We start from the raw sequence: 55715 nt of genomic DNA, 5'->3' as shown, positions 1-55715 counted from the left end.
ATTTTTGGCAACGGATGACAAAGAGACCGCTATTCTACACAACTTCTGCGATCCTGTCATCTTCACCGTTTCCGTCTCCGAAATAACCGGGTTTCGCGCGAAATTTCCGAACCCAGCTTCGTTGCATTCATGCGATCGATCGATGCCTCTCCGTTCCATCAGCGGAACAATCTGTTGCCTGTCGGCCCTCTACCGCTTTCTGGCCAAACCCTTACATTGAGGGGGTAGACACGACGGCCGGAAGCCAGGGTTTCCAGGCCGTCCCAACCGGAGATTTCACATGACCACCCGTATCGCCACCGTTCCGGCCACCGCCACGGAAACCGTGCAGCGTTCGCGCGCCGTGGATCGCGTGGTTCGCGGCATCGCCACGTCCGACGGCGCCGGCGTGAAGCTGACCCGCGTGCTGACGCAGAACCTGCAACGCCGGCTCGACCCGTTCCTGATGCTCGACGCCTTTGGCACCGACAACAAGGACGACTACATCGGCGGCTTCCCCGATCACCCGCACCGCGGCTTCGAGACCATCACCTATATGCTGGCCGGCCGCATGCGCCATCGCGACAGCGCCGGCCACGAAGGCCTGCTGGAAAACGGCGGCGCGCAGTGGATGGTGGCCGGCTCCGGCGTCGTGCACTCGGAATTGCCGGAGCAGGAAGACGGCCGGATGGAAGGCTTCCAGCTGTGGCTGAACCTGCCGGCGGCGGACAAGATGACCACGCCCTGGTATCGCGACATGCCGGCGGCGGCAATTCCAACCGTGGCACTGCCGTCGGGCGGCACGGTGCGCGTGCTGGCCGGTGCCTCGCATGGCGTGGCCGGTGCCGTGACGCGTCCGGTCACCGAACCGCTGTACCTGGACGTGCATCTGCCGGCTGGCCAGTCGTTCACGCAGGCCCTGCCGGCCGGGCATAACGCGTTTGTCTACGTCTATCGCGGCGCCGTGACGATCGGCGACGCGGTGGTGGAAGCGCAGCGCATGGGCGTGCTGGACAACGCGGGCGGGTCCGACGGCGTGGTGGTCACCGCGAACGAGGACACCCGCTTCCTGCTGATCGCGGGCCAGCCGCTGAACGAGCCCATCGCGCAGTACGGCCCGTTCGTGATGAACACGCAGGACCAGATCTACCAGACCCTGGCCGATTTCCGAGACGGCCGGTTTGCGACGATCCCCGCCAGCGCCGCCTGACACGCGCAACTGATCCGGGTCAACCCTGACCGCCGCCCTCCCTAGCCGGCAGCGCGGCGGTTTTTCTTTGCGGCTGTGGCCGGCACGCGACTTGCAACCTCCCGGTACCCGTTGTGGGGCATGGCTGGAGGGCCAAAGTGGTCCGCCCAGCCCCCACGCACTTATATAATCCACCCCAAATTCCGGGCATCACGCAATCATGATGATGACGACCTGCCTCGCGGCGATGCTGCGCCACGCACAGCCGTCGTCACGTGCTTAAAAACAGAACGTTGCTGCCACAACAATTCGAGCCGCCTCAGTGACATCACAATCCCCCCCCAGGCTGGCGCTTGCGCATATCACCAAGCGTTATCCCGGCGTGACCGCCAACGACGACGTCAGCCTGACGGTCGCGCCCGGCGAGATCCACGCCGTCCTTGGCGAAAACGGCGCCGGCAAGTCCACCTTGATGAAGATCATTTTTGGCGCGGTACGTCCCGACGCCGGCGAGATGCACTTCAATGGGGCGCCGGTTTCCATCGCCAGCCCCCACGACGCCCGCAACCTGGGCATCGCCATGGTGTTCCAGCATTTTTCGCTGTTCGACACGCTGACCGTGGCCGAGAACATCGCACTGGGCCTGTCGCCCGCCGATGCCGGCAATATGAAGCAGCTATCGGAACGCATCCGCGCCACGGCCGAGCGGTATGGTCTGCCGCTGGAACCGCAACGCCACGTGCATACCCTGTCCGTGGGCGAGCGCCAGCGCGTGGAGATCGTGCGCGCGCTGCTGGCCAACCCGCAGTTGCTGATCCTGGACGAACCCACCTCGGTGCTGACGCCGCAGGCCGTGGAAACGCTGTTTGTCACGCTGCGCCAGCTGGCGTCCGAAGGCACCAGCATCCTCTATATCAGCCACAAACTGGACGAAATCCGAGCTCTCTGCCACCACGCCACCGTGATGCGCATGGGCCGGGTGACCGGCAATTGCGACCCGCGCCAGCAAAGCGCGGCCGAGCTGTCGCGGCTGATGATCGGTGGCGAACCGCCGCGCGAAGCGCGTGTGGCCACCCAGCGCGGCGCGGTGAAGCTGTCGGTGCGCAACCTGTCGATGCCGCGCGCCCACCAGTTCGCCACGGAACTGCAACACATTGCACTGGACGTGCACGCCGGCGAAATCGTCGGCATCGCGGGGGTATCGGGCAATGGCCAGCAGGAGCTGCTGGCTGCGCTGTCCGGCGAGGATGCGCGCACGGCCGGCGCAGCCATCGATCTGGACGGCAAGCCCGTGGGCCGGCTCGATGCCCGCGGCCGCCGCCGTGCGGGGCTGGCGTTCGTGCCCGAGGAACGGCTCGGCCGTGGCGCGGTGCCAGGCATGAGCCTGGCGTCGAATGTGTGGCTGTCGCACCAGACGCCGCCCTACGTGCAGGGCGGCATGGTGTCGCCCAGGGCAGCCGAAGGCCTGGCCGCCAGCATCATCAGCCGGTTCCGCGTCAAGGCCAGCGGGCCTGCGGCACTGGCGCGCAGCCTGTCGGGCGGCAATCTGCAGAAGTTCATCGTCGGCCGCGAGATCGAGGCCGGCCCGAAGGTGCTGATCGTGGCGCAGCCCACGTGGGGTGTGGATGTCGGCGCGGCCGCGCAGATCCACAACGAGATCCTGTCGCTGAAGGCCGCCGGGTGCGCGGTGCTGGTGGTATCCGAAGAACTCGACGAACTGTTCGCCATCTGCGACCGCCTGCACGTGATCGCCAAGGGCCAGCTGTCGCCGTCGATCCCCGTGGATATCGCCACGCGCGAGCAGGTGGGCCTGTGGATGAGCGGGCTGTGGGAAGGCGGGCCGGCCAGCCGGCGCGACAACGCCGACGTGGAGGTGCCGAGCCATGGCTAAAGTGCTATCTCCCGTTGTGCTGGCCCCGCGCGGCGTGCCGTCGCGCCCGATGGCCTATGCCTCGCCCGTGTTCGCGCTGGTGCTGACGCTGCTGTTCGGCGCCCTGCTGTTCGTGGCGCTGGGCAAGGACCCGGTGGCGGGCCTCAAGGTATTCCTGGTCGATCCGCTCAAGGACACGCGCGCGATTGGCGAGGTGCTGCTCAAGACCGTGCCGCTGGTGCTGTGTGCGCTCGGGCTTTCGGTCTGCTATCGCGCCAACGTCTGGAATATCGGCGCCGATGGCCAGCTGATTGCCGGGGGCATCCTGGCCGGCGCCACGGTGCTCTGGTTCGATACGCCCGGCAGCACGTGGAGCGGCCCGGTGGTGCTGGTGCTGGCCGCGCTGGCCGGCTGCGTCGGCGGCATGTTGTGGGCATCGCTGACGGCGCTGCTCAAGGACCGCTGCAATGCCAACGAGATCCTGGTGTCGCTGATGCTGACCTATATCGCCCAGCAGTTGCTGCTGTGGGTGGTCAACGGTCCGCTGAAGGACCCCAACGGCATGAACTTCCCGCAGTCGAAGGTGTTTTCGTCGATGTTCCTGCTGCCCAACCTGCTGCCCGGTTCGCGCCTGCACATGGGCTTTGCCGTGATGCTGGTGCTGGTGGTCGTCATGACCGTGTTCGTGTTCCGCAGCTTTGCCGGCTACCGCCTGCAGGTGGGCGGCACCGCGCCGCTGGCCGCTCGCTATGCCGGGTTCTCGTCGCGCAGCGCGCTGTGGACGGCGTTGATGATCTCGGGCGCCTTCGCGGGCCTGGCCGGCGCGTTCGAGGTGACCGGCCCGATCGGGCAGCTGCTGCCGTCGATCTCGCCCGGCTATGGCTTTACCGCGATCATCGTGGCCTTCGTGGGGCGGCTGCATCCGGTGGGCGCCGTGTTCGGCGGCATCGTGATGTCGCTGTTCTATATCGGCGGCGAAATGGCGCAGTCCCGGCTGGGCCTGCCGTCGGCGCTGGGCTGGGTCTTCCAGGGCATGCTGCTGTTCTTCCTGCTGGCCTGCGACACACTGATCGACAACCACCTGCGCTGGCGCGCGCGTGCCGCCTGATCCGGAGCTGACAACAAAATGGAACAACTTGCTCCCCTGATCGCCACCGCGATCAACGCCGGCACCCCGCTGCTGCTGGCCGCGCTGGGCCTGCTGGTCAACGAGCGCGCCGGCGTGCTGAACCTGGGTGCCGAAGGCATGATGCTGGTGGCCGCCGCCTTCGGCTTCATGGTCGGGTATCAGACCCAATCCCCGCTGCTGGGCTTTGTCGCCGGCGCTGGTGCCGGCATGCTGATGGCCACGCTGTTTTCGTGGCTGGCGCTGGTGCTGGCCACCAACCAGGTAGCCACCGGCCTGGCGCTGTCGATCTTCGGCACCGGCTTGTCCGCGTTCATCGCACAGCGGTTCGTGGGCTACGCCATGCCGGCCAAGGCCAGTGCCGTCCCGGGGCTGGCCGACATCCCGTTCATCGGCCCGGCATTCTTCCAGCATCACTGGATGGTGTACGTCAGCCTGCTGCTGTGCTTTGCCATCATGTGGTTCCTGTTCCGCACGCGCGCCGGCCTGACGCTGCGCGCCATCGGCGAATCGCCAGAATCGGCGAATGCGCTGGGCTATCCGGTGCGCTGGATCCGCTTTGGCGCGCTGCTGTTCGGCGGTGCCTGCTGCGGGCTGGCCGGGGCCTACCTGTCGCTGGTGTACACGCCGATGTGGGTGGAAAACCTCGTGGCAGGCCGTGGCTGGATCGCGCTGGCGCTGACCACGTTCGCCACGTGGCGGCCGGGCCGCGTGCTGGTGGGCGCCTGGCTGTTCGGCGGCGTGACCATCCTTCAGTTCTACCTGCAGGGCATCGGCGTATCGGTGCCGTCGCAATTTCTGTCGATGCTGCCGTACGCCGCCACCATCGTCGTGCTGGCCCTGATCTCGCGCAACCCGGCCTGGATTCGCCTGAACATGCCCGCATCGCTGGGCAAGCCGTTCCGTCCGGGCAACGCCTGAACACCCCTGTACCGCATCACCGAAGTCTTAAAAAAACAGCAGTATCCGAAGTACAACCTCATCACAGAAGACGTCTTACTAGGAGAGATCGAATGATCGTGACACGCAGGACCACGCTGGCTGCCCTGGCCGCCACCGCCGTGCTGGCCCTGGCCGGATGCGGCAAGAAGGAAGCCGAGAAGCCGGCCGGGACCGCCGCGCCGGCATCCGCCCCCGCTGCTGCCGCCAGCGAACCGCTGAAGGTGGCCTTCGTCTACATCGGGCCGGTGGGCGATGCCGGCTGGACGTACGCCCACGACGCGGGCCGCAAGGCCGTGGAAGCGAAGTTCGGCGACAAGGTCAAGACCACGTACGTGGAAAACGTGCCCGAGTCCGCCGCCGACGCCGAGCGCGTGTTCCGCGACCTGGCCAGCCAGGGCAACAAGCTGATCTTCGGCACCACGTTCGGCTACATGGAATCGATGCTGAAGGTGGCCAAGGAATTCCCGGACGTGAAGTTCGAGCACGCCACGGGCTTCAAGACCGCCGACAACCTGGCCCAGTACGACGTGCGCACCTATGAAGGCGCGTACCTGGCGGGCGTGGTGGCTGGCAAGATGAGCAAGACCGGCAAGATGGGCGTGGTGGCATCGGTGCCGATTCCCGAGGTGATCCGCAACATCGATTCGTTCACGCTGGGCGCGCGCTCGGTGAACCCGAAGGCCACGGTCAAGGTGGTGTGGGTCAACAAGTGGTTCGACCCGGGCAAGGAACGTGAAGCCGCCACGACGCTGATCGGCCAGGGCGTGGACATGCTGATGCAGAACACCGACTCCGCCGCCGTGGTGCAGACCGCGCAGGAAAAAGGCGTGTACGCGTTCGGCTGGGACAGCGACATGAGCAAGTTCGGCGAGAAGGCGCACCTGGCGGCATCGGTGATCTCCTGGGGCGTCTACTACACCAAGGTGGTGGACGACGTGCTCAACAACCAGTGGAAGAACAGCACCATCTGGTGGGGCCTCAAGGAAGGCATGATCGACCTGAAGGGCTTCAACGCCGCGGTGCCGGAAGACGTCAAGGCGCTGGTCGAGGAGCGCAAGAAGGGCATCGTCGACGGCAGCGCGCCGATCTGGAAGGGTCCGATCAAGGACAACGCCGGCAAGGAACAGGTCGCCGGCGGCGCCGTGGCCGACGACGCCTTCCTGCACAACGTGAAGTTCTACGTCGAAGGCGTGGAAGGCAACGTGCCGGGCTGATCTTTCAAACCCACCAGCCGGCTCCCCTCTTCCGCCCGCCGGGAGAGGGGAGAAAACCCTCAGGAACTTGAATCCCCCCTGATCGGCCCAAGCTACTCGTTCATGTCCTGCTGAACGTGTGACCAAGGAGGCCCATCATGTGGAAGCGACTGTCAGCCCTGTGGACGCTGGTACGGCGCGACGGCCGGCTGTTCTGGTTTGCCCTGCGCCACCCCGACGCGCCGCCGTGGCTCAAGCCGGCCGCGTTCGGCCTGCTGTGCTACGCGATCTCGCCCATCGACCTGATCCCCGACGTGATTGCCGGCCTTGGCATCGTGGACGACGTGGTCATCATTCCGCTGGCCGTTCATCTGATTCTAAAGCGCCTGCCGCCGCACATCCTGCGCCAGGCCGAGATGCGCGCCACCGCCACCACGGTCAGGCCGCGCTGACGCTGGCGCCCCCCGGCGTCACCCAAAGAGCCAAAGAAAAACCGCTGCGGAAAGCAGCGGTTTTTTCATGGGCGCGTGGCTGGCCGGCGATCAGGCCTTCGGCACGAAGCAGTGCCGCGCCAGTTCCACCACCAGCAACTCGGCCGTGGCCAGATTGGTGGCGCATGGCACATTGTGGACGTCGCACGCACGCACCAGCGCGTTGATGTCCGGTTCGTGCGGCTGCGGGGTCATCGGGTCACGCAGGAAAATCACCGCCGTGACGCGCCCCTCGGCCAGTTGCGCGCCGATCTGCAGGTCGCCGCCCCAAGGGCCCGACAACATGCGGGTGACCTCCAGCCCGACCTCGGCCGCGATACGGCCGCCGGTCGTGCCGGTGGCGAGCAGGTCGCACCGCGCCAGGAAGTCGCGATGGCGGCCGGCAAAGGCCACGATGTCGTCCTTCTTGTGATCGTGGGCAATCAGCGCGATACGCGGCCGGGGCTCCGGCATGATTTCCGATGGTCCCATCAGAACGTCCCCGGGTAGGCGCCGCCGTCCAGCAGCACGTTCTGGCCCGTCATGTAGGCGGCCTGCTTGCTGCACAGGAACGCGCAAGTGGCGCCGAACTCGGCCGGATCGCCGAAGCGGCGGCTCGGGTTGGCGGCAGCGCGACGCTTGGCCATTTCCTCGATGCTGATGCCGGCCTTCTGCGCGCCGCCTTCCATCGTCTTCTTCAGGCGGTCGGTGTCGAACGGCCCCGGCAGCAGGTTGTTCACGGTCACGCCATGCTGCGCCACTTCGCGCGCCAGGCCGGCCACGAAACCGGTCAGGCCCGAACGGGCACCATTGGACAGGCCCAGCACGTCGATCGGCGCCTTCACGGCACCGCTGGTGATGTTGACGATGCGGCCCCAGCGGCGCGCGATCATGCCGTCGATGGTCGACTTGATCAGTTCGATCGGCGTCAGCATGTTGGCGTCCAGCGCGGCGATCCACGCGTCGCGGCCCCAGTCGCGGAAGTTGCCCGGCGGCGGGCCGCCGGCGTTGTTCACCAGGATGTCCAGGTCGCCCAGCTTGGCCACGGCGTCCAGGGCCAGCTTGCGGCCTTCCGGCGTGGTGATGTCGGTGGCCACCGCGATCACGCGGCGGCCATGGCGGGCGCGCAGGTCGGCGGCGGCCTTCTCCAGCGCCTCGGCGCCACGGGCCACGATCACCACATCGACACCTTCCGCCGCGAGCGCATCGGCACACGCCAGCCCAAGCCCCTTGCTGGCGCCGCACACCAGCGCATGCTTACCGCGCAGTCCAAAATCCATGGCTTCCCTCTCCTTCCTTGGTTGGTTCTCTTCGAATGACTTGTTTCAGGCCTTCCGGCTCGACAGCAGATACATACCACCCAGCACCAGCGCGCTACCGGCCAACTGCACGCCCGTGACCGGCTCGCCCAGCAGCCAGAACGCCAGCGCCAGCGTGGACACCGGGCCGATCATGCCGGCCTGCGATGCCAGCGGCGCCCCGATGCGCGACACCGCGATCATCGTCAGCGACACCGGCAGCACGGTACAAAATACCGCGTTGATGACCGACAGCCACAGCACGGGCGCCGGCTGCGCCAGTTCGGCCAGCGGCCGGCCCAGCACCACGTACTGGATCACGCAGCACAGCGTGGAGACGCACATCGCATACGCCACGAGCCGCAGCGACCCCACGCGCTTGACCAGTTCGCCGCTCAGAATCAGATACACACCATACGACATCGCGCTGGCCAGCACCAGCGCGCCGCCCAGCCAGACCTGGCCGCCGCTGACATCGAGGTCGTGCGCGAACACCAGCACGATGCCGGCATAGGCCAGCAGCAGCGAAATCCACTGGCGGGCATGAATATGGCGGCGGAACACCAGCGCCGTGACCAGCAGCACGAACGACGGCGTCAGGAACAGGATCAGCCGCTCCAGCCCGGCCGTGATGTACTGCAGGCCCAGGAAATCCAGAAAGCTCGACAGGTAATAGCCGATGAATCCGAGGAACACCACCCGGCCGCGATCGGCCCATGACAGCGCCGGCAGCTTGCGTGCCTGCCACCACCCGATGGCCATGAACAGCGGCACCGCAAAGAGCATGCGCAGCGTGATGACCATCACGGCATCCACGCTGTAGCGGTACATGAGCTTGGCCACGATGGCCTTGGCGGAAAACAGCACGGCGCCGACGGCCGCGGTGGCAAGTCCGACGCGCTGTGCGACAGGCACTTCGGCGGACGGGGAGAGGGACTTCTGGGAAGCAGGCACGGGGACGCTGGAATCTTGACGCCGGGCCGCGCCCACGCTCAACGCAGGCGGCACGGCGGAACCCGCCGATTGTATGTCAAAAGCCGCCAGTGCTCGGGGCGCCGGCCCGGCGCCGGGGCATCCGGCGGCAATGCCTGCTTTCCCATACAATGGGTCGCGCCGGGCCACGCACCGTCATGGTGCGTGCACTGGCCATATAACAACATTTCGGAGATTCCCGAGCCATGCCGCTCCATCGCCTTGCCGCGCGCCGTCGCGTTTTCCTGTCCGCCACCGTTCGTACCGCACTGGCCGCATCCGTCCTGCCGATGCTGGCCGGCGCCGGCAGTGCCCTGGCCGCCGACGCCTTCCCGAGCAAACCCATCCGCTTCGTCGTGCCCTACGCGGCGGGCGGCACCACCGACCTGGTGGCGCGCACCGTCGGCCAGCGCGTTGCCGAGAAGCTGGGGCAGCCCGTGGTCATCGAGAACCGGCCCGGCGCGGGCGGCAACATCGGCATGGAAGCCGTGGCCAAGGCGCCTGCCGATGGCTACACGATCGGCTTTGGGGCCATTTCGACCAACGCGCTGAACCCGCATATCTACAAGCACGTACCGTTCGATCCGCGCCGCGATTTCACGGCCATCAGCCTGCTGGGCACCTCGACCATCGTGCTGGAAGTGAACAACGACCTGCCCGTGAAGACGGTGCCGGAACTGATCGCCTATGCCAAGGCGCATCCGGGCCTGACCTATGCCACGGCGGGCACCGGCACGTCGATGCACCTGGCCGGCGCGATGTTCTCGCAGATGACGCAGACCGGGCTGGTCCATGTGCCTTACAAGGGCAGCAGCCCGGCCATCAACGACATGCTGGGCGGTCATATCCAGGTGATGTTCGACAACCTGCCCGCGTCGCTGCCCCATATCCAGGCCGGCAAGCTGCGCGCGCTGGCCGTGGCGGGCAAGACGCGCTCGCCGTCGCTGCCCAACGTGCCCACGCTGGCCGAAGCCGGCCTCCCCGGCTACGCCGTGGAACCGTGGTTTGGCGTGTATGGCCCGGCCAACCTGCCCGCGCCGGTGACCCAGGCCCTGAACGCCGCCTTCGTCGAAGCCCTGGCCCGTCCCGACGTGCGCGACAAGCTGGCCCAGGCCGGTTTCAACCCGAAGGGATCGAGCGCCACCGAGCTGCAGGCGCTGACGCAAACCGAGTACGAGCGGTTCGGAAAGGTCGCAAAATCGGCGGCCATCACGGTGGACTGACCGCCGAGCCGCCTCGCTCGGCCCGGCGCGCATCCATTACAATCGCGCTGCATCGGGCCCTCTCGCCTCAGGGAGGGCCCCTACCGTTTGCCGAGCCCGCCATGAAACAGGATCCCCGCTTCCCCAACCTCTTCATCCTCGATCACCCGCTGATCCAGCACAAGCTGTCGCACATGCGCGACAAGGAAACGTCGACACGCACGTTCCGCGAGCTGCTGCGCGAGATCACGCTGCTGATGGGCTACGAGATCACGCGCAACCTGCCGCTGACCACGCGCCGCATCGAGACCCCGCTGGTGGAAGTGGACGCCCCCGTCATCGCCGGCAAGAAGCTGACGATCGTGCCGGTGCTGCGCGCCGGCGTGGGCATGAGCGACGGCCTGGTGGAGCTGATTCCGTCGGCGCGGATCGGCCACATCGGCGTGTACCGCGACGAACAGCACCGCCCGGTGGAGTATCTGGTGCGCCTGCCGGACCTGGAAGACCGCTCGTTCATCCTGTGCGATCCGATGGTGGCCACCGGCTACTCGGCCGCGCATGCGGTGGACGTGCTCAAGCGCCGGGGCGTCCCCGACGAAGCCATCACGTTCGTGGCGCTGGTCGCCGCGCCGGAAGGCGTCGAAGTGTTTCAGAAGGCGCATCCGGGCGTGAAGCTGTTCGTTGCGTCGCTGGACAGCCATCTGGACGCGCACGCCTATATCGTGCCGGGCCTCGGCGATGCGGGCGACCGCCTGTTCGGCACCAAGAACTGAGTGCCTGTGACGCCGGCTGGCGTTGTCCGAGCCGGCGGCATTTGATGCGCCTCAATGTTGATGGGGGCGGGCTGATCCAGACTGGAATGCCGTCTACGGCATATTCCAAGCAAGGAGCCACCCCATGGAAGCACTGAAAATCCTCACCTCCACGGCGACCGGCCTGGCCAGCCTGGCCGTCATCGCATTCATCATCGGCATGGCCGCCTTCTATGCCTGCCTGTTCGCCCGCAAGGCGCGCGAGGATGCGGAAGCGGCCAGGCGCGGCTCGGAATCATCGGGTCGCCCGCAATAAAAGACGCCCGCGCAATGCGGGCGTTTCCACATGGCGGCCCTGGCGGATGATTACTTTTTCTTGCCGCCGCCCAGCAGGCTGCCCAGCACACCGCGAATCAGTTCGCGCCCGACCTGCGACCCCACCGTACGGGCCGCCGACTTGGCCACCGACTCCAGGATCGAATCGCCACGCCCGGTCTTGCCCGTGCCGCGCGTGAGCGAGCCCCAGACTTCACCGACCCAGCCGCCCTCTTCCTGTGCCGGGGCGCCGCCCGGCTGGGCGCCAGGCTTCGGGGGAACCTTCGCATCGGCCGGCGTGCCGTTGGAGGCCTGCGCCACGGCGCCACGCAGTTTTTCGTAGGCCGATTCGCGGTCGATGGTCTGCTCGTACGTGCCGGCCACCAGCGAACTGGCGATCAGCGCCTTGCGTTCGTCGTCGTTGACCGGACCGATCCGGCTGCCCGGCGCCAGCACCCAGGCGCGCTCGGTCACGCCCGGCGTGCCCTTGGCATCGAGGCACGACACCAGCGCCTCGCCCACGCCCAGCTCGCCGATCACCTGTTCCAGATCCAGCTTCGGATTGGCCCGCATGGTCGTGGCCGCCACCTTGACCGCCTTCTGGTCGCGCGGCGTGAAGGCGCGCAGCGCGTGCTGTACGCGGTTGCCCAGCTGGCCCAGCACGGTGTCGGGGATATCCACGGGATTCTGCGTCACGAAATACACCCCCACGCCCTTGGACCGCACCAGCCGCACCACCTGCTCGATCTTGTCGAGCAGCGCCTTGGGGGCGTCGTTGAACAGCAGATGCGCCTCGTCGAAGAAGAACACGAGCTTGGGCTTGTCGAGATCGCCGGCCTCGGGCAGCTTTTCGAACAATTCCGATAGCATCCAGAGCAGGAAGGTGGCATAGAGGCGCGGCGCGTTCATCAGCTTGTCGGCCGCCAGGATATTGACGACGCCCTGGCCCTTCTCGGTCTGGATAAAGTCGTCCAGGTTCAGCATCGGTTCGCCGAAGAACCTGTCGGCGCCCTGCGATTCCAGCGCCACCAGGCCACGCTGGATGGCGCCGATCGACGCCGACGAGATATTGCCGTACTCGGTGGTGAACTGGCTGGCGTTGTCGCCCACGTACTGCAGCATCGCGCGCAGGTCCTTGGCATCGAGCAGCAGCAGGCCGCCGGCATCGGCAATGCGGAACACCAGGTTCAGCACGCCCTGCTGGGTGTCGTTGAGTTCCAGCATGCGCGACAGCAGCAGCGGGCCCATGTGCGACACCGTGGCGCGCACCGGATGGCCTTTTTCGCCGAACACGTCCCACAGCGTGGTCGGGCATCCGCCCCACACCGGCTCGGGCAGGCCGTGTTCCGCCAGGCGGGCCTTCAGCTTGTCCGATGGCTGGCCCGGCTGGGAAATGCCGGTCAGGTCACCTTTGACGTCGGCCATGAACACCGGCACGCCCAGCCGCGAGAAGCCCTGCGCCAGGGTCTGCAGCGTGACGGTCTTGCCGGTGCCGGTGGCGCCGGTGATCAGGCCGTGCCGGTTGCCCATTTCAGGCAGCAGCACCATTTCGTGGTCGGCGTTCTTGGCGATAAGGATGGGATCGGCCATGGCGGGGTCTCGTCGGTCGGCGGTCGGGGCAGGAAACAGGTGCGCTGCGGATAGGGAACGGGTACGGGCAGGGCAAACAACCCATACATGGCACTGCGGCGGCAGGGGCGCGTGATAAAATCCTGCGCTGATTATAGCCAGCAGATTGGCACATCAATCACATGGCGTGGCCGCCGGATCGTCAGGATTCGTCCCAGAGACCCATCCGGCCCGGCCCCGCCGGCGCAATGCCGCCGGGTTCCCACACCACACGACACGTTTTCCGCTTCGGAGAGAAACATGGCCGGTCATTCCAAATGGGCCAACATCAAACACAAGAAAGCTGCCGCTGACGCCAAGCGCGGCAAGATCTGGACACGCCTGATCAAGGAAATCACCGTGGCCGCCAAGCTCGGCGGCGGTGACATCGATTCGAACCCGCGCCTGCGCCTGGCCATGGAAAAGGCCATGGACGCCAACATGCCCAAGGACAACATCCAGCGGGCGATCCAGCGTGGCGTGGGTGGCCTGGAAGGCGCCAACTACGAAGAAATCCGCTACGAGGGCTACGGCCTGGCCGGCGCCGCCATCATCGTCGACTGCCTGACCGACAACCGCACCCGTACCGTGGCCGAAGTGCGCCACGCGTTCTCGAAGCACGGCGGCAACATGGGCACCGAGGGTTCGGTGGCGTTCATGTTCACGCACTGCGGCCAGTTCCTGTTCGCGCCGGAAACGCCCGAGGACAAGCTGATGGACGCCGCGCTCGAAGCCGGCGCCGACGACGTGGTGACCAACGACGACGGCTCGATCGAAGTCACCTGCCCGCCCAACGATTTCGGCGCGGTCAAGGCTGCCCTGGAAGCGGCCGGCTTCAAGGCCGAACTGGCCGACGTGGTGATGAAGCCGCAGAACGAGGTCAGCTTTACCGGCGACGACGCCGTCAAGATGCAGAAGCTGCTGGACGCGCTGGAAAACCTGGACGACGTACAGGAAGTCTTCACCAACGCGGTGATCGAGGAATAAGCCCTCACGCCGCGCCCCACGGCGGCAGCCCGGATCCCGGTCCAGCTGCCGCTTTTCGCATGCGTTTCTTTTCTGGCAGTGGATCATGAAAGTTTTGGTTGTCGGTTCCGGTGGGCGTGAGCACGCACTGGCCTGGAAATTGGCCCAGTCGCCCAAGGTGCAGGTCGTCTACGTGGCGCCGGGCAACGGCGGCACGGCGCTCGACAAGCGCCTGCAGAACGTGCCGCTGACCGATCCCGAAGTGCTGGCCGCCTTTGTGGAGCGTGAAGGCGTGGCCTTCACCGTGGTGGGCCCCGAGGCCCCGCTGGCCGCCGGTATCGTCGATGTGTTCCGCGCCCGCGGCCTGCGCATCTTCGGGCCGACCAAGGCTGCCGCGCAGCTGGAATCGTCGAAGGACTTCGCCAAGGCGTTCATGCATCGCCACGGCATCCCGACCGCCTTCTACAAGACGTTCTCGGACGCCGCCGGCGCCCACGCCTATATCGACGCGCAGGGCGCGCCGATCGTGATCAAGGCCGATGGCCTGGCCGCGGGCAAGGGCGTGGTGGTGGCGATGACGCTGGAAGAAGCGCACGGCGCCGTGGACATGATGCTGGCCGACAACAAGCTTGGCGATGCCGGCGCCCGCGTGGTGATCGAGGAATTCCTGGAAGGCGAGGAAGCCAGCTTCATCGTGATGGTGGACGGCAAGAACGTGCTGGCCCTGGCCACCAGCCAGGACCACAAGCGGCTGCTGGACGCCGACGCCGGCCCCAATACGGGCGGCATGGGCGCCTATTCGCCGGCCCCGGTGGTGACGCCGGCCCTGCACGCCCGCGCGCTGCGCGAGATCATCCTGCCGACCGTGCGCGGCATGGAAAAGGACGGCATCCCGTTCACGGGCTTCCTCTACGCCGGCCTGATGATCGACAAGGACGGCAACCCGAAGACGCTGGAATTCAACTGCCGCATGGGCGATCCGGAAACGCAGCCGATCATGGCGCGCCTGAAGACCGACCTGGTCGACGTGATGGAAGCCGCCGTGGATGGCAAGCTGGACCAGATCGAGCTGGACTGGGACCGCCGCACCGCGCTGGGCGTGGTCATTGCCGCCTACGACTACCCGGAAAACCCCCGCAAGGGTGACGTCATCACCGGCATCCCGGCCGAAACCGACGACGCCGTGACGTTCCACGCGGGCACCACGCTGCAGGACGGCACGCTGCGCACGTCCGGCGGCCGCGTGCTGTGCGTGGTGGGCCTGGCCGACACGGTCAGGGCCGCGCAGAAGAACGCCTACGCCGCCGTGGAGCAGATCCACTTCGACGGCATGCAGTTCCGGACCGACATCGGCTACCGCGCCATCAAGCGCTGACCGCGCCCACAGCCGTCGTCAGGCCGGTTTTTCCCGGATTCGCCCCGGACCCCGTGGGGCGAATCCAGCCGGTACAATCGTGACACCGCGATGACGGCCGGCCCCGCCCGGCCGTCTTTGCCACCGGCCACCCTCACCCGCCCATCATGATCGATTCCCAGGCAGTCCGTGACTATCTGCTCGGCCTGCAAGACCGCATCACCGACGCCGTTGCCGCCATCGACGGCCAGGCGTTCCTGACCGACAGCTGGGAGAAGCCCCCCACCGAACGCCTGCGCGGAAGCGGCCGCACGCGCATCCTGGAGGGCGGTGCGGTCATGGAACGGGCCGGCGTGGGCTTTTCGCACGTGCGCGGCGACACGCTGCCGCCATCGGCCAGCGCCAACCGGCCCGAACTGGCGGGGCGCAGCTTCGAGGCCCTGGGGGTGTCGCTGGTATTCCATCCGCGCAACCCGCATGTGCCTACCGTGCATATGAACGTGCGCTGCTTCATCGCCGTGAAGCCCGGTGCCGAGCCGGTCTGGTGGTTTGGCGGCGGCATGGACCTGACGCCCTACTACGGCGTCGCCGACGACTGCGCGCACTTCCACCGCACGTGCAAGGCGGCGCTGGCACCGTTTGGCGATGACCTGTACCCGCGCTTCAAGCAGTGGTGCGACGAATATTTCTTCCTCAGGCATCGCGGCGAGGCGCGCGGCATCGGCGGTATCTTCTTTGACGATGTCTCCGCCCCGGGCTTCGACCAGAGCTTTGCGATGATGCGCTCGGTGGGCGATGCCTTCCTGGACGCCTACCTGCCGATCCTGCGCGCGCGCAAGGACACTCCCTATGGCGAACGCGAGCGCGACTTCCAGGCCTATCGTCGCGGGCGCTACGTCGAATTCAACCTGGTGTTCGATCGCGGCACGCTGTTCGGGCTGCAGTCGGGCGGCCGTGCCGAGTCGATCCTGATGTCGATGCCCCCGCAGGTGACCTGGCGCTACGACTGGCAGCCCCAGCCGGGCACGCCGGAAGCGGCGCTCTATACCGATTTCCTGCCGGCGCGCGCGTGGGCCTGAACCTGATGACCGAAGCCCCCCAAGCCGCCGCCCGGCTCGACGACCCGCAGCGCCCCTACCGCCTGGGTATCCTCGGCGGCACCTTCGACCCGCCCCACCGCGGCCATGTCGCGCTGGCGCAACTGTGCATCGACCACCTGGACCTGGACGAACTGGTCTGGATCCCGACCGGCCATTCGTGGCAGAAGGGCGACCATGTGACCCCGGCCGCCGACCGCTTCGCCATGACCGAACTGGCGGCCGCATCGCTGGTGCCGGGCCGCGCCAAGGTACGTGTCAGCCGCATGGAAGTGGACCGCGACGGCCCGAGCTACACGATCGACACCGTACGTCACCTGCGCGACGCATACGGCCCGCATACGTCGATGGCGTGGCTGATGGGTGCCGACCAGTTGCTGCGGCTGCACACCTGGCACGGCTGGGAGGCGCTGTTCGAACAGGTGCACCTGTGCATCGCCACGCGGCCGGGCTTTCACCTGGAAGAACTGGGCGGGCCGGTGCTTGCCGCGCTGCAGGAACGCCTGGCGGACACGCACCTGATACAATGCTCGCCCTCCGGACATATGTGGATCGACCAGACGCTGGCCGTCGACCTGTCGTCCACCGGCCTGCGCGAGCACCTGGCCGAAGGCCTGTTGCCGGACCAGACGGATGACCGACTGCCGGCCGGCGTGGCACACTACATCGCGCGTCACGGGTTGTACCGACACCCCTCGCCCGACGCGCCCCTACCCGAATGAAGCTGAACAAGAAAGACACCATGGATATTCGTAAACTGCAGCGCGCGATCGTCGACGGGCTCGAGGATGTGAAGGCGCAGGACATCAAGGTGTTCGACACCACTCACCTGACCGAACTGTTCGACCGGGTGGTGATCGCCAGCGGCAATTCGAACCGCCAGACCAAGGCCCTGGCGGCATCGGTACGGGAAACGGTCAAGGACGCCGGCGGCCATATCGTGGCCGTGGAAGGCCTGGAGACCGGCGAATGGGTGCTGGTGGACTGCGGCGACGCCGTGGTGCATATCCTGCAGCCCCAACTGCGCCAGTACTACAACCTCGAGGAAATCTGGGGCGACAAGCCGGTCCGCGTGAAGCTGGCCGCTGCCAAGGGCCTGGCCAAGGCCAGCGAGCCGATGGACGACGAGGACGCCGAACCGGCCCCGCGCGTGCGCCGTGCGTCGAACCTGCGCCCGGCACTGGCCCGCCTGCCCGAAGGCATGAAGGAGCCGTCGCCGCCGATGGGCCACGAGGACACCGATCCGGACGCCATCGCCACGATCCGCAAGCCGGTCCGCAAGACCACCAGCACCGGCACCGGCACGGCCGCCAAGGCGCCGGCGCGCAAGACCACCACGGCGCGCAAGACGTCGGCCGGCACGGCCGCGAAGACGCCGGCCCGCAAGACGGCCGCCGGCACCGCCGCCAAGGCCCCGGCACGCAAGACCGCCACCGGCACGGCCACCAAGGCCCCGGCACGCAAGACGGCCGCCACCAAGACCGCAGCCGCGAAGACCGCCGCGCCGCGCAAGCGCGCCACGCGCTCGGCCTGAGCGCAGTCGGCCCGCTGTCCTGAAGGTATTTCCACCGGGCATCGCACATGCAACTCGTGATCGTGGCGGTTGGCCACAAGATGCCCGCGTGGATCGAATCCGGCTTTGCCGAGTACACCAAGCGGATGCCGCCCGAGCTGCGCATCGAGCTTCGCGAGGTCAAGCCCGAAGCGCGGTCGTCCAGCAACAACGCCGCCACGGTGATGCAGCGTGAAGCGGCGCGCATCGAGGCCGTGCTGGGTTCGCTGTCGAAGCAGTTGCGGATCGTCGCGCTTGACGAGCGCGGCAAGGACTGGACCACCGTGCAGCTGGCCGAGCAGTTGACCGGGTGGCAGCGCGAAGGCGGCGACGTCGCCTTCCTGATCGGCGGTGCCGACGGGCTCGATCCCGCGCTCAAGGCGCGCGCCCAGACGCTGGTGCGCCTGTCCAGCCTGACCCTGCCGCACGGCATGGTGCGCGTGCTGCTGGCCGAACAGCTATACCGCGCCTGGTCGGTCACGCAGAACCACCCGTACCACCGCGCCTGATCCAATCCCCCCCTGGTTCGCTCCCCTCTCCCGCTTGCGGGAGAGGGGAACCAGGCCCACACGGGCCGCGGAAGCCGATGCCGAGCCGGTACAATCGTCGCCAACAACTGCTGGCCGATTTCCGTGACCTCCATCCTCTATCTTGCTTCCCAATCTCCCCGCCGCCGCGAACTGCTGACCCAGCTTGGCGTCCAGTACGAACTGCTGCTGGCCGATGCCGGCGAAGACGCCGAGGCGCTCGAAGCCATACTGCCCGGTGAATCGCCCGACGCCTACGTACAGCGGGTCTGCGCGCTCAAGGCCGATGCCGCACTGCAGCGCCGCGTGCGGCGCGGCCTGCCCGATGCGCCGATCCTGACCTCCGATACCACCGTCTGCCGGGGTGGCGACATCCTCGGCAAGCCGATTGACGCCGCCGATGCCGCGCGCATGCTGGCCACGCTGTCCGGCACCACGCACCGCGTGCTGACGGCAGTGACCGTGGTGTCGGCGCTGGGCCCGCGCCATGCGCTGTCGATCTCGCACGTCACATTCCGCGCCATGGGCGCCGCCGAGATCGACCGCTACGTGGCCAGTGGCGAGCCGCTCGGGAAGGCCGGCGCCTATGGCATCCAGGGGCGCGCAGCCGAGTTCGTCGAGCGTATCGACGGGAGCTATTCGGGTATCATGGGCCTGCCCTTGTTCGAGACGGCGGCGCTGTTGCGCGAGGCGGGTCTGCGCTTCTGACCTCGCCCCCTCCGCCGCATCCGGCCAGGGCATGCAGGGGTCAGATGCCCGGTCTCCCCGGGCGACAACAACAAGCGCCGGCAGACCGGCGACGGCATCCATGGCTATGACCGAAGACATCCTCGTCAATATCACGCCGCAAGAGACCCGTGTGGCCATCGTGCAGCAGGCGGCCGTGCAGGAACTGCACGTCGAACGCACGCTCACGCGCGGGCTGGTCGGCAACATCTATCTGGGCAAGGTCGTGCGCGTGCTGCCGGGCATGCAGTCGGCATTCATCGATGTGGGCCTGGAGCGCGCGGCGTTCCTGCACGTGGCCGACATCTGGCATCCGCGCGACGGCGAGAAGAACGGCCACCTGGCCATCGAGAAGACGCTGTTCGAAGGCCAGGCGCTGATGGTGCAGGTGATCAAGGACCCGATCGGCACCAAGGGCGCGCGGCTGTCCACGCAGGTCAGCATCGCGGGCCGCACGCTGGTGTACCTGCCGCAGGACCCGCATATCGGCATCTCGCAGCGCATCGAAGGCGAAATCGACCGCGAGGCGCTGCGCTCACGCGTGCAGGGCCTGGTGCCGGGCGACGAGCGCGGCGGCTTCATCGTGCGGACCATTGCCGAGGAAGCCAGCGACGAGGAACTGAGCAACGACATCGCCTACCTGCGCAAGATCTGGGCGTCGATCCGGCTGAACGCCACCACGCAGCCGGCGCCGAGCCTGCTGTACCAGGACCTGAACCTGGCCCAGCGCGTGCTGCGCGATTTCATCAACGACGCCACGGGCGTGATCCAGGTGGACTCGCGCGAGAATTTCGTGAAGCTCGTCGAGTTTGCCCAGGAATACACGCCGGCGGTGCTGTCGCGCCTGTCGCACTACACCGGCGAGCGCCCGATCTTCGACCTGTTCAATATCGACGCCGAGATCGAGAAGGCGCTGTCGCGCCGGGTGGACCTGAAGTCCGGCGGCTACCTGATGATCGACCAGACCGAGGCGATGACGACGATCGACGTCAATACCGGCGGCTACGTCGGCGCGCGCAACTTCGACGACACGATCTTCAAGACCAACCTCGAAGCGGCGCACACCATCGCGCGCCAGCTGCGCCTGCGCAACCTGGGCGGCATCATCATCATCGACTTCATCGACATGGAGAACGTGGAGCATCGCGACGCGGTGCTCTCGGAGCTCAAGCGCGCGCTGTCGCGCGACCGCACGCGCATCACGGTGAACGGCTTCTCGCAGCTGGGCCTGGTGGAGATGACGCGCAAGCGCACGCGCGAATCGCTGGCGCATGTGCTGTGCGAGCAATGCCCGGTCTGCACCGGCAAGGGCCAGGTCAAGACCGCGCGGACGGTCTGCTACGACGTGCTGCGCGAGATCATGCGCGAATCGCGCCAGTTCAACCCGCGCGAATTCCGCATCCTGGCCTCGCAGGAAGTGATCGACCTGTTCCTCGAAGAGGAAAGCCAGCACATGGCCATGCTGGGCGACTTCATCGGCAAGCCGATTTCGCTGCAGGTGGAATCGACGTTCCACCAGGAACAGTACGACATCATCCTGATGTAAGGCACAGCCCCGGCTCCTGCATGGCGCCGGGCGCTGAACCACGGGCCTGACATCGGTTGCACGGCCTGCCGCGCGCCGCTCGGCCATCTGCCCCGTCCCACCCCCGCCCTGCGCCCCATCGCGCACTCGCCTCCCCGCATCGAAAAACCTCTGCCTCACGTCATCGTTCTGTCATCCGCCCTCGCCAGAATGCGCAGGTCATTCAAGCAAGGGAGTCGACATGACGCATGCAATCGAAGTGCGCGGCCTGAGAAAGTCGTTCCGCGCGGACCGCAAGGCGCTTGACGACGTCACGCTGCACATCGCCCCCGGCGAGATGGTTGCCCTGCTGGGCGCCTCGGGTTCGGGCAAGTCGACGCTGCTGCGCCACATGGCCGGCTTTGTCGCTGGCGACACCGGTTCGGGCGAGATTCTCGTCAACGGCCGCACGGTGCAGCGCAACGGCCGTCTGGCGCGCGATGTCCGCAAGGTGCGCGCAGAGATTGGATTCGTGTTCCAGCAGTTCAACCTGGTGGGCCGCCTGCCGGTGATCACCAACGTGCTGGTCGGCCTGCTGACCCGCGTGCCCAAGTGGCGCAGCCTGATCCGCTATTTCAAGGCGGACGAAGTGCAGACCGGCCTCGATGCATTGGCCCAGGTTGGTATAGACGACTATGCGTTTCAGCGCGCCTCGACGCTGTCGGGTGGCCAGCAGCAGCGCGCCGCCATCGCCCGCACGCTGGTGCAGAACGCCCGCGTGATCCTGGCCGACGAGCCGATTGCGTCGCTGGACCCCGAATCGTCGCGTCGCGTGATGTCGCTGCTTGCCCAGATCAATCGCACCCGCAAGGTAGCCGTGGTGGTGTCGCTGCACCAGGTGGATGTGGCCATGCGCTACTGCCCCCGTGTGGTGGCCCTGCGCCACGGGAAGGTGGTGTACGACGGTCCCTCGGCCGCGCTGACGCCGAAGATGCTGCGCGACCTGTACGGCACCGAGGCCGACGAGCTGCTGCACGACAGCGTGCCCGACGCGCCGGCGCCGGCCGCCGGCGTACCCGTCCCGGCCATGGTCCGGATGGACCTGGCCACCGCCTGATCGCATTTTTACGAATTACCCAGACCGCGTTTCCCCATCAGTCTTTCCAAACGGAGTTTTCGATGCTTCGCAGAACCTTCCTCGCCGTGGTGGCCTCGGGTGTCGTGGCGCTGCCCGCCTTTGCCCAGGATGCCAAGACCCTGAACATCGGCTTCATCTCGACCGAATCGTCGTCGAACCTGAAGAATGCGTGGCAGCCGGTCATCGACGACCTGAGCAAGACGCTGGGCGTGCCGGTCAAGCCGTTCTTTGCCTCGGACTACGCCGGCATCATCGAAGGCATGCGCTTCAACAAGGTGCAGATCGCCTGGTTCGGCAACAAGTCGGCCATGGAAGCCGTGGACCGCGCCAATGGCGAAGTGTTCGCGTCGGTGATCGACAAGGACGGCAACCCGGGCTACTGGTCGCTGCTGATCGTGCGCAAGGACAGCGACCTGAAGTCGGTCGAGGACGTGATCAAGCGCGGCCGCGATCTGTCGTACGGCGCCGGCGACCCGAATTCGACGTCGGGGACGGCCGTACCGGGGTACTACCTGTGGGCCGCCAACAAGGTGGAACCGAAGACGCTGTTCAAGGCCGTGCGCATCAGCAACCACGAAACCAACCTGCTGTCGGTGCTGAACAAGCAGGTGGATGTGGCCGTGAACAACACCGAAAACTTCGAACGCTACCGCATCAACACGGGCAAGAACGCCTATGACGAAGTGCGCGTGCTGTGGAAGTCGCCGCTGATCCCGGCCGATCCGCTGGTCTACCGCAAGGACCTGTCGCCGGAGATGAAGAAGAAGATCCAGACCTTCTTCGTCAACTACGGCAAGGGCGCCAACGCCGCGCGCGAGAAGGAAACGCTGGCCGCGCTGACCTACCAGGGCTTCCGCCCGTCGAGCGATGCCCAGCTGGTGCCGATCCGCCAGATCGAGCTGGCCAAGGAAAAGGCCAGGATCGAGACCGATACCACGCTGGCCGCCGCCGACAAGGAAAAGAAGCTGGCCGACGTGACGCGTCGCCTGGCCGACCTGGACAAGGCGGCCGCCGCCACCGTGCAGCAGTAAGCCGTACCGGAGACCGGCGATGCCCGATGCGGGCGCTGCCGGTCTTCCCTGTTTCCCGCCTTCCCTTCCGGATTCCCCATGACCGCCACCGCCAAGCCTGGCCTGCCCCCTTCGCCCCAAAGCCATGTTCGGCCGCCGCGCACGTCCCTGTCCGTGATGCTGATCTGGGCAGTGCTACTGGCTCTGCTCGCCATGTCGTGGCAGGGCGCCGACATGCGCCCGCTGGACCTGTTGCGCGATGCCGGCAACATGGCAAAGTTCGCCGCCGATTTCTTCCCGCCCAACTTCCGCGACTGGCAGAACTATCTCGACGAGATGCTGGTGACGGTACAGATCGCGCTGTGGGGCACCGCACTGGCCGTGCTGATGGCCGTGCCGCTGGGGCTGCTGTGCTCGGCCAACATCGTGCCGGTATGGGTGTACCAGCCCGCCCGGCGCATCATGGATGCCTGCCGCGCCATCAATGAAATGGTGTTCGCGATGCTGTTCATCGTCGCCGTGGGCCTGGGTCCGTTCGCCGGCGTGCTGGCCATCTGGATCCACACCATGGGCGTGCTGGCAAAGCTGTTTGCCGAAGCCGTCGAGGCCATCGACCCGCGCCCCGTGGAAGGCGTGCGCGCCACCGGCGCCGGCCCGATCGAGGAAATCGTCTACGGCGTGATCCCGCAGGTGCTGCCGCTGTGGCTGTCGTTCGCGCTGTATCGCTTCGAATCGAACGTGCGCTCGGCGTCGGTGGTGGGCATCGTCGGTGCCGGTGGCATCGGCACCGTGCTGTGGGAGATCATTCGCAGCTTCCAGTACGCCCAGACCTGCGCGGTGATGATCATCATCATCCTGTTCGTGGTGGCCATCGACATGATGTCGGCCCAGATCCGCAAGGTGCTGGTATGACATCCGGCGGCGCGCTGCGTGCGCCACGTGTGAGGCGCGATGCCTGACGCGGGGCGCGCCAGGGATTGAGACGCTGGCCCTCTCCCCCGCCCCTCTCCCGCCACGCGGGAGAGGGGAGAAAACCACGGGATATCAGCCGCGCTCTGGTTGCTAACCCCTCCCGCCACGAGGAAGGGGGAGAAAACCACGGGACATCAGCCGCGCTCTGGTAGCTCCCCTCTCCCGCCACGCGGGAGAGGGGCCGGGGGAGAGGGTCAGCCGGTCAACCGGCGATCAGGCTGGCAAACGCGTCAGCCGAATCCTTCAGTTCACCGCTGTTGTCGATTTCGACCAGCCGGCAGCCAGCCGGCACATCGAACGGTTGCGTGGCCCGTGCCAGGCGCCCGGCAATCGCCGCTTCGGTTTCGCGGCCACGATTGCGCAGGCGCACCGCCAGCGTCTCGGGTTTCACGCGCACATGCACGGCACAGAGCTTCGGATAGCGCGCCGCCGCGTCGGGCAGGTATTCGCGCGATCCATTGACGATGACCTTCAGGCCCTGCGCCAGCCACTGCTCGATCTCCACGCCGATACCGTAATGCAAGCCGTGGCTCTGCCAGTGCATGGCCAGGCAGCCCAGCCCGACGCGGCGCGTGAACTCATCGGCGGTCAGCGCCACCGACGCCTCGTTGGCATCGGCGGCGCGCGTGATATAGCGATGGGCGATGACCACCGGGTCGGCCGGCTTCAGCCGTTCGTGCAGGGCCCGCAGCAGTGAATCCTTGCCGCTGCCGGACGGGCCCATCACGTAGAACAGGCCATTGCCGTCGGTCTCAGGGCGGAGACTCATGCCAGCCAGCCCGCGCCGGCACCGTCCACCGTGGTGCCGTCGAAGCGATAGTGACGCGCGGCGACGAAGTCGGCGCCGGCCTCGGGTTGCACATAAAGACTGATGCTGTCCACGTGCAGCGGCTGCTCCAGCAGCCGGGCGCCCGCCGCCGACAGCCTATCGAAGGCCGCGGCCTCGTCGGCCGCGTCGAGCATGCCGGTCAGCGTGATGTGGAAAGTGAACGTGTCGAACACGTACGGATAGCCCCATGCATCGAGATGCCGCCGTTGCGCCGGACTCAGCCGGTCCGGGTTGCGGCGCGCGATCTCGGCTTCGGTGGGCGGCGCGCGGAAACGATCGAACCCGGTGACGCAGGCATCGGCCAGCGCATGCATCCGCCGGCCGCCCTCGCCGTCGGCATCGTCCAGACACCAGGCCAGGAAGCCGCGCAGCGCACGCAGCGTCAGCGGGGCGTCGAACGGCTGGCGCCCCGCAGCGAAGGCGCGCATGGCGCCATCGAGCATGGCCGCGTCCGTGCCTTCGGCCAACCGGAATGGCGGTTTCAAGGTCGCGTGCAGCGCGTAGTGCGCGGGGGCCTTGACCCACTCGGCGGGCCGCTGTGCGATGCCCGGGGGCAGCGGCAGCGCGGCACCCGTATCGGCATCGCGGCCCAGCCATTGCGCGCCGAAGCTGCGGAATGGCTCGGCAGGTGCCAGGTAGATCGCATAGCGATGGGCCGATCGGGAGGGTCGGGTCGCCTGGCTCATGCGGCCAGGCTGGCCTGGTTGGCCAGGTCGATCAGCGGCAGCGCCACGGCGGCGTGGCGCAGTTCGCCATTGACGATGGTGCCGCACACGCGCGGCAGGCCCGGCAGGCTGTCGTCGATCAGCACCGCATCGGCACGCATGCCCGGCACCAGCGCGCCACGGTCGCGCAGGCCGGCCGCGCGTGCCGGGTTACGCGACACCAGATGCCAGGCCTCGGGCAGGCTGCAGACACCCAGTTGCACGAGCTTGAACGCAGCCTGCAGCGGCGCGGGATAGTAATAATCCGAAGCCAGCACGGTACAGAGGCCAGCGGCAATCATTTCGGTGGCATTGGGCGCGCCGGTGTGGCTCTGGCCGCGCAGCACATTGGGGGCACCGAACACGGTCTCGTCGCCGATCTGGCGCGCCAGCCTGGCCACTTCCACGGTCAGCGGAAATTCGGCGATGGCGCAGCCCTGGCGATGGTAGTGCTGGCGCGTGGCCACATCGGGATCGTCGTGCGACGCCACCGGCAGGCCAGCCTCGCGCGCGGCACTGATCAGTTGCGAAACGGCGGCCGGCACGTCCTGCGCGTGGCGGCTGGCCGCGCGCAGGCGGCTGCGGAATGCCTCCATGTCGCACTCGGCGCGCTCGGCGTATTGGGCCAGCTTGCGCTCGTCGTTCATGCGGCGCGCCATGGTCGGCAGATGGTCGTTGATGGCCAGCAGGCTCACGCGGCCATCGGCCATCCATTGCAGGGCCGTCTCCACGCCGGCCAGGTGGTAGGCCTCGAAGCGCAGGTGCACCTTGTGCGACGCACCGAGCACCGGCGCCAGTTGCGACAGCGCCTCGAACATGCGCACCGCGTAGGCTTCACCGCGCAGCCCCCCTTCCCAGGACAGCGTCACGCCGTGGAATTCGGTCGTGATGCCATGCGCCAGCAGCTGGCGGTCCACATCGAGCAGCGCCGGGCCATATGGAAAGCTGACGCCGGGACGCGGCATCACCGACCGTTCGAACGCATCGCCATGGATATCGACGATGCCGGGCAGCACCAGCAGGTCTCCGGCGTCGATGCAGGGGCCGCTGCCGCCGGCCTGCTGCGCGATGTTGCCTTGCTCGAAGCCCAGCGTGGCGGGGGCGATGGTACCGGCACCCAGCACACGGCGGCCAGTGATGCCGTGCAGCGGGAGCGAACAGGTTTGTATTGTCGTTTGCATGATGGGCGTTACGGGTTCGCCAGCAAGTTAGCGCCGGCACATGACATACATATGTCTAGACCAATAGGGTCGCATGCCGGATCAAGCCATGAGGCCGACTGTGCCGCCAGGGCAAGCGGCCCGTCTGTCAGTCGTTGTCGGACACCGTAAGCTGCACCCAGTCGCCAGCGAATCGGGTCATGCTGTACTGCACGGGCACGCCGTCGATATCGACGTTGAGCGCCTCCACCTGCAGCACGGGGCGCGTCTTGGGCTGGTTCAGCAGCCGCGCCACCGGGGCGCTGGGCATGGCCGCGGTGATGCGCGACCACTTGCGCGTGTAGTCGGCAATGCCGAACTGCGCCAGCGCACGCGAAATGGACTGCGTCTCGCGCACGGCATCTTCCAGGCCCGGAAACCGCTTCGGATCGAAATAATGCTCGGCGACGTCGATGGTGCGCGCTTCGGCCTTGCCCACCATCTGGATATGCAGGATATCGGCCGTGCGCGGCAGGCCCAGGTGCCTGGCAATCTCCGGCGCGCGCAGCGTCTGGCTGTCGACGATCTCCAGATGCCCGCGCATGCCCTGCGCGGCCAGGTTCTGCGAAAAGCGCGTGCGGCGGCCGATCGCGTAGTCGATCGCATGCTCCTGCACGAAGGTACCGCGGCCCTGCTCGATGCGAACCAGACCGCTCAGTTCCAGTTCGCCCATCGCGCGGCGGATGGTGTGCCGGTTCACGGCAAAGCGCGTGGCCAGTTCCGGCTCCGGCGGCAGCTGCTCGCCGGGACCATAGAGTTTGTTGCGGATGTCCTCCGCCAGCGCCTCGCCAATCTGGCGCCACACCGCCACGCCGGAGCCCCGTTCCACTTCCCGATCAGACATCTTCGCTCTGCCCTGTGTCATCAAGCCTTAATGGTTGCCGTGCGATTGTGCCCGAGTCCCGGTGCGCCGGTCAGGTGTCCGAGCAAAGTCCCCGACCCGTCACGAAACGTTCATGTGGCTGTGGTCTAGTATCGCCGTGTTGTGGTAGTTTACATCTAAACGTATAGACGTATAGGGGTGATCATGCAAAGTGAAACCGCCAACCAGGCCAATGCGGCACGTGCCGCCTGGCTGCGGGTGCTGGCGCTGGCCCAGTCGGATGCGCTCGATGCGGCGTACACCCGGCTGCAGGAACAGGCCACCCTGCCGGGATATCGCCTGTTGCGCAAGCCCGAATCGGGCATGGCCATGGTGCGCGCCCGGGCGGGCGGCACCGGCGCCCAGTTCAACCTGGGTGAAATGTCGGTCACACGCTGCGCCGTGGTGCTGGACGAATCCGGCGATGTGGCGGCCACGGCCGGCGTCGCGTATGTGCAGGGTCGCGGCCAGCGCCACGCCGAACAGGCCGCCGTGCTCGATGCCCTGCTGCAACGGCCGTCCTGGCACCAGCGCGTGCAGGACGTGGTCGTCGCCCCGCTGGCGCAGGCCCTGACCGAACGCGCCGCGCGGCAGGCCGCCACCGCCGCGCAAACCCGCGTGGAATTCTTCACGATGGCCCGCGGAGAAGATTGAGATGTCGCCCCCCCAGAATACGATGCAGGCCTTCGCTCCCAGCCCCACCCCGGCCACCTCGCTGCTGCCCGGCTTCGACAATCCGGTCGATGATGCACAGGCCGTGTTCCGCGCCACGCTTGAAGCGTTCGCGCATCCGGGCCGCCTGGAAGTGCTGCCCGTCGGCAGCGGCCAGCCCGAAGGCCTGTCCCCGGTACTGGCCGCGCTGCTGCTGACGCTGGCCGATCCGGATACCCCCGTGTGGCTGCCTGCCGGCGTGCCGGCCGCCGCGCGCGCTTTCCTGCGTTTTCACTGCGGCTGCCCGCTGGCCGATGCCCTTGCCGACGCCACCTTCGTGTGCGTGCCCGCCGGGCATGCCATGCCCGCGCTGGCCGACTGCGCGCAAGGCCTGCCTGCCTATCCGGACCGCTCCGCCACGCTGATCGTCGAGGTCGATTCGCTGCGCGACGGCGACGCGCTGACGCTGACCGGCCCCGGCATCGAGACCACGCAGGCGCTGCACGTGCGCGGCCTGCCCGCCGATTTCCGGCCGGCCTGGCGCGCCAACAATGCCCGCTTTCCGCTGGGCGTGGACCTGCTGCTGGCCAGCGGCCAGCAATTCTGCGCCTTGACGCGCACGACACGCGTGGAGGACTGACATGTACGTAGCCGTCAAGGGTGGCGAGCGCGCCATCCTCAATTCGTACCAGATGCTGGACAACTACCGCCGTGGCGACACGTCGGTGCCCGAACTCACGCTGGCGCAGATCCGCGAGCAGATGCCGCTGGCGGTGGCCCGCGTGATGGCCGAGGGCTCGCTCTACGACCCGCACCTGGCCGCGCTGGCCATCAAGCAGGCCGCCGGCGACCAGATCGAGGCCATCTTCCTGCTGCGCGCCTATCGCACCACGCTGGCCCGCTTCGGCTACACCCAGGCGATCGATACCGGCACGATGACGCTGCAGCGCCGCATCTCGTCGACGTTCAAGGACGTGCCGGGCGGCCAGGTGCTGGGCCCGACGTACGACTACACGCAGCGCCTGCTCGACTTCACGCTCGAAGCGGGCCGCGACCCGGCCCCGCTGGCGCCGTCGCCTGAACCGCTGGCGTCGAACATGCCGCGCGTGACCGGCCTGCTCGAAGCCGAATCGCTGGTCGAAGCCGACACGATTCCCGCCGGCGACCCCGCGCCGCCAGACCTCACGCGCGAGCCGCTGACCTTCCCGGCCGAGCGCCCCGCGCGCCTGCAGAACCTGGCCCGCGCCGACGAAGGCTTCCTGCTGGCCATGGGCTACTCGACGCAACGCGGCTACGGCAATTCGCACCCGTTCGCCGCCGAGATCCGCTACGGCAGCACCGAAGTGGAAATGTTCATCGAGGAACTGGGCTTCGCCGTGACCATCGGCGAAGTGGAACTGACCGAATGCCAGATGGTGAGCCAGTTCGCCGGCAACGCCGACGAGGCGCCGCGCCTGACGCGCGGCTACGGGCTCACGTTCGGCTACAACGAGCGCAAGGCGATGTCGATGGCGCTGGTGGACCGTGCCATGCGCGCCGAAGAGCTTGGCGAAGCCGCCGACAACCCCGCCAACGACATCGAATTCATGCTGTACCACAGCGACAACGTGGAAGCGTCCGGCTTCGTGCAGCACCTGAAGCTGCCCCACTACGTGGACTTCCAGGCCAACCTGGAACTGCTGCGCCGGCTGCGCGCCGAGCAGGCAGGCCAGGCCACACCGCCCACCGCATCCACCGGCGCGCCGCAGCCGTCGCCTTCGCCATCGCCATCGCAAGAGGAGTCGCTGGCATGACCATCGCCAACGCCAACCCCGGCGCCGCCACCGCAACCATTGCGCGCGACGACCACTACAACTTCGGCTACCTGGACGAATCCACCAAGCGCATGCTGCGCCGCGCGCTGCTGAAAGCGGTGGCCATCCCTGGCTACCAGGTGCCGTTCGGCAGCCGCGAAATGCCGCTGCCGTATGGCTGGGGCACGGGCGGCATCCAGGTGACCGCCGCCATCATCGGCCGCCACGACGTGCTCAAGGTGATCGACCAGGGTTCGGACGACACCACGAACGCCATCAACATCCGCCGCTTCTTCGGCCGCGTGACCGGCGTGCAGACCACGGAGCGCACCGCCGAGGCGACCATCATCCAGACGCGCCATCGCATTCCGGAGACGAAGCTGCGCGCGGGCCAGACCATGGTGTACCAGGTGCCCATCCCCGAGCCGCTGCGCTGGCTGGAGCCGAGCGAGACCGAAACGCGCACGATGCACGCGCTGGCCGAATACGGATCGATGCACGTGAAGCTCTACGAGGACATCGCGCACCACGGCCACATCGCCACCACGTACGACTACCCGGTGATCGTCAACCAGCGATACATGATGCGCCCGTCGCCAATCCCCAAGTTCGACAATCCCAAGCTCGACCGCAGCCCCGCGCTGATGCTGTTCGGCGCCGGCCGCGAGAAGCGCGTCTACGCCGTGCCGCCGTACACGTCCGTCAAGAGCCTGGACTTTGTCGACCACCCGTTCACCGTCGAGAAATGGTCGAGCTGCTGCGCGCAATGCGGCGCCACCGACAGCTATCTGGACGAGATCATCACCGACGATGCCGGCACGCGCATGTTCGTGTGCTCGGACACCGAGTACTGCGCCGACCGCCAGGCGGCCCAGGCCGTCAAGACCGCCGCCGGAGGCCAACCATGAACGCCACGCCACTGCTTTGCGTCCGGCAGCTCACGCACACCTGGGACGGCGTGCACGGCTGCCACGACGTCACTTTCGACCTGTACCCTGGCGAAGTGCTGTGCGTGGTCGGCGAATCGGGCTCGGGCAAGAGCACGCTGCTGCAGGCGCTGTCGATGCAGGTGCGCGCGCAGCGCGGCAGCGTCAGCTACGACATGCGCGAAACCGGCCTGACCGACCTGGCCTCGCTGTCCAGCGCGCGCATGCGCCTGCTGGCGCGCACCGACTGGGGCTTCGTGCGCCAGCATGCCCGCGACGGCCTGCGCATGCAGGTCAGCGCCGGCGCCAACATCGCCGAGCGCCTGATGGCCGTGGGCAACCGCCACTACGGCGACCTGCGCGAGATCGCCGGTGCCTGGCTCGAAAAGATGGAAATCGACCTGGGCCGCCTGGACGATGTGCCCAGCACGTTCTCGGGCGGCATGCAGCAGCGCCTGCAGATCGCACGCAACCTGGTCACGCATCCGCGCCTGGTGTTCATGGACGAACCCACCGCATCGCTGGATGTCTCGGTGCAGGCCCGCCTGCTGGACCTGATGCGCCGGCTGGTGACGGACCTGGGTCTGGCCGCCGTCCTCGTCACGCACGATCTGGCCGTGGCGCGCCTGCTGGCCCACCGCACGTTGGTGATGCAGGGCGGCCGCGTGGTCGAACAAGGCCTGACCGACCAGATCCTCGACGACCCGCAGCATCCGTACACCCAGCTGCTGGTTTCCTCCATCCTGCAGGGCTGATCACGATGCAAGCAGATTCCCGGAAGCTGATCGAGGTCCGTGGCCTCGGCAAGATGTTCACGTTGCACAACCAGGGCGGCATCCGCCTGCCCGTGCTCCAGGCGATCGACTTCGACGCGTCGCGCGGCGAATGCCTGGTGCTGTCGGGCCGCTCGGGCACCGGCAAGAGCACGCTGCTGCGCTGCCTGTACGGCAACTACCTGGCCACCGAAGGCACCATCCGCCTGCGCGATACCAGCGAAGCGGGCGAGCCGTGGGTGGAGCTGACCCATGCGTCCGAACAGCGCGTGCTGAAGCTGCGCCGCGACGTGATCGGCTATGTGTCGCAGTTCCTGCGCGCCATCCCGCGTGTCTCGGCGCTCGATGTGGTGGCCGATCCGATGCAGCAGCGTGGCGCGAGCCACGAGGAAGCCCGCGCCCGCGCCGCCGTGCTGCTCGAACGCCTGAACCTGCCGCGCCGCCTGTGGGACCTGCCCCCGGCCACCTTCTCGGGTGGCGAGCAGCAGCGCGTGAACATCGCGCGCGGCCTGATCGGCGGCCATCCGATCCTGCTGCTCGACGAGCCGACCGCTTCGCTCGATGCCGACAACCGCGCGGTGGTGATCGCACTGATCCGCGAGGCGCTGGCCGAAGGCCGCGCGCTGATCGGCATCTTCCACGACGAAGCCGTGCGCGATGCCGTGGCCACACGTGCGCTGCCGCTGCAGCCGGTGGCGGCCGCCAACGCCTGACACCCGGCGCCCAACGCATGCCAACATCGGCACCGCCCCCGACAAACCTGCCCTGAGCCCGACACGGAACCGGACATGTCCACCACCTACCTGACGCACGCCACGCTCGTTCTGCCCGACGCCGTGCTGCACGACAGCGCCCTGCTGATCGCCGACGGCCAGATCGCCGCCATCGAACCCGAGTCGGTTCCCGCCCATGCCGCGGTGATCGACCTGCGCGGCCATACCGTGATGCCGGGCCTGATCGACGTACATTGCGATGCCATCGAAAAGGAAGCCGAGCCGCGCGCCAACGTCCTGTTCCCGCTCGACTTTGCCGTGGCGCAGGTTGATCGCCGCAATGCCGCCGCCGGCATCACCACGCCGTACCACGCGCTCTCGTTCGCCAGCAACCAGTTCGGCGTGCGCAACAACGACACCGCCGCCACGCTGGTGCGCACGGTGGCCCAGTACCGCAAGCACAGCCTGGTCGACAACCGCATCCACTGCCGCTACGAAGTGACCGATGCGGCTGCCGTGCCGGTGCTGGAAATGCTGATGGCCGAAGGCGTGGTGGACCTGCTGTCGGTGATGGATCACTCGCCCGGCCAGGGCCAGTTCAAGACGCTCGACGCCTACCTGTCGTACATGATGGGCAACCATGGCATGAGCCGCGACGAGGCGGCCAACGCCGCCGCGAAGAAGACAGCCGAACTGGACGGTGCCACCGAGCGCGTCAACCGCCTGGTGTCGAAGGCCCACGCGCTGGGGGTGCCCACGGCCAGCCATGACGACGATTCGCCACAGCGCATCGCCGCCATGCATGCGCTGGGCGTGCGCATGAGCGAATTCCCGATCAACCTGCAAACGGCGCAGGCCGCCGCCGCGCATGCACTACCGACCATCCTGGGCGCGCCCAACGTGCTGCGCGGCAAGAGCCAGAGCGGATCGATGCGGGCCATCGACGCGATCCACGCCCGGGTCGGCAATATTCTCTGCTCGGACTACCAGCCATCGACGCTGATCGCCGCCGCCTTCGCCGCCGCGCGTCTGGCCGAGCTGCCGCTCAACGACGCGCTGGCGCTGGTCAGTGCCAACCCGGCCGACGCGTGCATGCTCGACGACCGTGGCCGGCTGCTGCCCGGCAAGCGCGCCGACGTGATCGCCGTGGCCAGCGTGGCCGGCCAGCCGCTGGTCACGCATACGTGGTCGGCCGGCCGTCTGGTGTTTGCGGCAGGCTATCCGGCCGTCCATCCTGCGGCCTCCCATACCGCCGCGCGCGCGGCCGAAGCGCCTGCCGTGGCCTGACCCTGCGCACCGGCGCGCGATCAAACGCGCGTTCGGCAATGTCGCCCGCCCAGCCATGAAAAAGGCCGCGCATCGTCGCGCGGCCACATTTATTGACTATAGGCGCTACGCGCGGCGCTGGCACGGTAGGACTAGTCCTCATCACTGGCGGCTGGCCTTTGCACCGCTATCCCCTACTCTGGAGATGCAGGTGGCGGGAGCTTGAAGGGGTCGACATGATGTCAATGCGGATCACGGTGCCAGCGATGCTGGCCATTTTTTTATGTGCGGGATGCGCGGACCTGTTGCCGCAGAAGGTCGATCGATCGCCGCCGCTGGCGGGCCCGCAGGTCAATGCCGACACGACTTACCCACCTGCCCCGCTCGCGCGCCCCACGCCAATCCCGCCGCACGAGATCAACATGACAGGCACCTGCAAGCGCACCGAGGAGGACGGCTTCCGGGAAGATGCCGTGGTACGCGTATCCCACAATGCCGTGCAGACGCTGACCTGGAAACTGTGGGTGTCGCGCAAGGGGTCGTGCCACTTCGACCTCGATGAATTCAAACAGGTGCAGCAAACGCCGCATATCGAACTGCATGCCATCGACGGCAGCGGCTGCAAGCTTATGGTGTGGCAGGACCCGCGCCGCATCACGCTAGCCCACGCACGGTGCGAGAAGCACTGCACGCCGGGCATCTACGAGCAGGCCTGGCCGGTGCTGTTCGATCCACGTAACGGCAACTGCGCGCAGATCCGCTGAAGATCGGCGGCCGGGGCACCGCGCCGGCCTGCCTGCCGGCGCGCCTGGGTGCGGCTACTTCGCCTTGGGCACGCGGCCCATCAGGAAGAACTCGTCGTTCGGACGCATGCCGATGGTGTTCGCCATGCGGTTCGACAGGCCAAAGAACGCCGTGATGGCGGCGATGTCCCACGCGTCCTCGTCGTCAAAGCCATGGACGCGCAGCGCGTCGAAATCGGCCTCGCCGATCGTATGCGACGCCTCGCACACTTTCATCGCGAAATCGAGCATGGCGCGCTGCCGCGGCGCGATATCGGCCTTGCGGTAGTTGACCGCCACCTGGTCCGCCACCAGCGGCTTCTTTTCGTAGATGCGCAGGATGGCGCCGTGCGCCACCACGCAGTACAGGCACTGGTTGGCGCCCGAAGTGGCCACGACGATCATCTCGCGGTCGCCCTTGGTCAGGTTGCCGCTCTCCTTGAGCATCAGCGCGTCGTGGTACGCAAAGAAGGCCCGGCATTCGTCGGGCCGGTGCGCCAGCGCCAGAAACACATTGGGAACGAAACCCGCCTTTTCCTGCACTTCCAGCACGCGCTGGCGCAGGTCATCGGGCAAGCCGGCAATCTCCGGGACGGGATAGCGGCTGATCGGGGGTCGGGTGGACGGTGATGCCTGGGTCATGTCTGTCTCCTCCGGGTAGGTTTCCCGTGTGTGTACATGCCCGGCCATGGCAGGGCACCATGGCCGTCGAAACCGTGTGTCGCTTACTCCGCCGCCGTGGCGAACTGAATGCGGTGCAAGCCGGCGTACAGCCCGTTGGCGGCCAGCAGCGCACCGTGGCTGCCCGCCTCGGCCACGCGGCCATGTTCCAGCACCACGATGCGGTCGGCGTTTTCAATCGTAGACAGCCGGTGGGCAATCACCAGCGTGGTACGGCCTACCATCAGCGATTCCAGCGCCGCCTGCACCTGGCGCTCCGATTCGGAGTCCAGCGCCGACGTGGCTTCGTCCAGGATCAGGATCGGGGCGTCCTTGTAGATGGCCCGCGCAATCGCCAACCGCTGGCGCTGGCCACCGGACAACTTCATGCCGTTGTCACCGATATTGGTTTCCAGCCCTTCCGGCAGGCCCTTGACCACATCGGTCAGGTAAGCCGCCGCCAGCGCGCGCTCGACGCGCGCCATGTCGATCTTCTCGCGCGGATGTACGCCATACGCTACATTGGCAGCCACCGTATCGTTGAACAGCACCACGTCCTGGCTCACGAAGGCGATCTGGCGGCGCAGGTCGTTCAGGCCGAACTGGTCGATCGGCTTGCCGTCGAGCATGATGCGGCCTTCGGTCGGGTCGAAGAAGCGCGGTAGCAGGTTCACAAGCGTGGTCTTGCCACTGCCCGACGGCCCCACCAGCGCCACCACCTCGCCCGGTGCGGCGTGGAAGTTCACACGGTTCAGCGCCGGACGGGCGGCATCGCCATAGCGGAAGCCGACGTTTTCGAACACCAGGTCACCCCGGGCGCGCTCCAGCGGCAGCCCGCCGGTCTGCGGCTCGATCGGCTCGTCGATCAGCCCGAAAATCATCTCGGCGGCGGTCAGGCCCCGCTGCAGCGGCTGGTTCAGGTCGGTCAGGTGCTTGAGCGGCGAAATCAGCAGCAGCATGGCCATCACGAAGCCGGTGAACCCGCCGATGGTGGTCTGGTTGCCCTGGGCCTGGATCATCGCGATGGTCAGGATCACCGACAGCGCCAGCGACGCCAGGAACGCCGTCACGGGCTGGTTCAGGCCACCGGCCACGGCCATGCGCATCGAATAGCCGCGCAGGCGCTCGGCCATCGTGGCAAACCGCGCCGTTTCGTATGCCTCGCCGCCGTGCAGCTTGACGACCTTGTAGCCGCCAGCCGCTTCCTCGACCACGTAGGCCGCGGTGTTGGTCAGTGCCTGGTGCTCGCGGTTCAGCCGGCGCAGCCGGCGGTTCACCTTCGACATCACGAAGCCGATGGTCGGCAGCAGCACGGCCACCACCAGCGTCAGGCGCCAGTTCGTGTAGAACAGGTACACCAGCAGCGCCAGCACGGTCAGGGAGTCGCGCACCAGCGTGATCAGCACGCCGGTCAGGATCTGCATGACCTGGTTGACCTCGAAGATCACGGCGTTGATCAGCGAGGCGGCGGTGTTGCGGTGATAGAACAGCGCCGGCGCGTGCAGCATGCGCTCGAACATCTGCATGCGCATCTTGAGCAGCACCTTGTTCGAGATCAGCGACAGCAAATATCCGGACGCGAACTGCGCCACGCCGCGCACCAGCGCCACGCCGACCAGCAGCGCCGGCACGTGCCAGAGCTTGCCGGCGTAGCTGCCGCCAAAGCCCTTGTCGAGCAGGTCGTTGACCACCTTCGGGATAATGCCCTCGCTGGCCGCCACGAGTGCCATGGCCAGAATCGCCAGCACGAAGTTGCGCATTTCGGGCTTCAGGTATGCCCAGACGCGCTTGAGGGTGTCGGTTTCCTGGGGCGTTTGCTTTTTGCTGTCTTTCACGTTGGCTCCACTTGCCGATCGGGGCCCGCACCGACTGCCGCTAGAATGGCGGGCAAATCCGGTCTGCGGGATCCATCGCAAGCATGTCTATGAAAATCTCTGTCGTACTGATTACAAAGAACGAGGCACACAACATCCGGGACTGCCTCGAAAGCGTCTCCTGGTGCGACCGCGCGATTATAGTGGACTCCGGCAGCACGGACGGCACGCTGGAGGTTGCCCGCGCCATGGGTGCCGAAGTTCATGAAACGGCTACCTGGCCCGGTTTCGGCCCCCAGAAGAACCTCGCCCTGTCCAAGGTCCAGAGCGAATGGGTGCTGTCGATCGACGCCGACGAGCGCGTCACGCCCGCCTTGCGCGACGAAATCCTGGCCGCCATCGACTCCGGCCGCGCCGACGCCTACGACATGCCGCGCCTGTCGCGCTTCTGCGGCCGCTTCATGCGCCACAGCGGCTGGTATCCCGACCGCCTGACACGCGTGTTCCGCGCCGGCCGCGCCCGCTTTACCGACGATATCGTCCACGAGAACGTGGTCACCGACGGCCCGGTCGGCCATCTGCAAACCCCGCTGCTGCACTACACCTACGATGATTTCTCGCAGGTGCTGCGCAAGATCGACCAATACTCCACGCTGGGCGCCAGACAGGCATTCCAGCGCGGCAAGCGCGCCACCGTGTTCAGCGCCTGGACCCACGGCAGCTGGGCGTTCCTGCGCACCTGGCTGCTGCGGCGCGGCTTTCTGGATGGCCCGCAGGGGCTGGCCGTCGCGCTGATGAACGGCCAGGCCAGCTATTACAAGTACATCAAGCTCTGGCTGCTGCACCAGCAGGCGAAACATCCGCCTGCGTCAGCCGATTGACCAGCGCGCCGAACGCCTGAGCCGTCGGGCCGAAACCCATCTGTTCGATGTGGCGGGCGGCGTGGGCCAGCAGCGACTGGCGCAGCGCGGCATCGTGCAGGCCACTGCGGATCGCCGCGGCCAGCCCTTCCACATCGCCCACCGGCACCAGCAGGCCGGCGCGGCCATCGTCAAGAATCTCGCGGGGGCCAGTCGGGCAATCGGTGCTCACCACCACCTGGCCCACCGCCAGCCCTTCCAGCAGGACGTTGGGCAGGCCTTCCATCTTCGAACTGAACGCCATCAGGCGCGCCTGGCGAATCCAGGCGTAGGGGTTCGACTGGAAACCGGCGAACGTCACGCGCCCGGCCAGGCCCAGCGATTGCGCCAGGGCTTCGAGCCTGGGTCGTGACGCGCCATCGCCAACCAGCACCAGTCGCTCGTCAATCCCCTGTTCGACCAGCCGCGCATAGGCATGCAGCAGCGAAGTAAAGTCCTTCTGGCTTTCCTCCAGCCGGCCTATCGAGACGATGAACGGCTCGGCGGGCGCCAGCCCCGGCTCCAGCGGCTGCGCGGCCCGGGCGCGAATATTGTCGAGGTCGATGGCGTTGTACAGCCGCACCAGCCTGGGCGCCGCGTCGGGCATCAGTTCGCGGGCATCGGCCAGCATGCTGTCGGTCAGCATGACCACCGCGTCGTAATCGACCTTGCACTGATGCCGCAGCTTGCGCAGCTTGCGGCCATGGCCGCGCGCCAGGTGCGCCACGCTGAAATGCTGGTAGCCGATCATCGGCACGGGTAGCGGCCCGGTAATGCGCGATAGCGACATGTCGTAGTCCACGACCATGTCGAAGCCCTGCTCCAGGATCGCCATGAAGCGGCGCCGGACGATCGGCTTGCGCACCGGGGGCAGCAGGGCTTCCTCGTAGATCTTGCCCAGCACGCCCAGCTTGCGCTGCTTCTTCAGCTGGCGGCAATGCGACAGCCAGCGCTCGGGCGCCAGCACGTGGACATCCACGCTGGCGGGCAGCCGGGCCCGGAAGTGCGACGCCAGCTCCGGCGAGGGATAGGTGACCGTCAACGCCAGATCGAACCTGTCCTGCAGCGATGTCAGCAGCGAGACCAGCGAGGTCTCGATGCCACCATGCAGGAAATGGGTGACGTGAAACAGGATGCGTTGCCTGCGGCCCACCGTCGCTCGCTCAGGCATATAGCATGCGCACACTGTCGCCCAGCGCATCGCGCAGGGTGGTCAGCGCCTCCTCGGAGGGGGTGATCTGCCACTGGTCGCCCAGCGTGGCCTCGCACTGGGCCGACTTGTTGACATAGCGGATGCGCACCGGCACGCCCGGCACCTGGGGCCCCTGGGCCCCATTGGCCAGGAACGGCGTCAGCAGTTCCCGCAGGCGCTCGGTCGAGGCATTGCCGTTGAAACCCAGGCACACCGCATCGGCGTACCGGGCGCGCGCGGTCACCAGGTCCATCACCGACTCGGCCGTGAAGCGCACGCCGCCCGTGAATGTATCGTGCCGCGCATTGCCCTGGGCGATGATCAGCTCGTCCTCGCGGAACATGTGGCGGTTGGCATCGTACAGTTCGTTGAACACGGTCATTTCGATCTGGGCCGTGCCGTCGTCGATCATGACGATGATCAGCTTGCCGCGCTGGGTCATCTGCGTGCGCACGCCCATGATGACGCCGGCGACCACCTTGCCGCGCACGTCGCGGCCGTAGCCGCCGCCGTTGCCCTGCACTTCCTTTTCCAGCGCGGCCAGCGTGCCCTTCACGAACTTGCGCACCTCGTCGCGCGAGGCGTCGAACAGGTGGCCCGAGAAGTAGTAGCCCAGCGCCTGCTTTTCTTCCTGCAGCGTGCGCTTGGCCGTCCAGCGCGGTTCGTCGATCAGTGCCGGGCGATGGGCGTCGCCGGCATCGTCCATGAGATCGAACAGCGACACCTGGTTGGCCGACTCGGCCTTCTGCTCGGCCGCTTCCATCGCGATCGACACCGAGGCCAGCAGCTGGGCGCGGTTGTCATTGAGGCTGTCGAACGCGCCGGCGCGGATCAGCGCCTCGATCGTGCGGCGGTTGACCTGGCGGCGGTCCACGCGCTCGCAGAAATCGAACAGGTCCTCGAACGGCTTTTCTTCGCGCGCGCGCAGGATGTCCTCGATCGCGCCCTGGCCCGATCCCTTGATGCCGCCCAGGCCGTAGCGGATGGTCTTCGCATCGGTCGGGGCAAAGCGATATTCGCTGGCATTGACGTCCGGCGGCAGGACCACGATCTTGTTCAGGCGGCAATCCTCGTAGAGGATCTTGACCTTGTCGGTGTCGTCCATGGCCAGCGACATGTTGGCTGCCATGAATTCGGCCGGATGGTGCGCCTTGAGCCACGCCGTGTAGTACGCCAGCAGCGCGTAGGCGGCCGCGTGCGACTTGTTGAAGCCGTAGCCCGCAAACTTCTCCATCAGGTCGAAGATGTCGTCGGCCTGCTGCGCGCTCAGCCCGTTCCTGGCGGCCCCCTCGCGGAACAGCTCGCGATGCTTGGCCATTTCCTCGGCCTTCTTCTTGCCCATGGCCCGGCGCAGCAGGTCGGCGCCGCCCAGCGAGTAGCCGCCGATGATCTGCGCCATCTGCATCACCTGCTCCTGGTAGACCATGATGCCGTAGGTCTCCTTGAGCACCGGCTCGACGCGCGGGTCCGGATATTCCACCTTCTCGCGGCCGTGCTTGCGGGCGCAGAAGCTGGGGATCAGGTCCATCGGGCCCGGACGGTACAGCGCCACCAGCGCGATGATGTCCTCGAAGCGGTCAGGCTTGGCGTCCTTGAGCATGCCCTGCATGCCGCGGCTTTCCAGCTGGAACACCGCCACCGTGTTGGCGCTCTTGAGGATCTCGAACGCGGGGCCGTCGTCGAGCGGGATCTGGCTGCAGTTCCAGTCGGTCTTGCTCGGGTCCAGGCGGCGGATGTAGCGTTCGGCCCAGTCCAGGATCGTCAGCGTGGTCAGGCCCAGAAAGTCGAACTTGACCAGGCCAGCCGCTTCCACGTCGTCCTTGTCGTACTGGCTCACCACACCGCTCATGCCGTCGGTGCCCTGCGTGTACAGCGGGCAGAAATCGGTCAGGCGGCCCGGCGCGATCAGCACCCCGCCGGCGTGCATGCCGACGTTACGCGTCATGCCTTCCACGCGCTGGGCAAGCTCCAGCAGCTGGCGGACTTCTTCCTCGTTGCGTTCGCGCTCGGCCAGCGCCGGCTCTTCCTTCTTGGCTTCCTCCAGCGTCACCAGCTTGCCCGGCTTGAACGGAATCAGCTTGGCCACGCTGTCGACAAAGCCGTAGCCCAGATCCAGCACGCGGCCCACGTCGCGCACCGCCGCCTTGGCGGCCATCGTGCCGAAGGTGGCGATCTGCGACACGGCTTCCTTGCCGTACTTTTCCTTGACGTACGTGATCACGCGATCGCGGCCGTGCTGGCAGAAGTCGATATCGAAGTCGGGCATCGACACCCGCTCCGGATTCAGGAAACGCTCGAACAGCAGCGCGTACTTGAGCGGGTCCAGGTCGGTGATGCCCAGCGCGTAGGCCACAAGCGAGCCAGCACCCGACCCCCGGCCCGGCCCCACCGGCACGCCGTTGTTCTTGGCCCAGTTGATAAAGTCCGCCACGATCAGGAAGTAGCCCGGGAAGCCCATCTTGATGATGGTGCCGGTCTCGAATTCGAGCCGTGCGTAGTACTCGGGGCGCTTGCTCTCGCGCTCGGCCTCGTCGGGGAACAGCACGGCAAGGCGCTTTTCCAGCCCGTCCTTGGCCATGAACACGAGGTAGTCGTCCAGCGACATGCCATCGGGCGTCGGGAACAGCGGCAGGCGCGGCTTGCCCAGTTCCAGCGTCAGGTTGCATCGCTTGGCGATCTCGACCGAGTTCTGCAGCGCCGACGGGATGTCGGCAAACAGCGCGCACATCTCGTCCTGCGTCTTGAAGTACTGGTCGGTCGTGAACTTGCGGGTGCGGCGCGGGTTGGCCAGCAGCTCGCCTTCGGCGATGCACACGCGTGCCTCGTGCGCGGTGAAATCGTCCGGCGTCATGAACTGCACCGGATGCGTCGCGACCACCGGCAGCTGCAGCGCGGCGGCCAGTTGCACGGCCTGCTGCACATAGGCGTCGGTGCCGGGATGCCCGGCGCGCTGCAGTTCGATATAGAACCGCTGCGGGAACACCGTGGCCCAATGGCGTGCCGCGCGGCGCGCCGCGTCGGGATTGCCGTTCGCCAGCGCCAGGCCGACGTCGCCGCCCATCGCGCCGGACAGCGCGATCAGCCCGGTGGCCAGCGGCAGGCCTTCCTCGCCCGGCTCCTCGAACCAGCCCGGCTCCAGCTCGGCACGGCCGCGATACTGGTTGCTCAACCAGGCGCGCGACAGCAGCGTGCAGAGGTTCAGGTAGCCGATGCGGTCCTGCACCAGCAGCTGCATGCGTGCCGGCTTGTCGCGGTCATCGGCGTTGGTCAGCCACACATCGGCGCCGACCACGGGCTTGATCCCGCTGCCACGGGCTTCCTTGTAGAAGCGGATCAGCCCGAAGGCGTTGGCCAGGTCGGTCAGCGCGAGCGCGCCCATGCCGTCCTTGGCAGCAGCCTTGACGGCGTCATCGAGACGGACGATGCCGTCCACCACCGAGTATTCGGAATGGAGGCGAAGGTGTACAAAGCGGGGTGCAGACATAGGGCGCCATTGTACCGGCTCCCCCCGCCGCTCACTCTGAGAGTTTTCGCAAAGTAACACCTCGGCATGCCCCGCGCGCCACTCACCGGACCCGCACGCGGCGGGTTTCGGGGGCGGCGCCAAGCGGCTATAATTTCGCCTTTCCAATCAGGCAGTTACCAAGCGCGCTGGCGCGCCCTGCAGCCACCCTGCAGCGCCCGGCCGGCGGCATTATTCCATGCAGATCGTCAACATTTCGGCTTACAAGTTCGTCACGCTCGACGATATCGAGACCCTGCGCCCCGCCATGCGCGAGTGCTGCGAGGCGGCGGGACTGAAAGGCACGATCCTGCTGGCGCCGGAAGGCATCAACATGTTCCTGGCCGGCACCCGCGAGCAGATCGACGGTTTCATGGCGTGGCTGCACGCCGATGCCCGCTTCGCCGATATCGTCCCCAAGGAAAGCCTGTCGGAAAACCAGCCCTTCAAGCGCATGCTGGTGCGTGCCAAGAAGGAAATCATCACCATGAAGATGCCGCTGATCCGACCGGAAGCCGGCCGTGCGCCGTCGGTGCGCCCGGTGGATCTCAAACGCTGGCTCGACCAGGGCCATGACGACGAAGGCCGCCCGGTGGTGATGCTCGACACGCGTAACGATTTCGAAGTCGCGGTGGGCACGTTCGACGATGCGGTCGAATACAACATCACGAAATTCAGCGAGTTTCCGTCCGCCGTGGCCGAAAACCGGGCGGCGCTCGACGGCAAGACCGTGGTGTCGTTCTGCACGGGCGGCATCCGCTGCGAAAAGGCAGCCATCCACATGCAGGAAGTGGGTATCGAGCGCGTGTACCAGCTCGAAGGCGGCATCCTCAAGTATTTCGAGGAAGTCGGCGGCAGCCACTACCACGGCGACTGCTTCGTGTTCGACTACCGCACCGCGCTGAACCCGAACCTGGAGCCGGCCGGTCCGGTGCAGTGCTTTGCCTGCCGCGCCGTGGTGACGCCCGAGGAGCAGCAGCACCCGAAGTATGTCGTGGGCCAGAGCTGCCCGCACTGCGCCGACACTGCCGTCGCCCCTGCCGCTGCCTGAGCCTCAGGCGGCCAGCAAGTGGTAGAGATTGCGTAGCATGCCGGCCGTCGCGCCCCAGATGAAGCGATGGCCGCCGCCCTCGCGCGGATACGGCATCGAATAGAACTGGCGCTCGCCGCCTTCCCAGCGCAGCAGGCGGCGCTCGTGGCGGGCAGGGTCCATCAGGAACGCCAGCGGCACCTCGAAGATTTCGGCCACCTCGCCCGCATCGGGCTGCAGCGTAAAGCCGGTATGAACCAGGCCCACCACCGGGCTCACGTGGAAGCCCGTGCCGGTGATGTAGTCCGGCAACGATCCCAGAACCTCGATGAAGTCCCGCTTGAGACCGATTTCCTCCTCGGTCTCGCGCAGGGCCGTGGCGATGCGGTCGGCGTCGAAGGTTTCCTGGCTGCCGCCCGGAAAGCTGATCTGGCCGGCATGTGCGTTCAAATTCGCATTGCGCTGGGTCAGCAGCACGGTCAGGCCGTCCGGGTGTTCGACCAGCGGCACCAGCACCGAAGCTTGCCGCAACCCGCGCGTGCGATCGTAGACGCGCGACTCGTCGGTCAGCTCGGGCTCCCACGCCGGCGGCGACAGCAGCCGGTGCCGGATGAAATCGGGTTGCATGCGCGGCGCACTGAGCGGCGCGCGGCGGCTGTCGGTCTCGATAACCGGCAGCGCCTCGGGATCGAATTTGGGGCGCATAACGTCGTCAAGTATGACAGAACGTCAGAATGTTGCATCGCAGCATACTCGTTCATCGCGCATCGCCGGAAATGCAAAAAGGACACCCGAGGGTGTCCTTCGCAATGCCGGCTGAGCACCGGTTGCCCGGTGCGTGGCGCGGAAAAGCTTATTCTGCGGCGACGGCAGCGGCCTTGGCCTTCGTCACCAGCTTTTCCTTGATACGTGCCGACTTGCCCGAACGCTCGCGCAGGTAGTACAGCTTCGCGCGACGGACGTCACCGCGACGCTTCACTTCGATGCCGGCGATCAGCGGCGAGTACAGCTGGAACGTACGTTCCACGCCTTCACCCGACGAGATCTTGCGCACGATGAAGGAGCTGTTCAGACCACGGTTACGCTTGGCGATCACCACGCCTTCGTAAGCCTGCACGCGCTTGCGGTTACCTTCCACCACGTTCACGTTGACGATCACGGTGTCGCCAGGTGCGAATGCGGGGATGGTCTTGTTCGCGGTCAGACGCGCGATCTCTTCCTGCTCGATTTGCTCGATGAGGTTCATCGTTTTCTCCTTAACCATCTTACCGGCGTTAATACCCATATTCGGGCCCCGGCAGAGGATGGGGTTTCACTTGGCAGGAGCGAACTCCTGCCCTGCTTTCGCCGCCAGGGTCGACAGGTATTTCTCGTCGGCCTTGGACAACAACCCTTGCGCGCGCGCCGCCACGATCAGATCGGGACGCTTGCGCGCGGTATTGGCCAACGCCTGCTGGCGCCGCCATTTTTCAATCTCGGCATGATGGCCCCCGAGCAACACATCGGGCACCCGCACACCTTCATATTCTTCCGGCCGCGTGTAATGCGGACAGTCGAGCAGGCCATTGACGAAGCTGTCCTGCACCGCCGACTGCGCATCGCCCAGCACACCGGGCAGATGCCGCACCACCGCGTCGATCAGCGCCATCGCGGGCAGTTCGCCACCCGACAGCACAAAATCGCCGAGGCTGATTTCCTCGTCCACGCGACGGTCGATCAGGCGCTGATCAATCGCCTCGTAGCGCCCGCACAGCAGCACCAGCCCCGGGCGCTGCGCCAGTTCCATGACCTTGCCATGGCTCAGCGTCGCGCCTTGCGGCGACATCAGCACCACGTGCGGCCGCTCGACACCAGCGTCCGACTGTGCCGCGCTGGCGGCATTGATCGCATCTTCGAGCGGCTTGCCCAGCATCACCATGCCAGGCCCGCCGCCGTAGGGGCGATCGTCGATCGTACGGTAATTGTCGACCGTGAAGTCGCGGGGATTCCAGGTGCGCAGCGCATAACGCTGCTGCTTCGCCGCCCGGCTGGTGATACCCCAGTCGGTCAGCGCGCGAAACATCTCGGGAAACAGCGTGATTACATCGAACTGCATCAGCGCCTCCCTCGACGGCAATTCAGGAACGTCAGTAGTCCAGCCCCCAGTCGACCACGATGCGCCGGGCCGACGTATCGACCGCGCGCAGGAATGCGTCGACAAACGGGATCAGCCGCTCAGCGGCCTTGCCGTCCGGCAGCTGGTATGCCACCTGTAGGATCTGGTGGGCGCCGTTGTCGATCAGCCCGGTCACGTCGCCGAGCGATTCGCCCTGCTCGTTGACCACGGCGCAACCGATCAGGTCGACCCAGTAAAACTCACCTTCTTCCGGCGCGGGAAAATCCGCACGCCGGATCCAGACGCGGCGGCCCTTGAGCATTTCCGCCACATTGCGATCCGAAACGCCGGTGGCTTGCGCCACCACGGTACCGCTATGTTCCCGCGACTGTGAAATCTTGACGCTGACAGCTTCCGCCGCCTCGGCAGGCGCCGTGACCACACCGGCAGCCGGCGCACGCAGCAGCCACCAGCGGCGGGCATGCAGCAATGCGGAGGCGTCGTCCGCATGCGGCTGGACCTTGATCCAGCCCCGGATGCCGTATGCGGCGCCCACGTAGCCAACCTCGACGAGATCGTCGGGCAAGCTATCCGTGAACAGCAGCGAGGCAGGCAGCTTGGCTGGCCGGCCGGCGGCACCACCTTGCGTGGCGGCAGTCGACAGGTTCAGCGGCTTGCGGCCGGTGGCGTTGCCAGTCACGTTGGCGGAGCGTCTTTACGCGTCAGCGCGCACCGCCCGAGCGGTTGCGCCTGAACAACTATCAGGCAGCAGCCTTGACGGCGGCTTGCTTGACCAGGCGGGCAACGGTCGGCGACAGTTGGGCGCCAACGCCTTGCCAGTAGGCCAGACGGTCTTGCGCAACGCGCAGGCCTTCTTCCTTGTCGGAAGCCAGCGGGTTGTAGAAGCCAACGCGCTCGATGAAACGGCCATCGCGACGGTTGCGCGAATCGGTAGCAACGATGTTGAAGAACGGGCGCTTCTTGCTGCCGCCGCGAGCCAGACGGATTACGACCATGTTAATTCCTCGAAAAAACGGGGTGTGCGAACACGAAACGCAAGAGTATAGCCCACTTCCCGAGTCCAAACAAACACTTAGGGCTTTCCAGCACGATACCGTCCCCGCGGAGCGCCGTTGACGCAACAATTGCGGGATGACGTCGTGGCGAAATCGCGAACCGGCGGTATGGCGCGAGCCCGAATCGACACTTTCGTGGCCGGAAGGGGCCTGTACCGCTGTTGATCGCCCTCGCCCTGGCATTTTCGCCTGCTGCTCGCATTCCCGCACGCCTTGAAACAGGCCTCTAATCGCCGTCAGCCGAGGCGCCACGCGGGGTTTCGGCGGACGCGACAAACGTGGCAAAAATGACGAAACAATCCGTTACACCAGTAACGGGTTTCGCATAGGCCATCACAGCCCCGCTGCGTACCATGAACCCAACGCCTGACTCATCACCTGCTACAGGACATTGGGATTCCGCATGCTTACACGCCCCCACCTGCGCCATCTGGTGGCTGGTGCCGTGGCCGTCATCGGCCTGGTTGGCACAGTTGCCACCAGCCACGCACAAGTCGCCTTCTGGCAGCGCGCCTTCGCCGAGCATCCGGTTCGTATGGGCCGGGTGGGCGCCGGGTGGGACGTTGCCAGCGTGCGCGCGGAAAACCGCGATCACGTCCAGGCGCAGATCGACCGGATGGAACAGCGCGCGCGCAACGACGACCGGCTGAGCGGCCGCCCGCCCGGCCCTGGCGGCCAGAGCGATGAACGGTCCGCACGCCAGTCTGGCGGCGCCGATCGCAACAACGGAGGCGACGCGTCGATGCGCGGCAACGAGATGCGCCCCGCCCATGTCGGCCCCGGCTGGCAGGCGCGCGGCCGCGACGGCGGACGCTGACGCACTTCCCGGGGAAGCCCACCCCAAAGGCCGGAACTTCCGGCCTTTTTTCATGGTCAGTCTTGACGTGCGTGCCAGAAAACGCCGCACAGGCTGCCGCCCGGCGCTGTCCGGGATCTCCAGCGTGCCGTTGTTGCGCGGACGGCAATCAAACTGACCTGCCTCTGCCCGGCACCCACTGTCCGGGTCCTGGAGGCTGGGCGCGGCCTCCACAAGAACGATCTGTCGAGGTTCATCATGTCTCCCCTTCTTCACGACCTGGCCCGACACGCGGGCCAGTTGTCATTGTCGCTGCTGTTCATGCTGATGCTGACCCTGGTGCTGTACAGCGAAACGCATATCTCCCAAATGGTGGCCGGCGCCCTGGCGTCGATCTGGCCGTCCTGACGCTACAATGGGCGCCGATGCCGCCGGCATCGAAGGGATTTTCCGTTCGCCTAGTCTCGCCTACGATGCCTGCCGCCAGCCAAGCCCCCGCCATTGCCCGTGAACCCGCCAGCCCACCCACAGCGCGTGGCGGAAAATCCAAACTGATCACCGTCGCGCTGGCCTTCCTGCTTGGCAGCCTCGGGGCACATCGCTTTTATCTGAAGGGTCTGCGTGACCCGTTCGGCTGGGCCCATCTGCTGGCCACGGCAGCGGGTGCCATCGGCGTGACCTCGCTGATCGTGGGCGCCGGCAATCCGGCCCTGAACTGGATGTTTGCCGTGGCGGGTGGCGTATCGGTCATCGGCGCCTTCCTGACCGCCATCGTGTTCGGCCTGCGGCCCGACGACAAATGGGATGCCCGCTATAACGCGCACGGTACGCCCACGCGCTCGGGCTGGCCGGTGGTGATTCTCGTCATCCTGTCGCTGATGATCGGCACGGGCCTGCTGATGGCGGGGCTGGCGATCAGCTTCCAGACCTTCTTCGAATCGCAGGTCGAAGCCGCCAAGGCGCTGTCACAGGAATAGCGCCCCTTGACCGACCGCAAGACTCCACGCAATAAGCCTGTCGATAACTCGTAAAACGACCATACTGCTTAGGTCCAAATGACAGGCGGCACTGCACCGCTGCAGGGCTGCGAAGGAGACGCTGATGGAACATCCCAGCTACGAGGAAGGACGCCTGGCGGCGATTGCCGTGCGCCTGGCCATGTCGTCGGGCTTGCCGCCCGCCAGTGCCCGGACGGCACTGGAACTGGCCTGCCGCATGATCGGCGACAGCCTGGATGCACCGGCGACAGCACGCAAGGAAACTCAGAAGAGCGAGCCTTGCCTGTCTTCGCCGCCGCACGGCCGCATCGATCGCGTCGGTCTGGGCGGTGGCCTGAACCGCGACGTATCGAGCTCGAAGCGGTTATAGCGAAATCCGAGACGATCCGCGGCCTTGTAGAACCGCTGCCGGATCAGATCGGCCCAGATCCCCGTGCCGCGCATGCGCGAAGCGAAATCGGCGTCGTAATCCTTGCCGCCACGCATGTCGCGTACGCGGTTCATGACCCGCTCGGCACGGTCGGGAAAATGCGCCTGCAGCCATTCCTGGAACAGCGGGCGCACTTCCCACGGCAAACGCAACACGACGTAATTGGCGTAGACCGCCCCCGCGTCATGCGCGGCTTCCAGAATTCTTTCCAGATCGGGCTCCGTAATGAACGGGATGACCGGGGCCACACTCACGCCCACCGGAATCCCGGCATCGGTCAGTTCCCGAATCGTGCGCAGCCGGCGCGACGGCGTAGCGGCGCGGGGCTCCAGCGTGCGCGCCACGTCGGCATCGAGCGTGGTGATGGTCACCGCCGCCACCGCCACCCGCTGTGCGGCCATCGGCGCCAGCAGGTCGATGTCGCGCTCGATCAGCGATGACTTGGTGATCAGCGCCACCGGGTGGTCGGTCTCGTGCAGCACTTCCAGAACGCCACGTGTGATGCGCTGCTCGCGCTCGATCGGCTGATAGGCGTCGGTATTCACGCCCAGCGCAATCGTCTCGCAGCGATACGATGGCCGGGACAATTCGTCACGCAGGCGCTCCGCGGCGTTGGCCTTGGCGTACAGCTTCGTCTCGAAATCGAGCCCCGGCGACAGGTCCAGGTAGGCGTGCGTCGGGCGCGCAAAACAGTAGATGCAGCCATGTTCACAGCCGCGATACGGATTCAGCGACGTATCGAACGGAATATCGGGCGATGCATTGCGCGAGAGGATCGACCTGGCCTGCTCGCGCGTCACCTGCGTGACCAGCCGGGGCGGCAGCGCCGCGTCTGCACCCGTCCCGTCGCCGGATGGGGATTCCTCCGGCGCCAGCCACCCATCGTCGAACGCCTCGCGCTGATCGCGCTCGAAGCGTCCCTGCAGGTTGCTGACAGCACCGCGGCCCTTTCGGGGCGGCATGGGAATCGGGGGCATGGGGTGGGTCTTGGGGCGATAGGTACTGTACAAATATACAGTATCGATGACCGTGATCCAAGCCCGAATTCAGGTCGTGCCGGATACGCTACTTTCCTTGGCGTCCACCGCGATCGCCAGCGTTTCCTTGATTTCTTCCATCACGACATAGCTCTTCGACTGCGCGGCGCCGGGCAGTTGCAGCAGGATGTCCCCCAGCAGCCGGCGGTACTCCCCAATCTCCCGGATGCGTGCCTTGATCAGGTAATCGAAATCGCCCGACACCAGATGGCACTCCAGCACCTCGGGGATGCGCAGAACCTCGCGCCGGAACTGTTCGAACATGTTGCCCGACTTGTTGTTCAGCGATATCTCGACGAACACCAGCAGCGCGCTGCCCAGCAGGGCCGGATTCAGCCGCGCGTAGTAGCCCATGATGACGCCGTCGCGCTCCAGCCGCTTCACGCGCTCGATGCAGGGCGTGATCGTCAGCCCCACGGCTTCCGCCAGGTCTTTCATCGATATCCGGCCATCGCCCTGCAGCACCCCAAGGATCTTGCGATCCAGGCGGTCCAGCGAGCGGACCGGCTGGCGGCTTGTTCTCATGAATCTTTCCTGTTTTTATAAGAAATTCGCGAACTAACACTGCTTCGAAGTCAATAGTATAGAAGCGAATTCTTCTATAGCCTTGGTTGGCAGTACGGAGCCCCGAAAATGCGCGTTCTTGTTCTTGGCAGTGGCGTGATTGGCGTCACCAGTGCGTGGTATCTGGCCCGCGCCGGTCACGAAGTGACCGTGGTGGACCGCGAAGGCGGCCCGGCACTGGGCACCAGCTTTGCCAATGCCGGCCAGATCTCGCCGGGCTATGCGTCGCCGTGGGCCGCTCCGGGCGTGCCGCTGAAGGCGATCAAGTGGATGTTCCAGGAACATGCGCCGCTGACCATCAAGCCTGATGGCTCGCTGTTCCAGCTGCAGTGGATGTGGCAGATGCTGCAGAACTGCACGGCCGACCGCTATGCCGTGAACAAGGAACGCATGGTGCGGCTGGCCGAGTACAGCCGTGACTGCATCCGCACGCTGCGCGCCGAGACCGGTATTGCCTACGAAGGCCGCCAGCAGGGCACGCTGCAGGTGTTCCGTACCGATGCGCAGATGGAAGCCGCGTCGCGCGACATCGCCGTGCTGGAAGAAGCCGGCGTGCCCTACGAATTGCTCTCGCGCGACGAACTCGGCGCGAGCGAACCGGCGCTTGCCGCCGCCGGCCAAAAGCTGGCGGGTGGCTTGCGCCTGCCGAACGATGAAACCGGGGACTGCCAGCTGTTTACCGAACGGCTGGCAGCCATGGCTGCGTCGATCGGCGTGCAGTTCCAGTACAACCGGTCGATCGACGGCCTGCTGACCCAGGGCGATGCCGTGACCGGCGCCATCGTCGGCGGCGAGCCGATGCTGGCCGATGCCGTGGTGGTGGCGCTGGGCAGCTGGTCCACGCCGTTCGTGAAGCCGGTGCTGCCGGGCCTGTCGAATCTGCCGGTCTATCCGCTCAAGGGCTTCTCGATTACGGTGCCGCTGCGCGATGCCGACAAGAGCCCGGTGTCGACGGTGCTGGACGAGACCTACAAGGTGGCGATCACGCGCTTCGACGATCGCATCCGCGTGGGCGGCATGGCACAGATCGTCGGCTACGACCGCTCGCTCGATCCGAACAAGCGCCGTACGCTCGAACACGTGTTGACCGACCTGTTCCCGGGTGCCGGCGATGTGAGCCGCGCCACGTTCTGGACCGGCCTGCGTCCGATGACGCCGGACGGCACGCCCGTGGTGGGCCCTGCCGGCATTCGCGGCCTGTGGCTCAACACCGGCCACGGCACGCTGGGCTGGACCATGGCTTGCGGCTCGGGCCGGTTGCTGTCCGACCTGGTATCGGGCACGCGCCCGGCGATTCGCGCCGACGACCTGTCGGTGGATCGCTATCGCAAGCCGCCGCGCACGCACCACGTGCCGCGTCCGGTGGCGGCATGATTGCCAGCGCTGCAGAAACAGGAAGGGCGACCCGCGGGTCGCCCTTTTCGCATTGTTACGATGGCGTGACGCGCATCAGAACTGATCGGCCATCATGGCCTTGACCGGCTCCGCGCCTTCCACGATGGCCGCGCGCAGCGACGAGGCCTGCGACAGGATGTGCTGGCCAAAGAAATACGCGGTCGCGATCTTGGCGTCGTAGAACGCCGGATCTTCCGCACGCTTCGCGTCGGCCACCAGCATGGCGCGGCCCAGTTGCCAGCCCGACAGCACGATGCCGCAGAGCTTCAGGTAAGGCACGCTGCCGGCAAACACGGCGTTCGGATCGCCCTTGGCATTTTCCACCACGAACTGCACCACGGCTTCCAGCGCCTCGCGGCCCAGCTTCAGCTGCGTCTGCACGGCCTTGAACGACGCGCCGCCGTGCTTGCCCAGTTCGGCTTCGGTTTCGGCGATCTTCGCGCAGATGGCACGCGCGACGGCGCCGCCATCGCGCACGGTCTTGCGACCGACCAGGTCGTTGGCCTGGATAGCCGTCGTGCCTTCGTATATGGTCAGGATGCGGGCGTCGCGATAATGCTGCGCCGCGCCCGTTTCCTCGATGAAGCCCATGCCGCCGTGCACCTGCACGCCCAGGCTCGTCACGTCGATCGACAGCTCGGTGCTCCAGCCCTTCACCACTGGCACCAGGAACTCGTAGAGCGCCATGTTCTCGCGGCGCACGGCTTCGTCGGGATGCTGGTGGGCGATGTCGCTGGCCGCGGCGGCCACGTAGGCCACGGCGCGGGCGCCTTCGATCAGCGCGCGCATCGTCATCAGCATGCGCTTGACGTCCGGATGATGGATGATCGTCACCGCCTCGCGCGCCGATCCATCCACGGGCCGGCTCTGCACGCGGTCCTTCGCGTACGCCACGGCCTGCTGGTAAGCGCGCTCGGAAATCGCAATGCCCTGCATGCCCACCGCGAAGCGCGCCGAGTTCATCATGATGAACATGTACTCGAGGCCGCGGTTCTCCTCGCCCACCAGCGTGCCGATGGCACCGCCGTGGTCGCCGAACTGCAGCACCGCCGTGGGACTGGCCTTGATGCCAAGCTTGTGCTCGATCGACACGCACTGCACGTCGTTGCGTTCGCCCAGCGACCCATCGGCGTTCACCTTGAACTTGGGCACGATGAACAGCGAGATGCCCTTCACGCCCTCGGGTGCGGTGGGTGTGCGCGCCAGCACCAGGTGGACGATGTTGTCCGCCATGTCGTGCTCGCCATACGTGATGAAGATCTTGGTGCCGAAAATCTTGAACGTGCCGTCGCCCTGCGGCTCGGCGCGCGTGCGCACCGCAGCCAGGTCCGACCCGGCTTGCGGCTCGGTCAGGTTCATCGTGCCGGTCCACTCACCCGAGATCAGCTTGGGCAGGAAAGTTGCCTTCTGGTCATCGCTGCCCGCCGTCAGCAGGGCCTCGATGGCGCCGTCGGTCAGCAGCGGGCACAGCGCGAACGACAGGTTCGCACTGTTCAGCATCTCGATGCACGGCGTGGCCACCAGCTTGGGCAGGCCCTGGCCTTCGAATTCGGCCGGATGCAGCACACCCTGCCAGCCGCCTTCGCCAAACTGCCGGAACGCATCCTTGAAGCCGGCCGTGGTGGTGACCACGCCATCCTTCCAGCTGCTGGGGCTGAGGTCGCCCGGACGGTTCAGCGGCGCCACCACCTGTTCGTTGAACTTGGCGGCTTCTTCGAGCACGGCCTGCGCCGTATCGGGGGTTGCCTCTTCGTAGCCGGGCAACTGGCTGATCTGTTCAAGCCCTGCCAGTTCGTTCATGACGAACTGCATGTCCTTGAGTGGTGCGCGATAGGTCATCGTATGTCTCCACGATCCTGCAAAAAAGCCGCTCGCGGGAAGCTACCCGGAACGGCTTTATAGTAGTTCTGCGTGCGGCCGGTTCAATGCGATGTCGAACCGGCCGGTCGGGCTTTATCAGCCCAGTGCTGCCACCAGCTCGGGCACCACGGTGTTCAGGTCGCCCACCAGGCCGTAGTCCGCCACCGAGAAGATCGGGGCTTCCGCGTCCTTGTTGATCGCGACGATCACCTTGGAGTCCTTCATGCCGGCCAGATGCTGGATCGCGCCCGAGATACCGACGGCGATGTACAGCTGCGGGGCGACGATCTTGCCGGTCTGGCCCACCTGGTAGTCGTTCGGCACGAAGCCGGCATCGACTGCGGCGCGCGATGCGCCCAGCGCCGCGCCGAGCTTGTCGGCCAGCGGGGTCAGCACCTTGGTGTAGTTCTCGCCCGAACCCACGCCACGGCCACCCGAAACGATGATCTTGGCGGCGGTCAGTTCCGGACGATCGCTCTTGGTCACTTCGCGCGACACGAATTGCGAGATGCCCGCGTCGGCCACGGCCGGCAGCGTTTCCACCGCAGCCGAGCCACCTTCGGCGGCGGCCGGGTCGAATGCCGTGCCACGCACCGTGATCACCTTGATCTTGTCTGCCGACTTGACCGTGGCGATGGCGTTGCCGGCGTAGATCGGACGCTCGAACGTGTCGGGCGAATCCACCTTGGTGATGTCCGACAACTGGGCCACGTCCAGCTTGGCAGCCACGCGCGGCAGGATGTTCTTGCCCGAAGCGGTCGCCGGGGCAACGATGTGCGAATAGTCGCTGGCGATGGCCAGGATCTGTTCGCCCACGTTTTCGGCCAGGCCGTCGGCAAAGTACGGTGCGTCGGCCAGCAGGACCTTCGACACGCCGGCGATCTTCGCGGCGGCATCGGCCGCGGCGCGGGCGTTGGAACCGGCCACCAGCACGTGGACGTCGCCGCCGCACTGGGCAGCAGCCGTCACGGCGTTCAGCGTGGCGGCCTTGATCGATTGATTGTCGTGTTCAGCAATGACAAGTGCAGTCATGTTCTTTTCTCCCCCGCGCTCAGATAACCTTGGCTTCCGACTTCAGCTTTTGCACCAGCGTGGCAACGTCCGGCACCATCACGCCGGCGCTGCGCTTGGCAGGCTCGACAACCTTGACGGTCTGCAGGCGCGGCTTCACGTCGACGCCGAGGTCTTCCGGCTTCACGGTATCCAGCGGCTTCTTCTTCGCCTTCATGATGTTCGGCAGCGTCACGTAGCGCGGCTCGTTCAGGCGCAGGTCGGTGGTCACCACGGCCGGCAGCTTGACCGACAGCGTTTCCAGACCGCCATCCACTTCACGCGTCACCGAAGCCTTGCCGTCGGCCACCACCACCTTCGAGGCGAACGTGGCTTGCGGCAGGCCGGCAAGCGCGGCCACCATCTGGCCGGTCTGGTTCGAGTCGTCGTCGATGGCCTGCTTGCCCAGAATTACCAGGCTCGGCTGTTCCTTGTCGATCAGTGCCTTCAGCAGCTTGGCCACGGCCAGCGGTTGCAGGTCTTCGTTTGACTCCACCAGGATGCCGCGGTCGGCGCCAATGGCCATCGCGGTACGCAGGGTTTCCTGGCACTGGGCCACGCCGCACGACACGGCGATGACCTCGGTGACGACGCCGGCTTCCTTCAGGCGCACGGCCTCTTCGACGGCGATTTCGTCGAACGGGTTCATGCTCATCTTGACGTTGGCCAGGTCAACGCCCGTGCCATCCGACTTCACGCGGACCTTGACGTTGTAGTCCACCACCCGCTTGACTGCGACGAGTACTTTCATGCGCTCACTCCACTGATAGCTGATAGTTCCAAAGTTTTTGAATCGCTCGCCATTATAACCACCGGGGTGGCGACTCTCTTGTTTTTCGAACGATCGTACTATTTTATCGACAAAGAATTGCCGGGCATAGCCGGCAATCCAAAAAAATTATCGCGATTGTGCCGCAGGATGCCCTGCCGGCGCACGGTTTGGATGAAAACCTCCAGAAATTACCAGGCGGTAATCACGGATTCCTTAAAAGTGCTCTGCACGTACTGCTTGATTTCAGGCGAGTGATACGCCTTCACCAGCTTGGCCACCCAGGGC

Annotated in this window: 57 protein-coding genes (1 of these 57 only partly in view); 34 read left to right on the top strand and 23 right to left on the bottom strand. The window is 66.5% G+C overall.

The window, feature by feature from the left end:
* Positions 1–280 precede the first annotated feature (280 nt).
* From AC3G88_RS07395 to AC3G88_RS07370, 6 genes are all read left to right on the top strand, one after another.
* Entirely contained in the window at positions 281–1189 is a 909-nt protein-coding gene (locus tag AC3G88_RS07395) for a pirin family protein (RefSeq protein WP_488771158.1), read from the top strand.
* A 301-nt stretch (positions 1190–1490) separates the two neighbouring features.
* Entirely contained in the window at positions 1491–3059 is a 1569-nt protein-coding gene (locus tag AC3G88_RS07390; RefSeq protein ID WP_488771157.1) for an ABC transporter ATP-binding protein, read from the top strand.
* Positions 3052–4146 carry an ABC transporter permease gene (locus AC3G88_RS07385; RefSeq protein ID WP_488771156.1) on the top strand — a complete coding sequence of 365 codons (1095 nt, stop codon included), beginning with the start codon at positions 3052–3054 and terminating at the stop codon, positions 4144–4146. The genes AC3G88_RS07390 and AC3G88_RS07385 overlap by 8 nt, the downstream gene beginning before the upstream one ends.
* An 18-nt stretch (positions 4147–4164) precedes the next feature.
* Positions 4165–5085, top strand: a complete 921-nt coding sequence (locus tag AC3G88_RS07380; protein ID WP_488771155.1) for an ABC transporter permease — start codon at positions 4165–4167, stop codon at positions 5083–5085.
* Positions 5086–5177: 92 nt separating this feature from the next.
* A complete protein-coding gene (locus tag AC3G88_RS07375) occupies positions 5178–6320 on the top strand; it encodes a BMP family ABC transporter substrate-binding protein (RefSeq protein WP_153947509.1) in 1143 nt (380 codons plus the stop codon).
* A gap of 137 nt (positions 6321–6457) precedes the next feature.
* Positions 6458–6751 carry a YkvA family protein gene (locus AC3G88_RS07370; protein ID WP_153947508.1) on the top strand — a complete coding sequence of 98 codons (294 nt, stop codon included), beginning with the start codon at positions 6458–6460 and terminating at the stop codon, positions 6749–6751.
* A gap of 90 nt (positions 6752–6841) precedes the next feature.
* On the opposite strand, the gene AC3G88_RS07365 is transcribed toward AC3G88_RS07370, so the two are convergent.
* The 3 genes from AC3G88_RS07365 to AC3G88_RS07355 are packed head-to-tail and all read right to left on the bottom strand — an operon-like array spanning position 6842 to position 8982.
* A complete protein-coding gene (locus AC3G88_RS07365) occupies positions 6842–7261 on the bottom strand; it encodes a methylglyoxal synthase (protein WP_488771154.1) in 420 nt (139 codons plus the stop codon).
* Complete coding sequence (locus tag AC3G88_RS07360) at positions 7261–8049, bottom strand: SDR family oxidoreductase (protein WP_488771152.1); 789 nt, start codon at positions 8047–8049, stop codon at positions 7261–7263. Before AC3G88_RS07360 ends, AC3G88_RS07365 begins: the two co-directional genes overlap by 1 nt.
* A gap of 45 nt (positions 8050–8094) precedes the next feature.
* Positions 8095–8982 (bottom strand): DMT family transporter, encoded by an 888-nt coding sequence (locus AC3G88_RS07355; RefSeq protein ID WP_249640954.1) that lies wholly within the window; start codon positions 8980–8982, stop codon positions 8095–8097.
* 263 nt (positions 8983–9245) lie between these two features.
* On the opposite strand from AC3G88_RS07355, the gene AC3G88_RS07350 reads away from it, so the two are divergent.
* The 3 genes from AC3G88_RS07350 (at position 9246) to AC3G88_RS07340 (ending at position 11309) form a co-directional block, all read left to right on the top strand.
* On the top strand, positions 9246–10262 hold the full coding sequence (locus AC3G88_RS07350) for a Bug family tripartite tricarboxylate transporter substrate binding protein (RefSeq protein ID WP_488771150.1): 1017 nt from the start codon (positions 9246–9248) through the stop codon (positions 10260–10262).
* A gap of 101 nt (positions 10263–10363) precedes the next feature.
* Positions 10364–11014 (top strand): uracil phosphoribosyltransferase, encoded by a 651-nt coding sequence (gene upp, locus AC3G88_RS07345; protein WP_153947501.1) that lies wholly within the window; start codon positions 10364–10366, stop codon positions 11012–11014.
* 124 nt (positions 11015–11138) lie between these two features.
* Positions 11139–11309 carry a DUF3149 domain-containing protein gene (locus tag AC3G88_RS07340; protein ID WP_092594764.1) on the top strand — a complete coding sequence of 57 codons (171 nt, stop codon included), beginning with the start codon at positions 11139–11141 and terminating at the stop codon, positions 11307–11309.
* Between the two features lie 50 nt (positions 11310–11359).
* On the opposite strand, the gene AC3G88_RS07335 is transcribed toward AC3G88_RS07340, so the two are convergent.
* A complete protein-coding gene (locus AC3G88_RS07335; protein WP_488771147.1) occupies positions 11360–12898 on the bottom strand; it encodes a helicase HerA-like C-terminal domain-containing protein in 1539 nt (512 codons plus the stop codon).
* A 279-nt stretch (positions 12899–13177) separates the two neighbouring features.
* On the opposite strand from AC3G88_RS07335, the gene AC3G88_RS07330 reads away from it, so the two are divergent.
* From AC3G88_RS07330 to phnE, 11 genes are all read left to right on the top strand, one after another.
* Positions 13178–13903, top strand: a complete 726-nt coding sequence (locus AC3G88_RS07330; RefSeq protein ID WP_092594768.1) for a YebC/PmpR family DNA-binding transcriptional regulator — start codon at positions 13178–13180, stop codon at positions 13901–13903.
* 85 nt (positions 13904–13988) lie between these two features.
* Positions 13989–15257, top strand: coding sequence for a phosphoribosylamine--glycine ligase (purD, locus tag AC3G88_RS07325; RefSeq protein WP_488771145.1), 1269 nt, complete (start codon positions 13989–13991; stop codon positions 15255–15257).
* 146 nt (positions 15258–15403) lie between these two features.
* Positions 15404–16315, top strand: coding sequence for an oxygen-dependent coproporphyrinogen oxidase (gene hemF / locus AC3G88_RS07320; protein WP_488771143.1), 912 nt, complete (start codon positions 15404–15406; stop codon positions 16313–16315).
* 5 nt (positions 16316–16320) lie between these two features.
* A complete protein-coding gene (locus AC3G88_RS07315) occupies positions 16321–17055 on the top strand; it encodes a nicotinate-nucleotide adenylyltransferase (RefSeq protein ID WP_400392166.1) in 735 nt (244 codons plus the stop codon).
* Between the two features lie 20 nt (positions 17056–17075).
* Positions 17076–17867 carry a ribosome silencing factor gene (rsfS, locus tag AC3G88_RS07310; protein ID WP_488771140.1) on the top strand — a complete coding sequence of 264 codons (792 nt, stop codon included), beginning with the start codon at positions 17076–17078 and terminating at the stop codon, positions 17865–17867.
* Between the two features lie 47 nt (positions 17868–17914).
* Positions 17915–18394: a 23S rRNA (pseudouridine(1915)-N(3))-methyltransferase RlmH gene (gene rlmH, locus AC3G88_RS07305; RefSeq protein ID WP_153947490.1), complete on the top strand. Its 480-nt coding sequence runs from the start codon at positions 17915–17917 to the stop codon at positions 18392–18394.
* 123 nt (positions 18395–18517) lie between these two features.
* Positions 18518–19120: a Maf family protein gene (locus AC3G88_RS07300; RefSeq protein WP_488771138.1), complete on the top strand. Its 603-nt coding sequence runs from the start codon at positions 18518–18520 to the stop codon at positions 19118–19120.
* Between the two features lie 106 nt (positions 19121–19226).
* On the top strand, positions 19227–20684 hold the full coding sequence (rng, locus tag AC3G88_RS07295; RefSeq protein WP_153947648.1) for a ribonuclease G: 1458 nt from the start codon (positions 19227–19229) through the stop codon (positions 20682–20684).
* Between the two features lie 220 nt (positions 20685–20904).
* A complete protein-coding gene (gene phnC / locus AC3G88_RS07290; RefSeq protein ID WP_488771137.1) occupies positions 20905–21759 on the top strand; it encodes a phosphonate ABC transporter ATP-binding protein in 855 nt (284 codons plus the stop codon).
* A 62-nt stretch (positions 21760–21821) separates the two neighbouring features.
* Positions 21822–22811, top strand: coding sequence for a phosphonate ABC transporter substrate-binding protein (phnD, locus tag AC3G88_RS07285; protein ID WP_488771135.1), 990 nt, complete (start codon positions 21822–21824; stop codon positions 22809–22811).
* 78 nt (positions 22812–22889) lie between these two features.
* Entirely contained in the window at positions 22890–23702 is an 813-nt protein-coding gene (gene phnE / locus AC3G88_RS07280; protein WP_488771133.1) for a phosphonate ABC transporter, permease protein PhnE, read from the top strand.
* A gap of 262 nt (positions 23703–23964) precedes the next feature.
* Here the strand turns inward: phnE and phnN are convergent, their stop codons facing one another.
* The 4 genes from phnN to phnF all read right to left on the bottom strand — a co-directional run bounded on the left by phnN (position 23965) and on the right by phnF (position 27338).
* Positions 23965–24531: a phosphonate metabolism protein/1,5-bisphosphokinase (PRPP-forming) PhnN gene (gene phnN / locus AC3G88_RS07275; protein ID WP_488771131.1), complete on the bottom strand. Its 567-nt coding sequence runs from the start codon at positions 24529–24531 to the stop codon at positions 23965–23967.
* On the bottom strand, positions 24528–25277 hold the full coding sequence (locus AC3G88_RS07270) for a DUF1045 domain-containing protein (RefSeq protein WP_488771129.1): 750 nt from the start codon (positions 25275–25277) through the stop codon (positions 24528–24530). Before AC3G88_RS07270 ends, phnN begins: the two co-directional genes overlap by 4 nt.
* The gene (locus AC3G88_RS07265) at positions 25274–26476 is read right to left on the bottom strand and encodes an alpha-D-ribose 1-methylphosphonate 5-triphosphate diphosphatase (RefSeq protein ID WP_488771127.1); all 1203 of its coding nucleotides are present in this window, start codon (positions 26474–26476) and stop codon (positions 25274–25276) included. Before AC3G88_RS07265 ends, AC3G88_RS07270 begins: the two co-directional genes overlap by 4 nt.
* 127 nt (positions 26477–26603) lie before the next feature.
* A complete protein-coding gene (gene phnF, locus AC3G88_RS07260) occupies positions 26604–27338 on the bottom strand; it encodes a phosphonate metabolism transcriptional regulator PhnF (protein WP_488771125.1) in 735 nt (244 codons plus the stop codon).
* Between the two features lie 183 nt (positions 27339–27521).
* Between phnF and phnG the strand changes: the two genes are divergently transcribed.
* The 8 genes from phnG (at position 27522) to AC3G88_RS07220 (ending at position 34242) form a co-directional block, all read left to right on the top strand.
* On the top strand, positions 27522–28010 hold the full coding sequence (phnG, locus tag AC3G88_RS07255; protein ID WP_488771123.1) for a phosphonate C-P lyase system protein PhnG: 489 nt from the start codon (positions 27522–27524) through the stop codon (positions 28008–28010).
* A gap of 1 nt (position 28011) precedes the next feature.
* Positions 28012–28647, top strand: coding sequence for a phosphonate C-P lyase system protein PhnH (phnH, locus tag AC3G88_RS07250; protein ID WP_488771122.1), 636 nt, complete (start codon positions 28012–28014; stop codon positions 28645–28647).
* Between the two features lies 1 nt (position 28648).
* Positions 28649–29800: a carbon-phosphorus lyase complex subunit gene (locus AC3G88_RS07245; protein WP_488771121.1), complete on the top strand. Its 1152-nt coding sequence runs from the start codon at positions 28649–28651 to the stop codon at positions 29798–29800.
* Positions 29797–30708 carry an alpha-D-ribose 1-methylphosphonate 5-phosphate C-P-lyase PhnJ gene (locus AC3G88_RS07240; RefSeq protein ID WP_488771120.1) on the top strand — a complete coding sequence of 304 codons (912 nt, stop codon included), beginning with the start codon at positions 29797–29799 and terminating at the stop codon, positions 30706–30708. The genes AC3G88_RS07245 and AC3G88_RS07240 overlap by 4 nt, the downstream gene beginning before the upstream one ends.
* A complete protein-coding gene (gene phnK / locus AC3G88_RS07235; RefSeq protein WP_153947472.1) occupies positions 30705–31481 on the top strand; it encodes a phosphonate C-P lyase system protein PhnK in 777 nt (258 codons plus the stop codon). The genes AC3G88_RS07240 and phnK overlap by 4 nt, the downstream gene beginning before the upstream one ends.
* Positions 31482–31486: 5 nt before the next feature.
* Positions 31487–32212: a phosphonate C-P lyase system protein PhnL gene (phnL, locus tag AC3G88_RS07230; protein ID WP_488771119.1), complete on the top strand. Its 726-nt coding sequence runs from the start codon at positions 31487–31489 to the stop codon at positions 32210–32212.
* Between the two features lie 75 nt (positions 32213–32287).
* Positions 32288–33499, top strand: coding sequence for an alpha-D-ribose 1-methylphosphonate 5-triphosphate diphosphatase (locus AC3G88_RS07225; RefSeq protein ID WP_488771118.1), 1212 nt, complete (start codon positions 32288–32290; stop codon positions 33497–33499).
* 218 nt (positions 33500–33717) lie between these two features.
* On the top strand, positions 33718–34242 hold the full coding sequence (locus AC3G88_RS07220; protein WP_488771365.1) for a hypothetical protein: 525 nt from the start codon (positions 33718–33720) through the stop codon (positions 34240–34242).
* 54 nt (positions 34243–34296) lie between these two features.
* On the opposite strand, the gene AC3G88_RS07215 is transcribed toward AC3G88_RS07220, so the two are convergent.
* Positions 34297–34902, bottom strand: coding sequence for a peroxidase-related enzyme (locus AC3G88_RS07215; RefSeq protein WP_488771117.1), 606 nt, complete (start codon positions 34900–34902; stop codon positions 34297–34299).
* Positions 34903–34985: 83 nt separating this feature from the next.
* Complete coding sequence (gene msbA / locus AC3G88_RS07210) at positions 34986–36755, bottom strand: lipid A export permease/ATP-binding protein MsbA (RefSeq protein ID WP_283780787.1); 1770 nt, start codon at positions 36753–36755, stop codon at positions 34986–34988.
* 89 nt (positions 36756–36844) lie between these two features.
* Between msbA and AC3G88_RS07205 the strand changes: the two genes are divergently transcribed.
* Entirely contained in the window at positions 36845–37615 is a 771-nt protein-coding gene (locus tag AC3G88_RS07205) for a glycosyltransferase family 2 protein (RefSeq protein WP_488771363.1), read from the top strand.
* On the opposite strand, the gene AC3G88_RS07200 is transcribed toward AC3G88_RS07205, so the two are convergent.
* Together AC3G88_RS07200 and dnaE are read right to left on the bottom strand one after the other, a co-directional pair.
* Positions 37560–38804, bottom strand: a complete 1245-nt coding sequence (locus AC3G88_RS07200; RefSeq protein WP_488771116.1) for a glycosyltransferase — start codon at positions 38802–38804, stop codon at positions 37560–37562. The two genes, AC3G88_RS07205 and AC3G88_RS07200, sit on opposite strands and share 56 nt — an antisense overlap.
* Positions 38797–42309 carry a DNA polymerase III subunit alpha gene (dnaE, locus tag AC3G88_RS07195; RefSeq protein WP_488771115.1) on the bottom strand — a complete coding sequence of 1171 codons (3513 nt, stop codon included), beginning with the start codon at positions 42307–42309 and terminating at the stop codon, positions 38797–38799. Before dnaE ends, AC3G88_RS07200 begins: the two co-directional genes overlap by 8 nt.
* A gap of 217 nt (positions 42310–42526) precedes the next feature.
* Between dnaE and AC3G88_RS07190 the strand changes: the two genes are divergently transcribed.
* The gene (locus tag AC3G88_RS07190; RefSeq protein WP_488771114.1) at positions 42527–43378 is read left to right on the top strand and encodes a sulfurtransferase; all 852 of its coding nucleotides are present in this window, start codon (positions 42527–42529) and stop codon (positions 43376–43378) included.
* Between the two features lie 3 nt (positions 43379–43381).
* Here AC3G88_RS07190 and AC3G88_RS07185 read toward each other — a convergent pair whose 3' ends face one another.
* From AC3G88_RS07185 to rpsP, 5 genes are all read right to left on the bottom strand, one after another.
* A complete protein-coding gene (locus AC3G88_RS07185) occupies positions 43382–44062 on the bottom strand; it encodes a CoA pyrophosphatase (protein ID WP_153947463.1) in 681 nt (226 codons plus the stop codon).
* Positions 44063–44210: 148 nt separating this feature from the next.
* Positions 44211–44603, bottom strand: coding sequence for a 50S ribosomal protein L19 (rplS, locus tag AC3G88_RS07180; protein WP_400392921.1), 393 nt, complete (start codon positions 44601–44603; stop codon positions 44211–44213).
* A 66-nt stretch (positions 44604–44669) separates the two neighbouring features.
* The gene (gene trmD / locus AC3G88_RS07175; RefSeq protein ID WP_488771362.1) at positions 44670–45452 is read right to left on the bottom strand and encodes a tRNA (guanosine(37)-N1)-methyltransferase TrmD; all 783 of its coding nucleotides are present in this window, start codon (positions 45450–45452) and stop codon (positions 44670–44672) included.
* A gap of 31 nt (positions 45453–45483) precedes the next feature.
* Positions 45484–46152: a ribosome maturation factor RimM gene (rimM, locus tag AC3G88_RS07170; protein ID WP_488771113.1), complete on the bottom strand. Its 669-nt coding sequence runs from the start codon at positions 46150–46152 to the stop codon at positions 45484–45486.
* A gap of 61 nt (positions 46153–46213) precedes the next feature.
* A complete protein-coding gene (gene rpsP, locus AC3G88_RS07165) occupies positions 46214–46468 on the bottom strand; it encodes a 30S ribosomal protein S16 (protein WP_092594826.1) in 255 nt (84 codons plus the stop codon).
* Positions 46469–46931: 463 nt separating this feature from the next.
* On the opposite strand from rpsP, the gene AC3G88_RS07160 reads away from it, so the two are divergent.
* The 3 genes from AC3G88_RS07160 to AC3G88_RS07150 all read left to right on the top strand — a co-directional run bounded on the left by AC3G88_RS07160 (position 46932) and on the right by AC3G88_RS07150 (position 48301).
* On the top strand, positions 46932–47345 hold the full coding sequence (locus tag AC3G88_RS07160) for a hypothetical protein (RefSeq protein WP_488771112.1): 414 nt from the start codon (positions 46932–46934) through the stop codon (positions 47343–47345).
* Between the two features lie 237 nt (positions 47346–47582).
* Positions 47583–47732: a hypothetical protein gene (locus AC3G88_RS07155; protein WP_487523206.1), complete on the top strand. Its 150-nt coding sequence runs from the start codon at positions 47583–47585 to the stop codon at positions 47730–47732.
* A 65-nt stretch (positions 47733–47797) separates the two neighbouring features.
* Complete coding sequence (locus AC3G88_RS07150) at positions 47798–48301, top strand: NINE protein (RefSeq protein ID WP_487523207.1); 504 nt, start codon at positions 47798–47800, stop codon at positions 48299–48301.
* 285 nt (positions 48302–48586) lie between these two features.
* Here the strand turns inward: AC3G88_RS07150 and AC3G88_RS07145 are convergent, their stop codons facing one another.
* Positions 48587–49729, bottom strand: coding sequence for a PA0069 family radical SAM protein (locus AC3G88_RS07145; RefSeq protein ID WP_488771111.1), 1143 nt, complete (start codon positions 49727–49729; stop codon positions 48587–48589).
* Positions 49730–49798: 69 nt separating this feature from the next.
* Complete coding sequence (locus AC3G88_RS07140; RefSeq protein WP_153947457.1) at positions 49799–50314, bottom strand: Lrp/AsnC ligand binding domain-containing protein; 516 nt, start codon at positions 50312–50314, stop codon at positions 49799–49801.
* A gap of 108 nt (positions 50315–50422) precedes the next feature.
* Here AC3G88_RS07140 and AC3G88_RS07135 point away from each other — a divergent pair, with 108 nt between their 5' ends.
* On the top strand, positions 50423–51727 hold the full coding sequence (locus AC3G88_RS07135; protein WP_488771110.1) for a D-amino acid dehydrogenase: 1305 nt from the start codon (positions 50423–50425) through the stop codon (positions 51725–51727).
* A gap of 75 nt (positions 51728–51802) precedes the next feature.
* Here the strand turns inward: AC3G88_RS07135 and AC3G88_RS07130 are convergent, their stop codons facing one another.
* The 4 genes from AC3G88_RS07130 to AC3G88_RS07115 all read right to left on the bottom strand — a co-directional run.
* A complete protein-coding gene (locus AC3G88_RS07130; RefSeq protein WP_488771109.1) occupies positions 51803–53587 on the bottom strand; it encodes an acyl-CoA dehydrogenase in 1785 nt (594 codons plus the stop codon).
* A 117-nt stretch (positions 53588–53704) separates the two neighbouring features.
* Complete coding sequence (locus tag AC3G88_RS07125; RefSeq protein WP_488771108.1) at positions 53705–54640, bottom strand: electron transfer flavoprotein subunit alpha/FixB family protein; 936 nt, start codon at positions 54638–54640, stop codon at positions 53705–53707.
* Between the two features lie 19 nt (positions 54641–54659).
* On the bottom strand, positions 54660–55409 hold the full coding sequence (locus AC3G88_RS07120) for an electron transfer flavoprotein subunit beta/FixA family protein (protein ID WP_066739205.1): 750 nt from the start codon (positions 55407–55409) through the stop codon (positions 54660–54662).
* A gap of 209 nt (positions 55410–55618) precedes the next feature.
* A protein-coding gene (locus tag AC3G88_RS07115) for a MetQ/NlpA family ABC transporter substrate-binding protein (RefSeq protein ID WP_488771107.1) crosses the window boundary here: on the bottom strand, positions 55619–55715 show its 3' end. The gene runs 698 nt beyond the window's last position; the window shows 97 of its 795 coding nt (coding positions 699–795); its start codon lies beyond the right edge, outside the window; the stop codon is at positions 55619–55621.

The organism is Cupriavidus sp. 86D6 (assembly GCF_057815095.1).
The sequence above is the reverse complement of the archived record's forward strand: the minus strand, read 5'-3'. Positions and strand labels throughout refer to the sequence as shown.

Coding starts and splice junctions, on each gene's coding strand:
- AC3G88_RS07375 (WP_153947509.1), top strand. CDS start 5,178: ATGATCGTGACACGCAGGACCACGCTGGCTGCCCTGGCCGCCACCGCC.
- AC3G88_RS07360 (WP_488771152.1), bottom strand. CDS start 8,049: ATGGATTTTGGACTGCGCGGTAAGCATGCGCTGGTGTGCGGCGCCAGC.
- AC3G88_RS07190 (WP_488771114.1), top strand. CDS start 42,527: ATGCAGATCGTCAACATTTCGGCTTACAAGTTCGTCACGCTCGACGAT.
- phnD (WP_488771135.1), top strand. CDS start 21,822: ATGCTTCGCAGAACCTTCCTCGCCGTGGTGGCCTCGGGTGTCGTGGCG.
- AC3G88_RS07380 (WP_488771155.1), top strand. CDS start 4,165: ATGGAACAACTTGCTCCCCTGATCGCCACCGCGATCAACGCCGGCACC.
- AC3G88_RS07200 (WP_488771116.1), bottom strand. CDS start 38,804: ATGCCTGAGCGAGCGACGGTGGGCCGCAGGCAACGCATCCTGTTTCAC.
- phnE (WP_488771133.1), top strand. CDS start 22,890: ATGACCGCCACCGCCAAGCCTGGCCTGCCCCCTTCGCCCCAAAGCCAT.
- phnG (WP_488771123.1), top strand. CDS start 27,522: ATGCAAAGTGAAACCGCCAACCAGGCCAATGCGGCACGTGCCGCCTGG.
- AC3G88_RS07185 (WP_153947463.1), bottom strand. CDS start 44,062: ATGCGCCCCAAATTCGATCCCGAGGCGCTGCCGGTTATCGAGACCGAC.
- phnN (WP_488771131.1), bottom strand. CDS start 24,531: ATGAGTCTCCGCCCTGAGACCGACGGCAATGGCCTGTTCTACGTGATG.
- AC3G88_RS07395 (WP_488771158.1), top strand. CDS start 281: ATGACCACCCGTATCGCCACCGTTCCGGCCACCGCCACGGAAACCGTG.
- upp (WP_153947501.1), top strand. CDS start 10,364: ATGAAACAGGATCCCCGCTTCCCCAACCTCTTCATCCTCGATCACCCG.
- rpsP (WP_092594826.1), bottom strand. CDS start 46,468: ATGGTCGTAATCCGTCTGGCTCGCGGCGGCAGCAAGAAGCGCCCGTTC.
- hemF (WP_488771143.1), top strand. CDS start 15,404: ATGATCGATTCCCAGGCAGTCCGTGACTATCTGCTCGGCCTGCAAGAC.
- AC3G88_RS07330 (WP_092594768.1), top strand. CDS start 13,178: ATGGCCGGTCATTCCAAATGGGCCAACATCAAACACAAGAAAGCTGCC.
- rlmH (WP_153947490.1), top strand. CDS start 17,915: ATGCAACTCGTGATCGTGGCGGTTGGCCACAAGATGCCCGCGTGGATC.
- AC3G88_RS07125 (WP_488771108.1), bottom strand. CDS start 54,640: ATGACTGCACTTGTCATTGCTGAACACGACAATCAATCGATCAAGGCC.
- AC3G88_RS07350 (WP_488771150.1), top strand. CDS start 9,246: ATGCCGCTCCATCGCCTTGCCGCGCGCCGTCGCGTTTTCCTGTCCGCC.
- AC3G88_RS07140 (WP_153947457.1), bottom strand. CDS start 50,314: ATGAGAACAAGCCGCCAGCCGGTCCGCTCGCTGGACCGCCTGGATCGC.
- phnK (WP_153947472.1), top strand. CDS start 30,705: ATGAACGCCACGCCACTGCTTTGCGTCCGGCAGCTCACGCACACCTGG.
- rng (WP_153947648.1), top strand. CDS start 19,227: ATGACCGAAGACATCCTCGTCAATATCACGCCGCAAGAGACCCGTGTG.
- AC3G88_RS07215 (WP_488771117.1), bottom strand. CDS start 34,902: ATGACCCAGGCATCACCGTCCACCCGACCCCCGATCAGCCGCTATCCC.
- phnC (WP_488771137.1), top strand. CDS start 20,905: ATGACGCATGCAATCGAAGTGCGCGGCCTGAGAAAGTCGTTCCGCGCG.
- AC3G88_RS07160 (WP_488771112.1), top strand. CDS start 46,932: ATGCTTACACGCCCCCACCTGCGCCATCTGGTGGCTGGTGCCGTGGCC.
- AC3G88_RS07365 (WP_488771154.1), bottom strand. CDS start 7,261: ATGGGACCATCGGAAATCATGCCGGAGCCCCGGCCGCGTATCGCGCTG.
- AC3G88_RS07220 (WP_488771365.1), top strand. CDS start 33,718: ATGTCAATGCGGATCACGGTGCCAGCGATGCTGGCCATTTTTTTATGT.
- AC3G88_RS07225 (WP_488771118.1), top strand. CDS start 32,288: ATGTCCACCACCTACCTGACGCACGCCACGCTCGTTCTGCCCGACGCC.
- AC3G88_RS07270 (WP_488771129.1), bottom strand. CDS start 25,277: ATGAGCCAGGCGACCCGACCCTCCCGATCGGCCCATCGCTATGCGATC.
- AC3G88_RS07150 (WP_487523207.1), top strand. CDS start 47,798: ATGCCTGCCGCCAGCCAAGCCCCCGCCATTGCCCGTGAACCCGCCAGC.
- rsfS (WP_488771140.1), top strand. CDS start 17,076: ATGGATATTCGTAAACTGCAGCGCGCGATCGTCGACGGGCTCGAGGAT.
- purD (WP_488771145.1), top strand. CDS start 13,989: ATGAAAGTTTTGGTTGTCGGTTCCGGTGGGCGTGAGCACGCACTGGCC.
- phnF (WP_488771125.1), bottom strand. CDS start 27,338: ATGTCTGATCGGGAAGTGGAACGGGGCTCCGGCGTGGCGGTGTGGCGC.
- AC3G88_RS07120 (WP_066739205.1), bottom strand. CDS start 55,409: ATGAAAGTACTCGTCGCAGTCAAGCGGGTGGTGGACTACAACGTCAAG.
- AC3G88_RS07315 (WP_400392166.1), top strand. CDS start 16,321: ATGACCGAAGCCCCCCAAGCCGCCGCCCGGCTCGACGACCCGCAGCGC.
- AC3G88_RS07145 (WP_488771111.1), bottom strand. CDS start 49,729: ATGCCCCCGATTCCCATGCCGCCCCGAAAGGGCCGCGGTGCTGTCAGC.
- AC3G88_RS07265 (WP_488771127.1), bottom strand. CDS start 26,476: ATGCAAACGACAATACAAACCTGTTCGCTCCCGCTGCACGGCATCACT.
- dnaE (WP_488771115.1), bottom strand. CDS start 42,309: ATGTCTGCACCCCGCTTTGTACACCTTCGCCTCCATTCCGAATACTCG.
- AC3G88_RS07385 (WP_488771156.1), top strand. CDS start 3,052: ATGGCTAAAGTGCTATCTCCCGTTGTGCTGGCCCCGCGCGGCGTGCCG.
- AC3G88_RS07335 (WP_488771147.1), bottom strand. CDS start 12,898: ATGGCCGATCCCATCCTTATCGCCAAGAACGCCGACCACGAAATGGTG.
- AC3G88_RS07155 (WP_487523206.1), top strand. CDS start 47,583: ATGTCTCCCCTTCTTCACGACCTGGCCCGACACGCGGGCCAGTTGTCA.
- trmD (WP_488771362.1), bottom strand. CDS start 45,452: ATGCAGTTCGATGTAATCACGCTGTTTCCCGAGATGTTTCGCGCGCTG.
- AC3G88_RS07240 (WP_488771120.1), top strand. CDS start 29,797: ATGACCATCGCCAACGCCAACCCCGGCGCCGCCACCGCAACCATTGCG.
- AC3G88_RS07245 (WP_488771121.1), top strand. CDS start 28,649: ATGTACGTAGCCGTCAAGGGTGGCGAGCGCGCCATCCTCAATTCGTAC.
- rplS (WP_400392921.1), bottom strand. CDS start 44,603: ATGAACCTCATCGAGCAAATCGAGCAGGAAGAGATCGCGCGTCTGACC.
- AC3G88_RS07135 (WP_488771110.1), top strand. CDS start 50,423: ATGCGCGTTCTTGTTCTTGGCAGTGGCGTGATTGGCGTCACCAGTGCG.
- phnL (WP_488771119.1), top strand. CDS start 31,487: ATGCAAGCAGATTCCCGGAAGCTGATCGAGGTCCGTGGCCTCGGCAAG.
- AC3G88_RS07130 (WP_488771109.1), bottom strand. CDS start 53,587: ATGACCTATCGCGCACCACTCAAGGACATGCAGTTCGTCATGAACGAA.
- AC3G88_RS07370 (WP_153947508.1), top strand. CDS start 6,458: ATGTGGAAGCGACTGTCAGCCCTGTGGACGCTGGTACGGCGCGACGGC.
- AC3G88_RS07205 (WP_488771363.1), top strand. CDS start 36,845: ATGAAAATCTCTGTCGTACTGATTACAAAGAACGAGGCACACAACATC.
- AC3G88_RS07340 (WP_092594764.1), top strand. CDS start 11,139: ATGGAAGCACTGAAAATCCTCACCTCCACGGCGACCGGCCTGGCCAGC.
- phnH (WP_488771122.1), top strand. CDS start 28,012: ATGTCGCCCCCCCAGAATACGATGCAGGCCTTCGCTCCCAGCCCCACC.